We start from the raw sequence: 54,229 nt of genomic DNA, 5'->3' as shown, positions 1-54,229 counted from the left end.
CCCAGATAGGTCAGTTCCAGCGCCAGCAACGCGAACAGGGCCGAAGCCAGCGATACCAGCATATGTGTGCGCAAACCGGCGGGACGGGCGTTGACCTCGCGTTCCCATCCGATAAGGCTGCCCATCAGCGCGGCGGCGATCAGCCGCAAGATGGCGGTGGCAAAGGGCATGCTTTCGGTGCCGATGGTCAAATCATGAAGAAAGTCTGCAAAAAAGGCGTTGGGCATCGCGGGGGCCTGCATGGTTGAATCGTTGGTTGCGCTTGAGGGTAGCGAAGCCGGGCACCGTCTGGCACTGATTCTTGCGCTGTCGGCGGCGGTTCTGCACGCGCTGTTCGGGGCACTGCAAAAGGGTCGTCACGATCCCTGGCTGTCACGCGGCGCCATCGACATTGCCGCCGGGCTGATGGCCGCGCCCGTTGCGCTGTTCGTCGTGCCCTGGCCCGAGCCGCATATGTGGCCGATCTTCGCGGGCGTTTTCCTGATCCATGCCGGCTACAAGATGGCGCAGGCCGCGACCTATGCACGCGGCGCCTATACCGTGGTCTATCCGGTGGTGCGCGGCACTGCGCCGCTGGTGGTCGTCATCGCCTCGGGCCTGGTCTTTGGTGAGCGTTACAACGCCGGACAATGGCTGGGCATCGCCATCCTCGTCAGCGGTATCTTTGGGCTGGCCGCCTATAACCTGCGCCATGTCACCATCGACCGCGACCGGCTGGTGCCCGCGCTTGGCCTTGCGGTGCTGACCGGCGGGTTCGTCGCCCTTTATACCACCTATGACGCCTATGGCATCCGCGCCACCGCCAACCCCTTTACCTTCATCGCCTGGTTCTTCTTCATCGACAGCTTCTTCATGCCGCTGATCGTGGGCCGTCGCTGGACACGGCTACCGGCATCCGAACTGGTGCCGCTGATCCGGCTGGGGGTGATGGGGGCGCTTGTCGCCTTCGCCTCGTTCGGGTCGATCATGCTGGCCACGCGGCTGTCGGATGTCGGCCAAGCGGCGGTGCTGCGCGAGACCTCGGCCGTGTTTGCCGCGCTGATCGGCTGGCTGGTGCTGGGCGAAAAGGTCGGGCCGCGCCGCACGGCGCTGATGGCGATGATCGCGGGTGGCGCAATCCTGGTAGAGATCGCCCGCGCCGGGTGATAGACAGGCGCCACCACAGGACAAGGGGCAAGAATGACACCGCGACCGATCCACCCGCTGATGAAAACCGTGCTGGAGTTCGGCCCGCTGCTGGTGTTCTTCGTGCTGTTCCTGCTGTGGCGCGATACCAGTTTCACCGTGGCCGGGCGCAGCTACGGCGGCTTCATCGCCGCCACCGCCGTGTTCGTGCCGGTGCTGGCCCTGGCCACGCTGCTGCAATGGCGGATCACCGGCCATCTGTCGGCCATGCAGATCGCCACCCTGGTGCTGGTCGTGGTGTTCGGCGGCCTGTCGGTCTGGCTGAACGACCCACGCTTTTTCAAGCTGAAGCCCACGCTGATCTATCTGCTGTTCGCCGCCATCCTGGGCTTCGGCCTCATGCGCGGCAAGGCGTGGCTGGCCCTCGTCATGTCCGAGGCGCTGCCGATGCGCGAACCCGGCTGGACGATCCTGACGCGGCGGATGATCGGCCTGTTCCTGGGCCTGGCCGTCGCGAATGAGGTGATCTGGCGCAGCCAGTCCGACACCTTCTGGGTCAATTTCAAGACCTTCGGGCTGCCTGCGATCATGTTCATCTTCCTGCTGTTGCAGGCCCGCCTGTTCTCGACCTATGGCATTGAAAAGCCCAAGGAATAAATGATGTCCGATCATCACACCCGCACCCGTCTGGTGCATCACGGCATTCGTCGTAGCCAGTATGGCGAAATGGCCGAGGCGCTGTTCATGACGCAGGGCTTTGCCTATGACAGCGCCGAACAGGCCGAGGCGCGGTTCATCAAGTCCGGCGATGACGAGTTCATCTATGCCCGCTACGGCAACCCCACCTCGCGCATGTTCGAGGATCGGATCGCCGCGATCGAGGGCACCGAGGATGCCTTTGCCACCGCCAGCGGCATGGCCGCCGTCAATGGCGCGCTGACCGCGATCCTGAAGGCGGGCGATCACGTCGTCGCGGCGCGGGCCCTGTTCGGGTCGTGCCTTTATGTGCTAGAGGTTCTGGGCCGGTTCGGCGTCGATGTGACGCTGGTCGATGGCCGCGATCTGGACCAATGGCAGGCCGCCATGCGCCCCGGCCAGACCCGCGCGGTGTTCTTTGAAAGCATGTCGAACCCCACGCTTGAGGTGATCGACATCGCCGCCGTATCGCGCATCGCCCATGACGCGGGCGCCATCGTCATCGTCGACAATGTGTTCAGCACGCCGATCTTTTCGCGCGCGGTCGACCTGGGGGCCGATGTCGTCGTCTATTCCACGACCAAGCATATCGACGGCGGCGGGCGCTGTCTGGGCGGCGTCGTCTGCGGGCGGCGCGACTACATCCGTGGCCCGCTTGAGGCTTACCTCAAACATACCGGCGGCGCGATCAGCCCGTTCAATGCCTGGGTGATGCTGAACGGCATGACCACGCTGGACCTGCGGGTGCGCGCCCAGGCCGAGAACGCCAAGGCCCTGTCCGAGGCGCTGATCGGCGATGCCCGTCTGGCGCAGGTGATCTATCCCGGCCATGCCAGCCACCCCGATCACGCCCTGGCCATGGCGCAGATGGGCAGCGGCGGCACCATGTTGTCGATCGACCTGAAGGGCGGGCAAGAGGCCGCCTTCCGCTTCCTGAATGCGCTGAAGATCGTCACCATTTCGAACAATCTGGGTGATGCCAAGACCATCGCCACCCATCCGGCGACCACCACCCATCAGCGTCTGCCGTCCGAGCAAAAGGCCGAACTGGGGATCACCCCCGGTCTGGTGCGGCTGTCGGCGGGGATCGAGGATGCGCGCGATCTGATCGCCGATCTGCGCGGCGCGCTGGACGCGATCTGACGGGCGGCGCGGTCATGGCGGATGATCCTGACCGCGCCCCGATCTGCCCCAACCCGATCTGCCCCTTATGCGACCGCCCGATCCCGGCGGGTGTGCCGCAAAGCCGCCACCACCTGATCCCACGGCTGAAGGGCGGCAAGAATGGGCCCGTCGTGCTGTTGCACGCTGTCTGCCACCTGACCATCCACAAGACCCTGACCGAGGCGCAATTGGCGCGCGATTACGCCACGATGCCCGCGCTGCGCGCCCATCCCGAGATTGCCCGCTTCGTCACGTGGGTCGCGCGGCGTCCGCCCGGCTGGCGCGGCCGGGTGCGTTAGAACGGTACGTCGCCCGCCACATCCGCCGCCACCAGAAACGCCTGTTTCAAGTGCTTCGACCCGGCCTTGTCGAAATCGACCGTGGCTGTGTCGCCCTCGGCATCGGCGATGGTGCCATAGCCGAACTTCTGGTGAAACACTCGGTCGCCAGGGCTGAACAGGCGCGTGGCCTTGCCCTCCAGCGTGATCGGCTTGGCGGCCCGCGCCGCGCGATCGGCACCCCGTTCCTGCATCCGCCGCCAGCCGGGCGAGGCATAGACATCCGCCTTGGCCGCGCGGTCGTGCAGGCTGTCGGCCACGGCATTGTCCACAGCCCGCGCCATCGCCATCCCCGCCGCGCCATAGCCGCCGCCGTAAAGGCCGGGCGGGGTCAGCACCTCGACATGCGCCTCGGGCAGTTCGTCGATAAAGCGCGAGGGCAGCGCCGATTGCCATTGCCCATAAACGCGCCGGTTCCCCGCGAAGCTGATCGTCGCCAGCTTTTCAGCGCGGGTGATGCCGACATAGGCCAGCCGCCGCTCCTCCTCGAGGCCCTTTTGGCCGGTCTCATCCATCGATCTTTGACTGGGGAACAGGCCGTCCTCCCACCCCGGCAGAAAGACCACCGGAAACTCAAGCCCCTTGGCGGCGTGCAGGGTCATGATGCTGACCTTTTCGGACGCATCCTCGCTGTCATTGTCCATGATCAGCGCGATATGTTCCAGAAAGCCCTGAAGATTGGTAAAGGCCTCCAAGGCCTTGACCAGTTCCTTCAGGTTTTCCAGCCGCCCCGGCGCCTCGGGCGTCTTGTCGGCCTGCCAGAAGGCCGTATAGCCGCTTTCATCAAGGATGCGTTCGGCCAGTTCGATATGGCTTGCCCCCTCATCCAGCGTGGCGGCGTGCCAGCGGCCCAAGGCCTCGACCAGTTCGCGCAGCGCCGCCCCGCCCTTGCCGCTGATCGCGCCCTCGGCCACCGCGTCGCGCGCGGCCATCACCAGGGGGATTGCGCGGTCGCGGGCGATGCGCTGGATCGTCTGCTGTGCCTTGTCGCCCAGGCCACGTTTCGGCGTATTGACGATGCGTTCAAAGGCCAGATCATCGGCGGGGCTGACGGCCAAGCGGAAATAGGCCATGGCGTCGCGGATCTCCAGGCGTTCATAAAACCGGGGGCCGCCGATGACGCGGTAGGGCAGACCGATGGTCAGAAACCGGTCCTCGAAGGCGCGCATCTGGTGGCTGGCACGCACCAGGATGGCCTGACCGTTCAGCCCGATCCGGCCGATGGGGCGCAGACCGCTGGCGAAAGCCTCGATCTCCTCCCCGATCCAGCGGGCTTCGGTATCGCCATCCCAGTGACCGATCAGGCGAACCTTTTCGCCGCCCTTTTCCTCGGTCCACAGCGTCTTGCCCAGCCGCCCCTGATTGGCCGCGATCAGCCCCGAGGCCGCCGCCAGAATATGTTCGGTCGACCGGTAGTTCTGTTCCAGCCGGATCACCGTCGCGCCGGGAAAATCCTTTTCAAACCGCAGGATATTGCCGACCTCGGCACCGCGCCAACCATAGATCGACTGGTCGTCATCGCCCACGCAGCAAATATTGTGATGGCCCTGCGCGATCAGCCGCAGCCAAAGATACTGGGCCACGTTGGTATCCTGATACTCATCGACCAGAATGTATTTCAGCCAGGATTGATAGCGGTGCAGCACATCGGGGTGGCGCTGAAAGATCGTCACCACATGCAGCAGAAGGTCGCCAAAATCGACGGCGTTCAGCGTCAGCAGCCGGTCCTGATAGGCGGCGTAAAGCTCGGTTCCCATGTGGTTGAAGGCCGCTGCCTCGACCGAGGGCACCCGGTCCGGGGTCAGCGCGCGGTTCTTCCAGCCGTCGATCAGCCCCGCCAGCAGCCGCGCGGGCCAACGCTTTTCGTCGATATTGGCCGCCGTGATCAACTGCTTCAGCAGCCGGATCTGATCATCGGTGTCCAGAATGGTGAAGTTCGGCTTCAGCGTCACGCGGTCATTGCCGATCAGCTCGGCATGGCGGCGCAGCAGGCGGGCGCTGATCGAATGGAAGGTGCCCAGCCAGGGCATCCCCTCGACCGTGCCGCCGACCAGACGGCCGACACGATCCTTCATTTCGCGCGCGGCCTTGTTGGTAAAGGTCACCGCCAGAATCTCATTCGGGCGGGCCTTGCCCAGCGTCAAGAGATGCGCGATCCGCGTGGTCAGCGCGCGGGTCTTGCCGGTGCCCGCCCCGGCCAGCATCAGCACCGGCCCATCCAGCGTCTGCACGGCGGCGGCCTGCGCGGGGTTCAGCCCCTCCAAATAGGGGGCGGGCCGGGCGGCCATGGCCTGCTGCGACAGCGGCGCGCGGGCGGGGGGGTGATCGTCGAAACCGTTCATCCGCGCATCATAGCCGCGCAGGCACGGGCCGCCAAGTTCTGTTCCGCAATCGTTCTAACGATAAAGCGTGACGCCCGCACCCGTCCAGGTGCCATCCGTGGCGCGGCTCAGTGTGGCGATTTCGTTGTTCGCGGCGTCGTTCAACACGATCTTGTCGCCGCGCAACACCCAGCCATTCGCCCAGACCATCGGCGCGCCGAAACAGCCCGTCTGCGACAGATCGCGGCGGCCAAAGCGATCCTGCGTCGACAGATCGACGGTGCAGACGCGCCCGTCAGCCTCGCGCACGTTCCAGCGCCCGGCGGTGCCACGCAGGCTGGGCGCGGCTGGCTGCGCCAGCAGGCCCCCGATCAGCCCCGCAACCAGCGCATCGCTGCGGATGCCCCCCCCGGCCGAGGCCCCGCTGTGGCGGCTGGTCGTCACCGTGGTGGTGACATTCGGCGCGGTGGTGACGGTGGTGGTGACATTGCCATGGCTGCTTTCGACACCGGCGATCGGGGTCACGCCGCGCGGGCCAAGCTCAACCCCCGCCTGGGGGACGCAGGCGGCGATCATCGTCACGGCGGTCAGCGGCAACATAAGGCGGATCATCGGAACCTCATCAGATGGAAAGAGGCGCTTGAACACCCGCTTGCGCGCCACGGCAAGGTGGCAGGCCGTCACGCCCCATCACCTTGGCGCGATCATCCGCGATGGATCAGCGTTCCGAACAGATGCGGGTCGATACTGTCGCCCGCAAAGGTCGCGCCTTCGGTCAGCACCGACACCGCGTCATGGCTGTGCAGGCTTTCCTGATGGCTGGCCACCACGCGGAAATCGCCGATCCGGGGATCGTCGCGCAGCACCGCGCAAAATGCGCGCACCGCATCTTCGACGAAAATCGGGTTCGCGGCGTTCAGCTCGGCAAAGGCCTGTTCATCCTCGCGCTTGACCATCACCTGCGTTTCGGTCGGCACGGCGCGGCGGCACATCTCGATCAGGTCTTCAAACCACAGGATGTCGCCCTTCATCTCGACCGAGATCCGCGCCACCGACCGCTGCGAATGCGGCGTGGCCAACTGCCCGCGCGTGCGCCGCGCATGTTCCGACAGTTCCAGCGAGCACGGGCAGGTCGAGGAATAGACATAATCCAGATGCAGCAGCTTCTTGCGTTGCCCCGCGATTTCAACCAGTTCGGCGGCGATATCGTAATATTGCCATCCCGCCAGACCCGACCGCAACGAGGCGACACGCATCGGATAGGCGAAGCGCATCGACAGCCGCGCATCCAGTGCGTCCAGATGATCCTGATAATCGTCCAGCGCCTCGGACATGAACTCAAGGCTGAAATCACGCTCGGCATGGGCATAGAAGGACCGCATGATCCGCGACATGTTGATGCCCTTGTGGGCAGCCGACAGGCTGACAGTGCCGGTCACGCTGGTCTCCAGGCTGACCTCACCGCCTTCGCGGCGACGATAGCGGATCGGCAGGCGAAAGTTGGAAATGCCGACATGCTGGATGCCGGTCGCGGCGCCGACGATCAGGCTGGCGGGGCCGTTTTGCAGATCGGGCAGGCTGTCCTTATAGGCCGGGGTCACGGTGAAATCGGCCGGATAGTCGCGCGACAGGTCGGGGTAATTGCCGACCGCGCGCCCCGGCAAGAGCCGCGCCACGGCGGGGTCCAGCGCCGCGATCTCGGCCTCGGTCGCGCAGGCGGCCCAATCGCGCAGCCGGTTCAGCGCCGCGCGGGCCTGATCGAAAGTCGGTGTCTCAGCCATCGGCGCCCCCTGTTGTGGCACCTAGATGGTCAGACCCGCGGCCGGACGCAAGCCCCGGTTGGCACATGGCGACGCGCGAACGGCCGATTGCGACGGCTGAACCGTTCAGCGCCCCTGCTGCCTGCGCGCCATGAAGGCAAGCCGTTCAAAAAGCGCCACATCCTGTTCGTTCTTCAACAGCGCGCCATGCAGGCGGGGCAGCAGGCTGGAGGGATCGCGCTTCAGATCCTCGGGCGACAGATCTTCGGCCAACAGCAGCTTCAGCCAGTCCAGCATCTCGCTGGTTGACGGCTTCTTCTTCAGCCCCGGCACCTCGCGCAGTTCATAAAACGTCGCCAGTGCGGTTTCCAGCAGGCGCGGCTTGATCTCGGGGAAATGCACGTCGACGATGCGCTTCATCACCTCGTGTTCGGGGAAGCGGATGTAGTGGAAGAAACAGCGGCGCAGAAAGGCGTCGGGCAGTTCCTTTTCATTGTTGCTGGTGATGATGACCACCGGGCGATGGATGGCGCGGATGGTTTCGCCGGTCTCATAGACGTGGAACTCCATCCGGTCGAGTTCCTGCAACAGGTCGTTCGGGAACTCGATATCGGCCTTGTCGATCTCGTCGATCAGCAGGACGACCTTGGCCGGGGCTTCAAAAGCCTGCCACAGCTTGCCCTTGCGGATGTAATTGGCGACGTCATGCACCCTTTCGTCGCCCAACTGGCTGTCGCGCAGCCGCGATACGGCGTCATATTCGTAAAGCCCCTGTTGCGCGCGGGTGGTGGATTTGACGTTCCATTCCACCATCGGCAGGCTCAGGCTGGCGGCCACCTGGCGCGCCAGTTCGGTCTTGCCGGTGCCCGGCTCGCCCTTGACCAGCAGCGGGCGTTCCAGCGTGATTGCGGCATTCACCGCCACCGCCAGATCATCCGGCGCGACATAGGTTTCGGTCGATTGAAAGCGCATGTCGCCCCCCGTTGCTGCCCGCCCTGATTAGGCGGCCCCGTCCGACCATTCAACCCTTGCGCAATTCGGGCCTCAGGCAAATCGGGCCGCAGGCTAATCGGGGTGGTGACAACCCCCCTTTCATCCTTTAAGGGGACGCGCGAGGAGGCCGGATGATCGTCGTGACCCAACGTCATCCACCGGCGCGCAAAGGAGACAGGATGAAACAGCAAACGTTTCTTCCCGACGATTATCGTCCGGCCGAGGACGAACCCTTCATGAATGACCGGCAGCTGGAATATTTCCGCCGCAAGTTGCAGGCATGGAAGGCCGAGCTGCTGGAACAATCCGCCGAAACGCTGGAAGGGTTGCAGGACAGCGCCCGCAATGTCCCCGACATTGCCGACCGCGCATCCGAGGAGACCGACCGCGCGCTGGAATTGCGCACCCGCGACCGTCAGCGCAAGCTGGTCGCCAAGATCGACTCGGCGCTGCGCCGGATCGACAATGGCGAATATGGTTACTGCGAGATGACGGGCGAGCCGATCAGCCTGAAACGGCTGGACGCCCGCCCGATCGCCACCATGACGCTTGAGGCGCAAGAGCGCCACGAACGCCGCGAGCGCGTCCACCGCGACGACTGACCGAAGGTAAGCCATGCGCCCGATCCCGAACCTGCCGACCCAAGGCTGCGCCGACTGGGACCGGGGTGCCATGAAGGGGGTGCGGGCATGACCGGCGCGCTGCGGGGTCGGCCCGTCACCATCATCGGCGGCGGCATCGGCGGGCTGACGGCGGCGCGCGCACTGGCATTGCGCGGCGCCCATGTCACGCTGATCGAACAGGCCGATGCCCTGCGCGAGGTCGGCGCCGGGTTGCAACTTTCGCCCAACGGCATTCGCGTTCTGAAAGCCCTTGGCCTTGATGAGGGGCTAGCCGCGATTGCCCCGCGCAGTCAGGCGATCGAGTTGCTGAACGGCGAAACCGGCGACCGGGTGGCGCGTCTGGACCTGCTGGCACATCGCCCGGATGAGGCCTTTCGCGTCGCCTGGCGCCCGCGGCTGATCGACCTGCTGGCGCAGGGGGCGCGCGATGCCGGTGTTCAGGTGATCCTTGGGCAGCGATTGGATCACGCCGACTTCGGACCGGATGGCGTGACGCTGACCATGGCCGGCGGGGTGACGCATCACGCGCCCCTTGTGATCGGCGCGGACGGGCTGCATTCGATCCTGCGCCCGCTGGCGGCGGGCAGCCCGCAGCCGCGTCCGTTCTTTACCGGTCAGGTCGCCTGGCGTGCGGTGATCCCGGCGGCGGCCAGCGAACCTGTCGTCCCGCAGGTGTTCATGGGGCGCGGGCGGCATCTGGTCAGCTATCCGATGGGCCACGGCCTGCGCAACATCGTCGCGGTCGAGGAGCGCCGCGATTGGGTTGAGGAAAGCTGGAACCTGACCGACGACCCACTGACCCTGCGCGCCGCCTTCCGCGACTTTCGCGGCCCGGTGCCGGGATGGTTGGCGCAGGTCGACAGCTGCTATCTCTGGGGCCTGTTCCGCCACCCGGTCGCCGCCCGCTGGGGCCGGGTCGAGGGCGGCGGCGCGGTCGCGATCCTGGGCGATGCGGCCCATCCCACCCTGCCCTTTCTGGCGCAGGGCGCGGTCATGGCCATGGAAGATGCCTGGGTGCTGGCCTCGATGCTGGATCGCCATACCGACCCGGCCCAAGCGATCGAGGCCTATCAGATCGCCCGCCGCCACCGCTGCCAGGAGATCGTCGAGGCTGCCAACCGCAACGCCCGCAATTACCACCTGACCGGCCTGCCACGGCTGGCGGGCCATGCCGGGCTGCGGCTGATCTCGGCGCTTGCACCGGGCAAGCTGCTGGACCGCTTCGATTGGGTCTATGATTACGATCCGACCGCGATCTGACTGCGGGGACAGGGGGCGCTGCCCGTTCAGGCGTCCAGTTCGACCCAGACGGGAACGTGATCGCTGGGCTTGTCCTTGGCGCGGCAGTCCTTGTCGACCCCGGCCGCGCGCAGCAGATCGGCGGCCTGCGGCGTGGCCAGCAGATGATCGATGCGGATGCCATTGTTGCGCTGCCAGGCTCCGGCCTGATAATCCCAAAAGGTATAGACCCCGCCCTGAGGCTGATACAGCCGCAGCGCGTCGGTCAGCCCGAGGTTGACCATCCGGCGAAAGGCCGCGCGGGTGTCGGGCAGATAAAGGGCGTCGTCCACCCAGGCCTCGGGGCGCGCGGCATCCTCGGCCTGCGGGATGACGTTGTAATCGCCGGCAAACAGCATCGGCATTTCCTCGATCAGGGCCGCGCGCATCCGCGCCTCCAACCGCGCCATCCACTCCAGCTTGTAATCATATTTCGGCCCAGGCGCGGGGTTCCCATTGGGAAGGTAAAGCCCCGCCACCCGCACCGCGCGTGTGCCGATCACCGTGGCCTCGATATAGCGGGCCTGTTCGTCGCTGTCGTCACCGGGCAGGCCGCGCATCACATCCTCCAACGGCAGGCGCGACAGGATGGCGACACCGTTGAACCCTTTTTGCCCATGGGTTTCAACGCGGTAGCCCAGATCCTCGATCACCTCGCGCGGGAAGGCCTCATCAACCGACTTGATTTCCTGAAGCAGCGCGACATCGGGCCGGGCCTCGGCCAGCCAGTCGTTCAGCGCCTCGATCCGGGCCTTGATGCCATTGATGTTGAAGGTCGCGATTTTCATGCCGCCACCATCCGCGCCCGCCCCGCCAAGGTCAACACCCTTCCAACCGCGCGCGCTTTCCCCTACATACCGCCCAACCCCGTTTTGCCGTCAGGAGCGTTCCCATGGCCAGCTATCAGTATGTCTATCACATGGACGGCGTGTCCAAGACCTATCCCGGCGGCAAGAAGTGCTTTGAAAACATCCGCCTGAACTTCCTGCCCGGCGTCAAGATCGGCGTCGTCGGCGTCAACGGCGCAGGGAAGTCTACGCTGCTGCGCATCATGGCAGGCATCGACAAGGATTTCACCGGCGAGGCCTGGGCCGCCAAGGGCGCGACGGTCGGCTATCTGCCGCAAGAGCCGCAACTGGACAGCTCGCTGGACGTGCGCGGCAATGTCATGCTGGGCGTGGCTGCGAAAAAGGCCATCCTGGATCGCTATAACGAACTGGCGATGAACTATTCCGATGAAACGGCCGAGGAGATGGCCGCGCTTCAGGATACGATCGACGCCCAGAACCTGTGGGATCTGGATAGCCAGATCGACGTGGCGATGGAGGCCCTGCGCTGCCCGCCCGATGATGCCGATGTCGACACCCTGTCGGGCGGTGAACGCCGCCGCGTGGCCCTGTGCAAGCTGCTGCTGGAACAGCCCGACATGCTGCTTTTGGACGAGCCGACCAACCACCTGGACGCCGAAACGATTGCGTGGCTGCAAAAGCACCTGATCGAATATCCCGGCACGATCCTGTGCGTCACCCACGACCGCTATTTCCTGGATGACATCACCGGCTGGATCCTGGAACTGGATCGCGGTCGCGGCATTCCGTATGAGGGCAACTATTCCGCCTGGCTGGAACAGAAGGCCAAGCGCCTGGAGCAGGAAAGCCGCGAGGACAAGGCCAAGCAAAAGACGCTGGAGCGCGAACTGGAATGGATCCGTGCCGGGGCCAAGGCCCGCCAGGCGAAATCCAAGGCGCGTATCAACGCCTATGAGGAACTGGCCAGCCAGTCCGAGCGCGACAAGCTGACCCGCGCGCAGATCATCATCCCGAACGGCCCGCGTCTGGGCGGCAAGGTGATCGAGGTCGAGGGCCTGAAAAAGGCTATGGGCGACAAGCTGTTGATCGAGGATCTGACCTTTGCCTTGCCGCCGGGCGGCATCGTCGGCGTGATCGGCCCGAACGGCGCCGGTAAATCGACGCTGTTCAAGATGCTGACCGGGCATGAGGCCCCGGACGCCGGTTCGATCACCTATGGCGATACCGTCAAGCTGGCCTATGTCGATCAGTCGCGCGACGCACTGGATCCCAACAAGACCGTGTGGGAGGAAATCAGCGGCGGCGCCGAGCAGATCGAGCTGGGCGACGCGCAGATGAACAGCCGCGCCTATGCTTCGGCGTTCAACTTCAAGGGCGGCGACCAGCAGAAAAAGGTCGGCCAGTTGTCGGGCGGCGAACGCAACCGCGTTCACATGGCCAAGCTGCTGAAATCAGGCGGCAACGTGCTGCTGCTGGACGAACCGACCAACGATCTGGACGTCGAGACCCTGCAAGCCCTGGAAGCCGCACTGGACGATTTCGCCGGCTGCGCCGTCATCATCAGCCACGACCGCTTCTTCCTCGACCGCCTGTGCACGCATATCCTTGCGTTCGAGGGCGACGCCCATGTCGAATGGTTCGAGGGCAACTTCGAGGCCTATGAGGATGACAAGGTGCGCCGCCTTGGCCCCGACAGCATCGAGCCCAAGCGGGTGAAATACAAGAAGTTCAGCCGCTAGACCCAGCGACGCCCGGCCCCCAAAGGTCGGGCGTCAGTCTGTCTGATCCAGCGCCAATGCCCCGCGCGGCACCGCCAGATCGGCCACCGACAGATCGCCCTGCGGCCGCGCCAGCCGGTTGCGCACCACCCAATGCAGGCGCTGTTCGGCGCGGGTGATGGCGACATAGGCCAGCCGCTTCCACAGGGGCAGCCCGGCCTCGGTGCGCCCGGCGCGGGCGGCGGCGTAAAGATCGGGGGCAAAGACCTGCACATCCTCCCATTGGCTGCCCTGCGCCTTGTGGATGGTCACCGCCGCGCCATGCAGAAAGGTCGCGCCCATCGTCGCGGCATGGGGGATAAAGGGTTCTTCCTCATCCGGCATCTCGATCTTGACGATGCTGGCCGCTGACAGGCGCGGGTCTTCGGCGCCGATCACATGCAGGCGCGAAAAGCCGGGCTTGCGACCGGGGCCAAGATAGATGACCTGCGCGCCCTTGATCAGGCCGCGCGCCTCAAGGTCGATGCGTTTCTTGCGGTGTTTCAGCGGCAGCTCGATCCCGTCGCAGATCAGCGGCTCGCCGGGCAGCAACTGGTCGGCGGGCGCGCCATGGGCGGCGCGAAAGGCCTGGATCAGGCGGATGCGGGTGGCGTTGCGCCAGACCAGCACCGGGCTGCGCGCCATCAGATCGGCATTCACCCGCTCGGCCCAGATCACGCGCGGGTCGGCGGCCGCGGTGCGCTGCACCAGGGACTCGAAATCCTCAAAGCTGATGTCGGTCGACAGGGCATGGGCCAGATCCAGGATCGGGTTGTCATCGGCCTGGCGGTGAATGCGGTTCAGGATCAGCTTCTGACTGGCCGCCAGCCGGTCGAACACCATCTGCCCCGACTGTCCGACCGGCGCCAATTGCGCGGGATCGCCAAACAGGATCAGCGTCGGGAAAATCTCGCGCAGGTCATCGAACTGGCGTTCGTCCAGCATCGAGGATTCATCGACGAAACCGATGTCCAGCGGGTCATCGCGGCGTTTCCAGCCCTTGATGAAATCGGACCCGCGAAGGCCCGCAGCGGCCAAAGCGCCGGGGATGGATTTGACATTTTCGTAAAAAGCCTTGGCGCGGTCCAGGGCCTCTTCGGTCAGCCCCTCGATCGCCAGCCCCTCGATCCGGGGACGCTCGCCCTGCCCCGCCAGCCATTCCGCGATCTTTTCATATTCGGGGTCATAGACCGGCGTATAAAGGATCCGATGAATGGTCGTAGCCGCCACCCCGCGCGACCGCAGCACGCTGGCGGCCTTGTTGGTGGGCGACAGGATCGCCAGCGTTCGCCGGTCGCGCCGCCGCCGCCCCTCCCAATCGCCCGAGACGGTCTCGACCCCGGCCTCATCCAGGGCCTTGGCGAGTTGCGCCAGCAGAAGCGTCTTGCCCGACCCCGCCTTGCCAATGACCGCCAGCACCCGCCCCTTGCCCTCGGTCGCGGGCATCAGCGTCGCATCGGCCAGATCGACCCCCGCCGCGCCAAGCGCATCGGCAACGGCATCCCAGGCCTCGGCCTGATCGGGGGAAAGGGTGGGCAGGGTCATGCAGTTTGATACCGCGGCGCGGCGCGCTGTGCCATGGGAAAGGGCAGTTGCAGCCCAGCGTCACCCCAATGAAAAAAGGCGGCCCCAAGGCCGCCTTTCGCATCCGTCGCGGTCTGGCTTACGCCAGGGCGATGTTGGTCGCGGATTCGCGGCCGTCGCGGCCGGCTTCGATGTCGAAGGTCACGGCCTGGCCGTCCTTCAGGTCACGCAGACCGGCGCGCTCCAGCGCGGTGATGTGCACGAACACGTCGCGCTTGCCACCCTCGGGGGCGATGAAGCCGAAACCTTTGGTGGTGTTGAACCATTTCACGGTGCCCTTGGCCATCGTGATATCTCCTTTTTTGACGCCACCCGCAACATGCGGTGGCCCGGCGCAGTCAGGTCAAAATCGAGGGGACTGAAGCCGTTGGTCGGAGACAGGTCGTCGAAGAATCACAGTGTCGCACACGCCATATGGGGGCAGGCAGCCCATCGTGCAAGTCCCAAGCGCGCACACATGAAAAAAGGGGCCGTGTGGCCCCTTTTTGTCACGCATCAGGCAGCTTCACCGGCGCCCGGCCTCAAGCGCGTCCTCGAAGGTGCGCAGGCCGGTGGTCGGGGCCTGCACCAGCACCGCCATGTTGCCGGGCTTGTGCTGGTTCTTCAGCATCTTCATATGCGCCTGCGGGATCTCGGCCCAGGGAAACACCTCGGACATGCAGGGGTCGATGCGGCGGGCCAGCATCAGCCGGTTGGCGGCGGCGGCCTGTTTCAGATGGGCAAAGTGGCTGCCCTGCAAACGCTTCTGGTGCATCCACATGTAACGCACGTCGAAGGTGCAGTTGAACCCCGATGTGCCGGCGCAGATCACCACCATGCCGCCCTTTTTGCACACCAGCGAGGACACCGGGAAGGTCGCCTCGCCCGGATGTTCGAACACCATGTCGACATTGACGCCCTTGCCGGTGATGTCCCAGATCGCCTTGCCGAACTTGCGCGCCTCTTTCAGCCAGTCGTTGTATTCTGGGGTATTCACCTTGGGCAGTTGGCCCCAGCATTTGAAATCGTTGCGGTTGATGACGCCCTTGGCGCCCAGACCCATCACGAAATCACGCTTGGATTCGTCGCTGATGACGCCGATCGCATTGGCGCCGGCGGCGTTGATCAACTGGATGGCGAACGACCCCAGACCGCCCGAGGCGCCCCAAACCAGCACGTTCTGGCCCGGTTGCAGATCATGCGGCGCATGGCCGAACAGCATCCGATAGGCGGTGGCCAGCGTCAGGGTGTAACAGGCGCTTTCCTCCCACGTCAGATGGCGGGGGCGCGGCATCAGTTGCTGGGCCTGGACGCGGGTGAACTGGGCAAAGCTGCCGTCATGCGTCTCATATCCCCAGATCCGCTGGCTGGGGGAAAACATCGGGTCGCCGCCGTTGCATTCCTCATCGTCGCCATCGTCCTGGTTGCAGTGGATCACAACCTCGTCGCCCACTTTCCAGTTCTTCACCTTGTCGCCGACCGCCCAGATGATCCCCGAGGCATCCGAACCGGCGATGTGATAATCCTGCTTGTGGCCGTCGAACGGGCTGATCGGCACGCCAAGCCCCGCCCAGACGCCGTTGTAATTGACGCCCGCCGCCATCACCAGAACCAGCACCTCGTGGCTGTCGACCTGCCAGGTGGGCACCACCTCGACCTGGAAGCTTTTATCCGGCTCGCCGTGGCGGTCGCGCCGGATCGCCCAAGCATACATGTTCTTGGGAACATGCCCCAGGGGCGGCATCTCGCCGATTTCATACAGGTCTTTGACCGGCGCGTCATAGGGGGCGATCGCGGGGGGGGTATCAAGGGCCATCGTCATCTCCTGTCTTGCCGCGGCGCAGAATCGGGGCGGCGTTCAGGATCGAATACGCAGCAAAGCGCAACAATGCAAGGTTTGACGCTGCGTTTTTGAAACAATATGTCCGCCGCATTGCAGAGACATCGCGACGGCAACGGCAATGAAGGGGCGGATTGGCGCCCGATGCGCGGGGGCGCTGTCGGTTCGGCCAGGGGCCGGGGGAATACCCCGGCCCCTGCGCATCAGATCAGTTGTCGAAGCTGTAATCGTCGTCGTCGCACAGATTGGCGTCCTCGACCGAATCGCGGCTGCCATCGGCAAAATCGACGATCAGATCGCCTTCGCAATCCTCGGCCTCGGTCTCGATGGCCAGGGTCGTGGAATCGCCCGGATCGATTTCGGCGCCGCCCAGAAGATCCGCATATTCGGCGCCGTCCAGATCGACGACATGAACGGCCACGATCGGCTCATCGCCTTCGTTGTGGATGCCGATCTGGAAGGTTTCGGCCAGGGCAAGCGACGGCAGGGCAAGGCCCGCGATCAGGGTCAGGGTGGTCAGATGGCGCATGGATACCTCCTTCAGCGCTAAGACCCGACAAGGATGAACGGACCATGTGCAGCTATGATGGAGGTCACGCCGATGATTGGCAAAGGCGGTCAGTCGTAGGTGAATGTGCTCACCTCACAGACGTTCACCCCGGCACGTTCCAGCACCTCGCCATCCTCGAACACGGCGCGGAAATCGAACATGCAGTAGCCGCTGGCATCATCGAAATTGATGCTGACCTGCCGCCCCGAGGGCAGCACGTCATTGCCCAGGATGTCTTCCTCCCAACTGCCCGAACCGGTGTTCGATCCATAGAACTCGGTCAGGGTAAAGCCGGTGTTATTGACGATGGTGACGCGGCGATCCTCGGCGAGGGCGGCGGTGGCGGTCAGGGTCAGCACGGCGATCAACGCGGTGCGGGGCAGTGACATGGGAAACCTCGTGGACTGGAACCGGATCCAAGCCTGCCACAGACCTGCCAAAAGGCAATGACAAAGTTTCCCTTGCGTCAATTTCCCAACAGAACGCCCCGTCATGCCGCAGCGCGGCGAATTGACGAGGTATCATTCTTTCGCTATCGCTAACCCCATCGAAATATTGTTGCGAGGCTCGCGATGGTCGACAAGGACAAACCCTGGCTGTTCCGCACCTATGCGGGCCATTCGACGGCCGCCAAATCGAACGCGCTGTATCGCAGCAACCTGTCCAAGGGCCAGACCGGCCTGTCGGTGGCCTTCGACCTGCCGACCCAGACCGGCTATGACAGCGATCACGTTCTGGCCCGGGGCGAGGTCGGCAAGGTCGGCGTGCCCGTCTGCCATCTGGGCGACATGCGGGCGCTGTTCGATCAGATCCCGCTTGAGCAGATGAACACCTCGATGACAATCAACGCCACGGCGCCCTGGCTGTTGTCGCTGTATATCGCCGTGGCCGAGGAACAGGGGGCCGATGTGGCGGCGCTTCAAGGCACGGTGCAGAACGACATCATCAAGGAATATCTGTCGCGCGGCACCTATATCTGCCCGCCGAAAGCCAGCCTGCGGCTGATTACCGATGTGGCGGCCTATACCGCACAGCACCTGCCGAAATGGAACCCGATGAACGTCTGTTCCTATCACCTGCAAGAGGCCGGGGCGACGCCGCAGCAGGAACTGGCCTATGCGCTTGCCACCGGCATCGCTGTGCTGGACGACCTGCAAGGCAAGGTCGCGCCCGCCGATTTTCCGGCGATGGTCGGCCGCATCAGCTTTTTCGTGAACGCGGGGATCCGCTTTGTCACCGAGCTGTGCAAGATGCGCGCCTTTACCGAGCTGTGGGACGAAATCACCCGCGACCGCTACGGCATCACGGATGAGAAATACCGCCGCTTCCGCTACGGCGTGCAGGTGAACAGCCTGGGCCTGACGGAACAGCAGCCCGAAAACAACGTCTACCGCATCCTGATCGAGATGCTGGCCGTGACGCTGTCAAAAAATGCCCGCGCCCGCGCCGTGCAACTGCCCGCCTGGAACGAGGCGCTTGGCCTGCCGCGCCCGTGGGATCAGCAATGGTCGTTGCGAATGCAGCAGATCATGGCCTATGAAACCGACCTGCTGGAATATGGCGATCTGTTCGACGGCAACCCGGTGATCGCCGCCAAGGTCGAGGCGCTGAAAGCCGGCGCGCGCGAGGAGCTGGCGACGCTGGACGCCATGGGCGGGGCGGTCGCCGCCATCGACTATATGAAGGGTCGCCTGGTCGAATCGAATGCCGAACGGCTGAACCGGATCGAGGCGAATGAGACGATCGTGGTCGGCGTCAACCGCTGGCAACAGGGCGAGCCCTCGCCGCTGACCGCCGGTGATGGCGGCATCATGGTGGTCGATCCGGCGGTGGAACAGGATCAGATCGCCCGGCTGACCGCGTGGAAAGCCGCGCGCGACGAAGGCGCGGTGCAGCTTGCGCTTGGTGCGCTGCGCGATGCGGCCAAGGCGGGCGAGAACATCATGCCCGCCAGCATTGCCGCTGCGAAAGCCGGGGCCACGACCGGCGAATGGGCCGGGATCATGCGCAAGGTCTTTGGCGAGTATCGCGGCCCGACCGGCGTGTCGCGCAACCCCTCGAACAAGACCGAGGGGCTGGACGAGATCCGCGCCCAGGTCGATGCGGTCAGCAGCCGGTTGGGGCGGCGGCTCAAGTTTCTGGTGGGCAAGCCCGGCCTTGACGGTCATTCCAACGGCGCCGAACAGATCGCCTTCCGCGCCCGCGATTGCGGCATGGACATCACCTATGAGGGAATCCGCCTGACGCCCGAACAGATCGTCACGAAAGCTGTCGAGGATCGGGCCCATGTCGTCGGCCTGTCGATCCTGTCGGGCAGCCACCTGCCGCTGATCGCCGAGGTGATGGCGCGGATGCGTGATGCCGGGCTGGATGATGTGCCGGTCGTCGTCGGCGGCATCATCCCCGATGACGACGCCCGCACCCTGCTTGGTTACGGCGTGGCGCGGGTCTATACCCCCAAGGATTTTGAGCTGAACCGCATCATGTCCGACATCGTGGTGCTGGCCACGCCGCCCGAAAAGGCAGCGTGAACCAGACGCTCAGGCAGCCGCCGCGCGCGGCTGCCAGGGCGCCTCACGGATCGGCAGGTGGACGATGGCCGAAAACGCCCCCACGGCGACACCCACCCACCAGACAAAGGTGTAATCGCCGTAAATATCATACAGCCGCCCACCCAGCCAGACGCCCAGGAACGACCCCAACTGGTGCGAAAAGAACACCAGCCCATACAGCGTGCCCATGTAGCGCAGCCCATAGATATGCGCGACCAGACCCGAGGTCAGCGGCACCGTCGCAAGCCACAAGGCCCCCATGGCCAGTGAAAACAGGATCACGCTGGTTGGCGTGATCGGCATCAGGATGAAGGCCGCCGACACGATGGTGCGCAACGTATAGACGATGGCCAGCAAGTATTTCTTGGGAAAGCGGTTGCCCAGCCAGCCCGCGGTGATCGTGCCCGCGATATTGGCAAGACCGATCAGCGAAATCGCCGCAGCACCCAGGGCGGATGTGGTGGAAATCCCCAGGCTGGCCAGCATCCCGCCGGATTCGATGCCGGTGCACATCTCGGTCACGAAGGCGGGGAAATGCGCGGTGATGAAGGCCAGTTGATAGCCGCAGGAAAAGAAGCCCAGAAAGATCAGGATATAGGAGGGATCGCGCACCGCCCGCACCAGAACCGTGCCCATCGAGTCCTCCAGCTCGGCGCGCGTGGCGCGGGCGGGGGCGCGCAGCAGGGGCAGGATCAGCAGCGTCAGCAGGATCAGCCCCGACAGGATGATGAACACTGTCTGCCAGGGATAGACGGCCAGCAGCCCCTCGATCAGCGGCGCGCCAAAGACCTGCCCGGCGGAACCCGCGGCGGTGGCGATGCCAAGCGCCATCGACCGGTTGGCATCCGAACTGGCGCGCCCGACGATGGCCAGCACGACGCCAAAGCCGGTGCCCGCGATGCCGAAGCCCACCAGCACCTCAAGCCATTGCATCTGGCCGGGGGTGATGGCGAAGGCGGTCAGGAACAGCCCGGCGGCATACAGCGCGACCCCAAGGATGATCGCGCGCCGGTCGCCAAAGCGTTCGGCAAGCGCGCCGAAGATCGGCTGGCCGATCCCCCAGGCAAGGTTCTGGATGGCGATCGCCAGGCTGAAATCGGCGCGCGGCCAGCCCAGATCCTGCGCAATCGGGATCTGGAACACGCCGAAGCCTGCACGCACGGCAAAGGACAGCATCAGGATCAGCGAACCGCCGATCAGAACGGGGGTGAACAGCGGCGCGCGGTCGGTGCGGTCCATGGGGGCCTCGGGGCTTGACGGGCAGACCGCCACGCTAGGGCCGCCCGCAGCGTCCGGCAAGGGGGATCGCGCGCAAGATCGGGCTTGCGGATCGGGCGGCGCGGCGCTTCATTCGGGGCATGGGGATCGCCGAGGGAACAGCCATGGACGCGCGCTATACGCTGATCGGATCATCAAGAAGCCGCGCCCTGCGCGTGCTGTGGATGCTTGAGGAACTGGGCCTTCCCTATGACCATGTGCCCGCCCGGCCACGGTCGGACCAGGCGATCGCGCTGAACCCGGCGGGCAAGGTGCCGGTGCTGGTCGTGGACGGCACGCCGATCACCGACTCGACCGCGATCCTTCAGTTCCTGGCCGACCGCCATGGCGCGATGACCCATGCCCCCGGCACGCTGGACCGCGCCCGCCAGGACAGCCTGACCCACCTGCTGCTGGATGAGTTCGACGCGGTGCTGTGGACCGCCGCCCGCCACAGCTTTGTGCTGCCCGAGGATCTGCGCATCGGCGCCATCAAGAACAGCCTGAGGTGGGAGTTCGAGAAGGCCCAAAAGGGGCTGGTGCATCGGCTGGGCAGCGGCCCCTTTGTCATGGGCGATCAGATGACGGTGCCCGACATCCTGCTGACCCATTGCCTGACCTGGGCCTTGGCCGCGCGCTTTCCGGTGACGGAAGCCTGGCTGACCGACTATCTGGATCGGATGCGGGCGCGCCCTGCCCTGCAACGCGCCATGGCGCGGGATTAGCCCGCCAGTCGGCGGGCGGCGGCGCGGCCTGCGGCACGCCCGGTGGCGAAACAGCCGGTCAGCAGATAGCCGCCGGTCGGGGCCTCCCAATCCAGCATCTCGCCTGCGGCAAAGACGCCCGGCAGGGCGCGCAGCGACAGGTCGTCGTGCAGCGCGTCGCGCGTGATCCCGCCAGCAGAGGAGATGGCGCGGGACAGATCCTGCGGCCCGTCATGTCGGATCGGCAGTGCCTTCAGCCGCGCCGCCAGATCGGTAGGATCGGCAGGCAGCGCGCCACCCCATTCGCGCGCAAGCGCCGCGCGCGCCGGGTCCAGCCGCAAGCGCTTGCGCAGCCGGTTCGACAGGCTTTCGCCGGGCCGGGCGCGAGCCAGCCGGTCGGCGGCGGCCTGAACGGTCAGATCGGGCATCAGGTCAAGATGCAGCGCGGACCCGTCGCGGGCGCGGGCGGCAAGGGGATAGATGCCGCCGCCCTCGATCCCGCTGCGGGCGATGACGAACTCACCGCGGGTGGCAGTGGTGCCATCGGTGATTGCGGTGCCCTTGACGGGCTGGCCGAACAGCGGTGCCATGGCGGCCGACCAGGTGACGCGCAGGCCCATGTTGGCTGGCCGGAACGGCGCGATCTGCACGCCGCGCGCGGCCAGCCATGGCACCCAGGCCGCGTCAGAGCCAAGGCGCGGCCAGGACGCCCCGCCAAGCGCCAGCACGGTAACGCGCGGGGTCAGAACCTGCGGTCCCTCGGGCGTGGCGAAGGCGAAGCCGTCGCCCTGAAAGCCCTGCCACCGCCAGCGGGTTGCCAGCCGCACCCCCAGGCCATCGAGCCGCGCCAGCCAGGCCCGCAGCAAGGGCGCGGCCTTCATGCCGACCGGGAACACCCGCCCGGTCGAGCCGGTGAACAGCGCGATTCCCAGGCCCTGCGCCCAGGCCCTCACCTGCGCCGGGCCGAAGTCAGCGACATGGGGGGCGATCCAGTCGGGGGTGTAATGGCTGGCGAACAGATCGGGCGCCTGATCGCGGGTCAGGTTCAGCCCGGATTTGCCCGCCATCAGGAACTTGCGCGCGGGGGTCGGCAGCGCCTCGGCGATCAGCACCGGATGGCCCGCGCGCGCCAGTTCCTCGGCCGCCATCAGCCCGGCGGGACCAGCGCCGATGACCAGTGCCGGGATCATGTGGTGAGGCCGGGGGCGCCGCCCCCGGACCCCCGGCGTATTTGGGCAAGAAAGAAGGCCATGTCAGCGCCTTGGCATCATCGACAGACGGATCAGCGCGCGTTCCATCACCGCCGCCGCCGGCGCGCGCGAGGTCGAGCGCAGAGTCAGGTCGGTGTCGATCAGCGTGCGGATCGCCTCTTCCAGGCGGAAGGTCGACCAGTCGCGCGCCTGGCGTTCCATGCGGTCGCGGCGCGGGCCAAAGACCGGCGGGCGCAGCCGCGACAGGCCCGCGCCGGGGCCTTGCGGGTCGCTGGCGGCGGCGTGCAGCGCGCGGAAATGGCGCAGGGTGCTGATCGACAGGGTGACAGGGTTGGTGCCCTGCCCCGCCAGCCGCCCCATCAGCGCGCCCATCGTCTGCGTGCGGCCTTCGGCGACGGCATGGATCAGGTCGTCGACCTCGGCCTCGATCGTGGCGGGGGCAAGGGCTGCGACCTCGGCCGGGGTCAGCGGCGTCGCATCGCCCCATTTGTAAAGGCCGATGCGGTCGCAGGTCTGGCGGAAATCGCCGGGGTCCAGCGCGCGGGCCAGTTGCGTCAGATCGGCCAGGGCCTCGGGGGTGATGTCCGTCAGCCCGGCGGTGCGCAGGATCTGGGCGATCTCCTCGCGCCCCGGCGGATCGTCATAGATGCCGATGGCGACGGTGCGGGGGTCGCCCTCGAACCCCTTGCGCAGCGCCGATTTGGCGGGCAGCGCACCGGCGGTGACGACGATCATCGCATCGCCCGGCTGCCAGGCCGACAGCGCGGCCAGGATCGGCTCGGCCACGGTATCGGTCGCATCCTCGGCAAAGGCCACGCGCGGGCCGGGGAAGAAGCCGGTCGCCTTGATTGCATCGGTCAGCCGGGCCGGATCGCGGCGCAATTCGGCGGCGGGGATGCGGGTCAGGCGCATCTCGGCCTCGCCCTCAGGGCCGATCAGGGCGGCAATGGCGTCCTGTCGTTTCAGCGCCACCCGCATCGCATCGGCACCGAAGATCAGCAGCCCCGCGCGGCCCGGATCGGGGGCCGCGAGGTAGCGCGCGGCCTCGGCCCCGGTCAGCTTCATGGCGCGGGGGCGACGGCGATCAGCCGCGTCACCACCTGATCGGCCAGCATCACCATCAGCCGGTCGCGGGCATCGCGTTCGGCGGCCAGCGTGGCAATCGTGGTGCCCGTCGCGGAATGCGAGCTGAACGAGGCCACATTCCCCCGCGCCAGCACCGCGCCGCTGGCGGCATCTGTCAGCGTGTAATCGGCGCTGCCGTTCAGCGCATAGCGGGTGATCGCCTGGGTCGAGGTGATGCCCTGCGCCGCCGTCTTGACGCTGATCGCCGTCGCCAGCCGGAACCGCGCGCCGTCCGCCGCCGGACCAAGCCGTTCGCCGATGCGGCGGTTGAAGGCGAAGCCATCGGCATCGACGGGGTCATCGGGGCGGACCTGGTTCAACAGGCCCGCCGCGCCGCCGCCCGGCGCAAAGGCGGGGGTGAAGCCGCAGCCAGCAAGCGCCAGCAGGGCGGCCAGGACCAGGCGGCGATCAGGCGACCACATTGACGATCCGCCCCGGCACCACGATCACCTTTTTCGCCGGTCCGCCCATGAACTTGACCACCTCGGGGTCGGCCAGGGCAATCGCCTGCACCTGATCGGCGGGCATGTCGCGCGGCACGGTGATTTCAGCGCGGCGCTTGCCATTGACCTGCACGGCAAGGGTCACGCTGTCATCGACCAGCAACGCCGGGTCGGCCTTGGGCCAGGGGGCCTGCACTACCAGCCCCTGCCCGCCCAGCATCGACCAGATTTCTTCGGCCAGATGTGGCACCATCGGTGCCATAAGTTGCGCCATGATCCGCAGCGCGGCGGCCCGCGCCCCGGCGCGGGCGTCGGATTTGGCGATGGTATTGGTCAGCCCATAGATCACCGCGATCGCCTTGTTGAAGGCAAAGCCGTCGATGGCGCGCGTCACCTCATCAATCGCTTTATGGGCGGCGCGCAGCAGGGCCGGGTCTTCGGCATCGGCGGCGTCACGCGCCTCATCGGCCAGGCGCCAGACGCGGGCCAGGAACTTGTGCGTGGCATCCGCGCCCGCCGCCGTCCATTCGACATCGCGTTCGGGCGGGCTGTCGGACATCACGAAGAACCGCGCGGTATCGGCACCCAGGCGCTGCACGATGTCGACCGGATCGACCACGTTCTTTTTCGATTTCGACATCTTGGCCGAGGGGATGACCTCGACCGCCTCACCGGTGGCGATGACTTTGCCATCCGCCACGTCCTCGGGCAGGTGATAGACCGGACGGCCCTGCGCGTCGCGGGTCTGATAGATCGCGTGGGTCACCATGCCCTGCGTGAACAGCGCGTTGAAGGGTTCCTTCGCGGCCTCGGGCAGGTGGCCGGTCTTGACCATGGCGCGGGCGAAGAAGCGGGAATAGAGCAGGTGCAGGATCGCGTGTTCGATGCCGCCGATATATTGATCGACATTCATCCAATACTCCGCCGCCGCCAGATCCGTGGGCGTCGTGGCGCGCGGCGCGGTGAAGCGGGCGTAATACCACGAGCTGTCAACGAATGTATCCATCGTGTCGGTTTCGCGTTTCGCCGCGCCGCCGCATTTCGGGCAGGCGCAATCACGCCACGTCGGGTGGCGATCCAGCGGGTTGCCGGGCACGTCGAAGGTGACGTCATCGGGCAGGCGGACGGGCAGGTTTTCCTTGGCCTCAGCCACCACGCCGCAGGTCGGGCAATGCACGACCGGGATCGGGCAGCCCCAGTAACGCTGCCGGGAAATGCCCCAGTCGCGCAGGCGATATTTTGTCACCCCAGTGCCATAACCTTCGGCCTCGGCATGGGCGATGGCGGCGGCGACGGCATCCTCGCCGGTTTGCAGGCGCTCACCGGCAAAGCCGCGAACGTATTCGACGCGCTCGGATTTCAGCGGCACATAGGGGGCCGCCGCGACAAAGGCATCGGCATCCGACGTGCCTTCGAGGGCAAAAGTGGCGCGGATCGGCAGGCCGTATTTCGTCGCGAACTCATGGTCGCGTTCGTCATGGGCCGGGCTGCCGAAGATCGCGCCGGTGCCGTAATCCATCAGGATGAAGTTGGCGATCCAGACCGGCAGTTCCCAGGCGGGGTCCAGCGGATGACGCACCCGGATACCGGTATCCATGCCCTTCTTTTCGTCGGTGGCCAGCGCCTCCTCGGTGGTGCCGCCCTTGCGGGCCTCTGCGCAGAAGGAGGCGACGCGCGGGTCGTCCGCTTCCAGTGCCTTGGCCAGCGGGTGATCGGGGCTGATCGCGGCGAAGCTGGCGCCCAGCAGCGTGTCGGGGCGGGTGGTATAGACCTCGATCTTGTCGAAACCGGCGGGGGCGTTCACCGTGTCAAAAGCGAATTGCAGACCGCGCGACTGCCCGATCCAGTTGGCCTGCATCAGGCGCACCTTTTCGGGCCAGTCCTTCAGCCCGTCAAGGGCCGACAGGAGTTCATCGGAATAATCGCTGATGCGGAAGAACCACTGGGTCAGCTCGCGCCGTTCGACATCGGCACCCGACCGCCAGCCCTTGCCGTCGATCACCTGCTCATTGGCCAGCACGGTCATGTCGACCGGATCCCAGTTCACCACCGCGTTCTTGCGATAGATCAGGCCGGCATCCAGCATGTCGATGAACATCGCCTGCTGCTGGGCGTAATATTCGGGGTCGCAGGTGGCAAATTCGCGCGTCCAGTCCAGCGACCAGCCCATCGGCTTCATCTGGCCCTTCATCACCGCGATGTTGTCATAGGTCCAGTCCTTCGGATGCCCGCCCGAGGCCATCGCGGCGTTTTCCGCCGGCATCCCGAAAGCGTCCCAGCCCATCGGATGCAGCACGCTGAAGCCCTGCGCCATCTTGTGACGGGCCACCACGTCGCCCATCGTATAGTTGCGCACATGGCCGATGTGGATGCGCCCCGAAGGATAGGGGAACATCTCGAGCACATAATATTTCGGGCGCGACGGGTCGGCCTTGGCGGCAAAGACCCCGGCCTTGTCCCAGGCTGCCTGCCATTTCGGTTCGATGACCGAAGGATCGTAACGCGACATGATCTTTCCCCGTCAGAATTGCCCGCATGGTTTACACGGCGGCGGGCGGCGGGGGCAAGGGTCGGGTCTTACAGGTTGCGATCCTGGATACGCAGCTGGCGGGCGCGGGTCAGGATCGCATCCTCGACGGCGCGCACGGTCTCGGCGGGGACGGCACCGCCACCTGCATATTGCATCGACAGTTTCAGCGACCGCGCATCCAGCGCCGGGTCGTTTACCACGACCGAGGCGCGATAGGACCGGCCACCGCCGGGCGGCGTGCCATAACCGGTGATGATGACGCCGGTGAACGGGTCGACCGACTGCACCGGCAGGAAGTTCAGCACCTCAAGGCTGGCGCGCCAGATATATTTGTTGACCGAGACGTTGACGTTCGGATCGGACTTGTTGCTGAACAGATCCCAGATCGTCGAGCCGGTCTCGCGCTCGGTCAGCACGCCCTGGGTCTCGGCCTTCTTGGCGGCCGCCTGGTTATAGCTGAACATGTTGCCCATGCTGCCGCATCCCGCCAGCAGGCCGACCACGGCCAGGGCCGCCACGGGCGCTGCGGGGATGCGCGGGAAACGCGAATGGGTCATGGCCTGGCTCCGGTCAGTGGGGCGCGCCGCGCGCGCTGCCCCCGTATCTAGCCGATGCGCGCGCCGGGCGACAAGGACTTTGCGCTAGCCGCCGCCCCGTGGCCCGCTTGCCGCGACGGCAGCGTGTCCAACCGGGCGGCGCGGCATCCCTGTGGCAAGACTGCACCACGCCCGCCGCTGTTTCGCAACGCCCCATCTGATTCCGTTGCAATGAACCCTCCTTGGCGATCAAGTGACGCCATACCCACACCGGCCCGCCGGGGTGGGGGTTCAGGACACAATGAGGGAAAAACCATGAAAAAGGTTCTTTTTGCCACCACCGCGCTGATCCTGTCGGCGGGCTTCGCCCAAGCTGAAGTCGCTGTCAGCGGCGACGGCCGCATGGGTCTCGTCTACAACGGCGACGACATGAACTTCTCGTCGCGCGTTCGCGTCAAGTTCACGCTGACCGGCGAATCGGACTCGGGCCTGTCGTTCGGCGGTAACATCCGCGCCGACAACGCCGCCGCTGGCGCCAAGGGCTATGCGGGCGACATCTGGGTTTCGGGCGCGTTCGGCAAGATCGCCATGGGCGACGTGGTCGGCGCTGCCGAAGAAATCCACGGCGACCTGCCGGAAATCGGCTTCACCGACATCGCGGCGAACGACATCGGCTTCATCACCGGTGACGGCGCCCGCACCAGCGAAAACAACCCGGTTCTGCTGTACACCTACAGCATGGGCGACATGGACTTCGCCGCCTCGCTGAACGACGGCGTGACCTACACCGCCGCCGGCGCCAAGGTGAAGAACCAGGAATACGCTCTGGGCTTCGGCTACAAGTTCGGCACCACCCGTCTGGGTCTGGCCTACGAAGCCGCGAAGAACTGGGAAGGCGGCAACGAAACCGCGAAACTGCTGTCGGTCTCGGCCGCTGGTGAGTTCTCGAACGTCAAGGGCGGCATCTACTACGCCAAAGGTTCGGGCGCCATCGACGGCGTCAAGGAATACGGCATCGGTGCGGCTTCGACCTTCGGCGCCACCACCGTCAAGGGCATGATCCGCGTCGTCGACGCCACCACCAAGACCACCTACTGGGGTCTGGGCGCTGAATACGATCTGGGCGGCGGCGCCTCGATCGTCGGCGGTATCGCTGACAACGACATGGAAACCAACGGCGTGAAAACCAAAGCGGTTGCCGACCTGGGCCTGAAGTTCAAGTTCTGATCCTGTCAGAACCGGACTACGGAAAGAGCGGGCTTTGCCCGCTCTTTCTGCTTTCTGCGACCACATTCGGGGGATGCCATGACCATCGACACCATCCGCGCCGCCATTGACGAAGCCGCCCGCGCAGCCGGGCGCGATCCGGGCGATGTCACGCTGATCGCCGTGTCCAAGCTGCAACCGGCGCCGCGCGTGCTGTCGGTGCTGGAGGCCGGCCACCGCGTCTTTGGCGAAAACTATGTGCAAGAGGCGGCGGCGAAATGGCCCGCGTGGAAGGCCGCGCATCCGGGTGTCGCGCTGCATATGATCGGGCCGTTGCAGACGAACAAGGCCAAGGTGGCCGTCGATCTGTTCGACGCGATCCATTCGGTTGATCGCCCGTCGCTGGCCGAAAAGCTGGCGCGGCTGGCGCAGTCGCGCGGGGCCTCGCCCGCCATCTTCATTCAGGTCAACACCGGGGCCGAGCCGCAAAAGGCCGGGATCCTGCCCGAGCAAGCCGATGATTTCATCGCCGCCTGCAAGATGATGGACCTGCCGGTGCAAGGGCTGATGTGCATCCCGCCCGACGATCAGGATGCGGTGCCGCATTTCACGCTGCTGCGCGAGATGGCGGCGCGCAACGGCCTGCGCGGCCTGTCGATGGGGATGAGCGCGGATTTCCCCGCCGCCATCGCGCAGGGAGCCACCCATGTGCGGGTCGGCAGCGCGATCTTTGGCGACCGCCCGCTGCGCGGCTGACACAGCAAAAGGCCGCCCCTGCGGGCGGCCTTTTGGATCATTCGGCGGGCTTAGCCCTTGGCCTTGGCGATTTCGGCGTCCAGAATCGCCTTGAACTCATCCCAGGGCATGTTCGATTTCTTTTCGCCATTGATGATAAAGGTCGGCGTCGCGTTGATCTCGTCCTTGCCAGCCGTAGCCTGGAAGGTGGCGACCATTTTTTCGGCCATGGCCTGATCGTCCAGGCAGGCATCGACCTGTTCATTGGTCAGCCCGGCCTTGACGCCCAGCTTGCGCAGGCCGTCCGCGATCGTGGTGGGCTGGCCGTCGCCGATCCATTTCGCCTGTTCGTCATAGATCATCTGGCTGATCGGGAAATACTTCTGATCCCCGCCGCAGCGCGCGACCATCCCGGCCCACAGGCCCACCTTGTCGAAATAGACCTCGCGGTGGGTGAACTTGACCTTGCCGGTGTCGATATATTCCATCTTCAGGCGCGGGAAGATGTCCTTTTCCCAGGCAGCGCAGTGGCTGCAGGTGAAGCTGGCGTACTGGATCACCTCGACCGGGGCGTCGGTGGCGCCCATCGTCATGTCGGGCAGGATGCCCTCGGCGGGCGCGGTCGCGGCGGGGGTTGCGGGTGCGGTGGTCTGTTGGGCCAAAGCGGGCATGGCCGTCAGGCCAAGGGCCGCGATCAGCGTCAGGGGCAGCAGTTTCATCATGTCAGCCTTTCATCGGGTGATGGGATGTCAGAACAAGCTGCGCCAGCCCCGCCAGGGCCGCGCGCAGCGTGGGATCGGTGATGCCTTCGGTCAGCCCGGCGGCTTGTTCGGCCAGCCGCGGATCGGGGGCGGCAGGGGGGGGCGCATAGGCGGCCTGCGCCTCGGCCAGGCCGGGCGCTGCCATGGCTGCGGCCGTCTGGGTCACGCTGATCCGGGCGATGGCATTATAGCCATAGCAGGCATTCACCCGGTCGCGGATCTGCGGCAGGCGCATCTGCACCACGGGCGCGGCGGCACCGCTGGTCAGCAAGGTCAGCGTGGCGCCAAGCGCGGCCTCGGCCCCCTTGGTGCGGGCGTAGCCCACCTTGACCGGGCGGCAGATCGCGGCCAGATCGGGGCCGACCACGGCCTCCCATTCGGTCAGCAGGCGGGCAACGGCAAAGCCCCGCGCCTCGCCCGCCGCACGGATGCGGGCGCGCAGCAGACCGGCGGCGGGCTCGAACCCGCGCATCCGGCGCTTTGGGCGATCACTGTGGTTCGGGGCCATTGGTCCTGTCCTTGTCAGCGCCTATCTTAGACATCCCGGCGCCGCGCGCCAGCACCCCGCGCATTGCGCGCCATCACCGAGGGCTAAAGATTGCGTGACAGGATCGTTCCCGCTCTGCTGGACTGGTATGACGCCCATGCCCGCGACTTGCCCTGGCGTATTCGCCCGGCGGCGCGCGCGGCGGGGGCGCGGCCCGACCCCTATCGCATCTGGCTGTCCGAGGTGATGCTGCAACAGACCACCGTCGCCGCCGTGCGCGACTATTTCCACCGTTTCACCGCTCTGTGGCCCGATGTCGCGTCGTTGGCCGCCGCGCCCGATGCACAGGTGATGGCCGAATGGGCGGGGCTTGGCTATTACGCCCGCGCCCGCAACCTGATCGCCTGCGCCCGCGCCGTGGCAGCGGCGGGCGGCCAGTTCCCGACCACGCGCGACGGGCTGCTGGCGCTGCCCGGCATCGGCCCCTATACCGCCGCCGCCATCGCCGCCATTGCCTATGACGCGCCCGAAACCGTGGTCGATGGCAACGTCGAACGGGTGGTGGCGCGGCTGTTCGCCGTGACCCAGCCGATGCCTGCCGCCAAGCCCCGCCTGCGTGATCTGGCGGCCACGCTAACCCCCGACACAAGGCCCGGCGACTTTGCACAAGCGATGATGGATCTGGGCGCGACGATCTGCACACCGCGCCGCCCGGCCTGCGCCATCTGCCCCCTGCGCGGCGATTGCGCGGCCCAGGCGAAGGGCCTGGCCGAGGCGCTGCCTGCCCGCAGCCCCAAGCCCCCAAAGCCGCAGCGCCAAGGCCGGGTCTGGTTGGCGCGGGACGCGGAGGGTAGCCTGCTGATGCAGCGCCGCCCGGCCAAGGGCCTGCTGGGTGGCACGCTGGGCTTTCCCACGGGGGGCTGGGATGGCACGCCGGACGCCCCGCCCCTGCAAGCCGACTGGCGCGCGCTGCCCTCGGTCCGGCATGTCTTCACCCATTTCGAGCTGACGCTGACACCGATGCTGGCCGATCTGCCCGGATCGCACCCGCCCCTGTCAGGCGCCTTCGTGCCGATCCCCCAGATCGACCCGCGCGCCCTGCCCGGCCTGATGCGCAAGGTCTGGGCCGCCGCACAGCCGCATCTGTGAGCCGGCCCATTCGCCGCATTGGCAGGCGCGGCCCGCGCCGGTATAAGCCGCGACATGTCGCATGTGATTGCCCCCCGGTTCCGTTCCGCCTTGCCCTTCTGGCTGTCGCTGGCCCTGGTGCCGCTGGCGGTGATCGGCGCGCGGGTCGGCGGCTGGACGGTGTTCCTGATGCCGCTTTACGCCTGGGCGCTGATGACGGTGATGGACAGCCTGCTGGGCCTGAACCAGACGAACCCCGACACCGACACCCCCGAATCCGACCTGTTCTGGCACCGCGCGATCACGATCATCTGGTTCCCGATCCAGGCGGCCACGATCTATAGCATGATCTGGTGGGTCACCCGCACCGACCACCTGGCCATGTGGGAGGTGCTGTGCCTGTTCTTCGGCATCGGCGTCATCTCGGGCACGATCGGCATCGTCTACAGCCACGAACTGCTGCATCAAAAGAACCGGCTGGAACGCTGGCTGGGCGACCTGCTGCTGGCGAGCGTCCTTTACAGCCATTTCCGCAGCGAGCATCTGCTGGTGCATCACCGCCATGTCGGCACCCCCCGCGACGCCGTGACCGCCCGCTATAACGAGGGCTTCCATCGCTTCTTCCTGCGCGTGCTGCGCGACTGCCCCGGCAGCGCATGGGCGGCCGAGGTGCAGAAGCTGGCGCGGGCCGGGCGCGGGCCTTTCCATCCCACGAACCCGTTCTGGCGCTACGCCGCCTTGCAAGCCGCCGCCCTGGCCCTTGCCGGGCTGATCGGCGGTTGGGTCGGGGTCGGGCTGTTCCTGCTTCAGGCGCTGTCCGCCATCTGGCAGCTTGAGCTGACGAATTACGTCGAACACTACGGTCTGACCCGCCGCCACCTGGGCGAGGGGCGCTATGAACATGTGCAGCCGCATCATAGCTGGAACGCCGCGCAAACCGCCTCGAACTGGTTGCTGATCAACCTGCAACGCCATTCGGATCACCATTACAAACCCGACCGGCGGTTCCCGCTGCTTCAGACCTACAGCACCGATGACGCGCCGCAGCTACCGCTGGGCTATCCGGCGATGACGGCCATGGCGATGATCCCGCCCCTGTGGCGGCGGCGGATGAACCCGCGCGTGCGCGCCTGGCGGCGGCAGTTCTATCCCGACATCAGCGACTGGCAAGCCTATAACAAGGCGCTAAATCCCCTGCCGCGCGGCAGTTGATCCATGGCGTAAGTATTTATGAACAGAAGAAACTGGCTTCTTCTGTTCATAAGTACTCACCTTAATCCGTCCTCATCCAGCAGCGTGCGGCCATTCTTGGATTCGATCTCGATCAGCCACAGGTCGGGGTCGGCTGCGGCCTCGCGCGCCAGCACGGCATCGACCTGGGCCTCGGGGCCGTCGGTCAGCACCTCCCACTGGCGGCTGTCGGTGGCGAAGTCATAGCGGCGGACATGGGCCGTGGCCGTGCCGTCCAGATGCGCGACCTTGACGACGACCGCGCCCGATGTGCCATCGCCCCGGCGGGTGACATAGGCCGGGATCAGCGCGGCTTGCATCCGCGCCAGATAGGCCGCGACCCACAGGTTCGCGGCCAGACGCGCCTCAGTCGCCATCGCGGAAATCAAGACCCATTTCGCCGTAACGCTCGGATTCCTCAAGCCAGTTCGGGCGCACCTTGACCTGAAGGAACAGATGCACCGGGCGGCCAAGAAACTCGGCGATGTCGGCGCGGGCGGCCTGGCTGACGGCCTTGATCGTTTCACCGCCATGGCCCAGCACGATGCCCTTGTGGCCGTCGCGCGCGACATAGATCAGCTGGTCGATCCGGGTTGAGCCGTCGCGGCGGTCCTCCCATTTCTCGGTCTCGACGGTGAGCTGATAGGGCAGTTCCTCATGCAGGCGCAGGGTCAGCTTTTCGCGGGTCATCTCGGCGGCGATCTGGCGCAGCGGCAGGTCGGCGATCTGATCCTCGGGGTAGAGCCAGGGGCCTTCGGGCAGCCGATCCGCGATCCATGCGCGCAGGTCATCGACGCCATAGCCGCGTTCGGCGGAAATCATGAAGGTCCGCTCAAACCCAAAAGCCTTGTTCGCTTCCTCCGCCAGGGCCAGCAGCTTTTCGGCGGGCACCCGGTCGATCTTGTTGATCGCCAGCGCGACCGGCTGGCCGCTGGCCTTGTCGGCCAACGCCTCGATGATGGCGCGGGCGCCGTCGGTCAGGCCGCGATGCGCCTCGATCAGCAGCACGACCAGATCGGCATCAGCGGCCCCGCCCCAGGCGGCGGCGACCATGGCGCGGTCCAGGCGGCGGCGCGGGCGGAACAGGCCGGGCGTGTCGACGAACACGATCTGCGCCTGCCCTTCCATGGCGATACCGCGGATGCGGGCGCGGGTGGTCTGGACCTTGTGGGTCACGATGCTGACCTTGGCGCCGACCATGCGGTTCAAAAGCGTCGATTTGCCGGCATTGGGTTCACCGATCAGGGCGACGAAGCCGGCGCGGGTTGGGGCGGTGTCAGACATGGTTGGTCTCCACTTGGGCCAGAAGGGCGGCGGCGGCAATCTGTTCGGCCTGGCGCTTGGATCCGGCGGCGCCCTCGGCCCGGCGGCCATCGGCCAGTTCGGCGGCCACCGCGAATTGCGGGGCGTGGTCGGGACCGCTGCGGCCGGTCACCGCGTAAAGCGGCGGCGGCAGGCCGCGCGACTGCGCCCATTCCTGAAGCGCGGTCTTGGCGTCGCGGGCATCCACCGCGACGCGCGTCACCCGGTCGCCCCACAGCCGCAGCACCAGATCGCGGGCGGCATCGAAACCGGCATCCAGATAGACGGCGGCGATCACCGCCTCCATCGCATCGGCCAGCAGCGCCTCTTTCCGGCGCCCGCCCGACAGCATTTCCGACCGCCCCAGCTTCAGCGCCGCGCCCAGATCCAGGCTGCGCGCCACCTCGGCGCAGGTTTCGCGGCGCACGAGGGCGTTGAAGCGGGGGGCAAGCTGGCCCTCGGTCGCATTGCCATCGGCGCGGGTCAGCGCCTCGGCGATGATCAGGCCCAGCACCCGGTCGCCCAGAAACTCAAGCCGTTCGTTGTCGCGCCGGGCCGGTGTCGACAGCGAGGAATGCGTCAACGCCCGCACCAGCAATTCGGGGCGGTCGAAGGCGTGACCCAGACGGGCGGCAAAGGCCGTGGCCTCGGCCCCCGGCTTCATTCGATCGCCTTGAAGAACCGGTCGGATCGCCAGGTCCAGAAGAACAGCAGCGATTTACCGGCGGACGAGAAGATCACCCGGTCGGCGCGGCCGATCAGATATTCGTCCGAGACCATACCCAGGCCGCCGACCTGCGCGGGAAAGCGCGAATCCTCGGAATTGTCGCGGTTGTCGCCCATGAAGAAGTAATGCCCCGGCGGCACGGTATAAAGCGGCGTGTTGTCGGCCACCCAATTGGTCGTGATCGACAGGACCGAGTGGTTGGTGACGCTGCCATCGCTGCGCGGCAGGGCCTCGACGAACTTGTTCTTTTCGCAGACCGCGCCTTCGCCCACCGGATCATTGGCGCAGCGCGGCATGGTGGCCTGCGGGCCTTGCGGGGCCTTGGTTTCGGCAAACACACCGTCGGGCGTCTGCGGCACGGCCTGACCGTTCAGATGCAGGATGCCGTCCTTCATCTGCACGGTATCGCCCGGCAAGCCGATGACGCGCTTGATGAAATCGACGCCGCGCGTGGGATGACGGAACACCGCGACATCGCCCCGCTCGGGCGCCGAGGCAAGGATCCGCCCGGAAATCGGGCAGGCCGAGAACGGGCAGGAATGCGCGGAATAGCCGTAAGCCATCTTGTTGACGAACAGGAAATCGCCGATCAGCAGCGTGTCCTTCATGCTGCCCGAGGGGATCCAGAACGGCTGGAAGAACAGCGTGCGGAAGATGCCGGCGATGATCAGCGCCCAGACCACCGTCTTGACGGTCTCGATCACGCCGCCCTTGGCGCCGCCCTGCGAATTGGAAGCCATGGTGCCCCTCTGCCCTGTTTGGGTTTGCGGGATACATGCGGCGCGGGCGGGCCGGAGTCAACCCACAGGCATGGCCGCCAGGGGCCGCGCCTCGATCACCACAAAGGCCTGCGCCCAGGGATGATCATCGGTCAGGCTGACATGCACGACCGCCGCGTAACCATTTGGCGTCATGGCCGAAAGCCGATCTGCTGCCCAGCCTGTCAGGGTCATGACCGGCTGGCCGGTGGGCAGGTTCGTCACCGCCATGTCGCGCCAGGCGATACCCATGGCAAGGCCGGTGCCAAGCGCCTTGGAGCAGGCCTCTTTCGCGGCCCAGCGTTTCGCCAGGGTCGCGGCCTCATGCGGGCGGCGGGCGGCGCGGGCCAGTTCGGTGGGGGTAAAGACGCGGTTGCGAAAGCGGTCGCCGTGGCGATCCAGCACGGCCGCGATGCGGTCGATATTGGCCAGATCGCTGCCAATCCCCAGGATCATCGCCACCCCCATTCCGGCACATTGCCCGCGCAGTTTCCGCGTATCCTCTGCGTATCTTCTGCGTATCTTTTGCGTATCACGCCAGCCGCACGCCGCAAGGCTGCGACGCGCAACGGCCGGGGCGCGCCCGACGCTAGCCGCGCGCGGCGCCCATCAGCCGCTTCATCTCACGGATGGCGGGTTCGAGGCCGATGAAGATCGATTCCGCGATCAGGAAGTGGCCGATGTTCAATTCGCGCAACTCGCGGATCGCGGCGATCGGGCCGACGGTGTCAAAGGTCAGGCCGTGGCCCGCGTGAACCTCCAGCCCCAGTTCGGCGGCATAGCCCGCGGCCTCGGTCAGCGCGGCAAGCTCGATGTCGCGGTCGTCCAGCCGACCCTCGTGATGCAGGTCGCAGTACTGGCCGGTATGCAGTTCGACCACGGCGGCGCCGATGCGGGCGGCAGCCTCGATCTGGCGGGCCTCATGGCCGATGAACAGCGACACGCGGCAGCCCGCCTCGCGCAGGGGGGCGATGAAGTCGTGGATGCGGCCCTCATCCCCGGCAACGTCAAGGCCGCCCTCGGTCGTGCGCTCTTCGCGCTTTTCGGGGACGATGCAGACGGCGTGCGGGCGGTGGCGTAGCGCGATGGCCTGCATCTCGGCGGTCGCGGCCATTTCCAGGTTCAACGGCAGGCGAAGCTGTTCCATCAGCGCGGCAATGTCGGCATCGCGGATGTGGCGGCGATCCTCGCGCAGGTGCGCGGTGATGCCATGCGCACCCGCCGCTTCGGCCAGCAGCGCGGCGCGCAGCGGGTCGGGATATGCCGAGCCGCGCGCGTTGCGCACCGTGGCCACATGGTCGATGTTCACCCCAAGGCGCAGACGTTTCGGCATGGTCGGATCAGCCCTTTTCTGATTGCGCGCCAGATTAGCGATCTTCGCGCCGCGGCTCAACCGACGGTGCGTCGGCTGACCCCGCATCGTCAAGCCCCGTGGTCGCGGCGATCAACGCATCGGGGGCGGCTGTTTGCAGGGCGCGGGCCTTGGCCGCGCGGGCGGCGGCCAGCCGCAGGCGTCGGTTCTGATAGGCGTTGAACAGGGGCAGCGTCAGGTAATGCGCGATCACCGCCGCGATCAGCCCCAGAATGACCCCGCCCAACAGGAACGGCACGAACAGGTCGCTGAAGAACAACGCCAGCCCATCCCAACGCGCTTCGGCGGCGGTAAAGGCGGATCGGAGGTTGGCCCACAGATTGTCCATCGCCGCGGCAAAGTCATTGACGATGCGCCGCGGACTAAGGGCGCCGGGCTTGCCCAGCAGCCAGCGACCCAGTTGCGTCGAGGACCAGGCGATCAGCGGGAAGGTGATCGGATTGCCGACAAAGGTGGCCAGCAGCGCGGCGATGATGTTGCCGCCCAGCAGCCAGGCCAAGAGCGCCGCCCCCAGAAAGTGAAAGCCGAACAGCGGGGTAAAGCTGATGAACACCCCCGCCGCCACGCCACGCGCGATCCGGTGCGGCTGGTCGGGCAGGCGGCGGACGCGGTGCAGCACATAGCTGCCCGCGCGCCACCATCCGCCGCGCGGATACAAAAGCTCAGCCGCCTTGCGCCGCCAACTGAGGGGGGTCCGACGTTTGAAAACCACGCGGGCGCCCTTTCATCATGCTTCGTTCAGGGCTTGCGCGCAGGATCACGCAAGCGTTCGACCATGGCCACATCGGATTCCGCGTCCAGCGCGGTCAACACGGCGTGCAGATGTTCATTGTCGCGCAATTGCACGTCAAGGGCCAGCCGATAGAAGTCGGGCTTGCGGTCGACAAAGGTCAAATCCGCGATATTGGCGCCCTGCTGGCCGATGGCCGAACAGACATGGCCCAACACCCCCGCACCATTGGCGATGGTCAGGCCCAGCGACACGTCGAACACCGGCGCATGGCGGCCCGCGTGCCAATGCAGATCGACCCAGCGGGCGGGCTGTTCCTCATATTCGGCCAGCACCGGGCAGTCGATGGCGTGGATGACCACGCCCTTGCCGCGATAGGTGATGCCGACGATGCGCTCGCCCGGCAGCGGCTGGCAACAGGGCGCGCGGCGGAAATCCTGATCGGCGGCAAGGCCGACCACCGCGCGGTCGGGCTGCACCTGATCCAGCACCACCGAGGCGGCGAGTTCGGGGTAAAGCGCCTCGATCACCTCGCGCGAGGTGATTTCGGCGCTGCCCAGCCGGGCCAGCAATTCGGTCGCGTCCGGCAGCGCCAGTGTGCGCGCGGCGGTGCGCAGCGCCTTTTCGCTGACCTTGCGGCCGACATGTTCAAACGCCACCCGCGCCAGTTCGCCGCCCAGCTTGACGAACCGGTCGCGGTCTTCCTCGCGCAGGGATTTGCGGATCGCGGCCTTGGCGCGGCCGGTCGCGACGATGTCCAGCCAGGTGACCTGCGGCCGCTGCCCCGAGGCGATGATGATTTCGACTGACTGGCCGTTCTTCAGCCGCGTCCACAATGGCACGCGGATGCCGTCGACCTTGGCGCCGACACAGGAATTGCCGATCCGGGTGTGGATCGCATAGGCAAAGTCGATCGGCGTCGCCCCCTTGGGCAGGCTGAACACGTCGCCCTTGGGGGTGAAGCAGAACACCTTGTCGGAATACATTTCCAGTTTGACGTTTTCCAGAAACTCATCGTGATCGGCCTCGGTTTCGGAAAAGCGTTCGGTCAGGCTGGCGATCCATTTCGCGGGGTCGACGGCAAAGGGGTTCTGCGCCCGCACCCCCTCACGATAGGACCAATGCGCGGCAACCCCGGCCTCGGCCACCTCGTGCATCTGGCGGGTGCGGATCTGCACCTCGACCCGCTTGCCGTCGCGGCCTGAAACGGTCGTATGAATCGAGCGGTAGCCGTTCGATTTCGGCTGGCTGATGTAATCCTTGAACCGCCCCGGCACCGCGCGCCAGCGTTGGTGGATGACACCCAGGATGCGGTAGCAATCGGCCTCGGTCCGGCAGATGATGCGAAAGCCGTAGATGTCGGACAGGCGCGAGAAGGAAAGCTGCTTTTCCTCCATCTTGCGCCAGATCGAATAGGGGCGCTTGGCGCGGCCAAAGACGTCGGCCTCGATCCCCTCGCGGTCGAGTTCAAGGCGGATGTCGGCGGTGATCTTGGGGATCACATCGCCGCTTTCCTTTTGCAGCGTCAGAAAGCGGCGGATGATCGAGGCGCGGGCTTCGGGGTTCAGCACCTTGAAGGCTAGGTCTTCCAGTTCCTCGCGCATCCACTGCATCCCCATGCGCCCGGCGAGGGGGGCATAGATGTCCATGGTTTCGCGCGATTTCTGCGCCTGCTTTTCGGGGCGCATGGCACGGATGGTGCGCATGTTGTGCAGCCGGTCGGCCAGCTTGACCAGGATGACGCGCAGATCCTTGGCCATGGCCATGAACAGCTTGCGGAAGTTCTCGGCCTGTTTGGACTGGTTCGAGGTCAGTTCCAGATTGGTCAGCTTGGTCACGCCATCGACCAGCTCCGCGATCTCGGTGCCGAACTGCGCCTCGACCTCGGAAAAGGTCGAGCGGGTGTCCTCGATCGTGTCATGCAGCAGCGCGGTGACCAGCGTGCTGTCATCCAGCCGCATCTCGGTCAGGATGGCGGCGACGGCGATCGGATGGCTGAAATAGGCTTCGCCCGAATGGCGGGTCTGGCCTTCATGGGCGGCCAGGCCGTAGGCATAGGCGCGGCGGATCAGATCTTCGTTGCTGCGGGGGTTGTAGTTGCGGACAAGCGACAGAAGGTCTTCGACATCCATCATGATCTGGCGAAGACCCCCCGTTCAATCCTGTTCGTCAGCCGCGCCCCTGCGCATCCATCAGCGCGCGCAGCATCTTTTCCTCGTCCATGTCGTCGCTGGCCGGGCGGTCGACCTCGGCCCCGATCAGCAGGGCCATGTTGTCGTCTTCCGGCTCGTCGACCTCGATCTGGGTCTGGTGCGATTCGATCAGCCGCTCGCGCAGGGCCTCGGCGGGCTGGGTTTCCTCGGCGATCTCGCGCAGGGCGACGACAGGGTTCTTGTCGTTGTCACGATCCACGGTCAGGGCCGAACCCGCCGCAACCTCACGCGCCCGGTGGGCGGCCAGCAGCACCAGTTCAAACCGGTTGGGAACCTTGTCAACGCAATCTTCGACCGTCACGCGGGCCATGGAAACCTCTATCCGTCAGAAGAACGAAAGCACCCCTTAGCGGGTCAGGCCGGGCTTGACAAGGCCTGTTCGGGCCACAGCGGCGCGATTGCCGCGACCTCATCGACGGGCAGCGCGGCCAGCATCGCCGCCACGGTCAGTCCGGTGGCGGGATGGGTCCAGCGGGGTGCGATGTCGGCCAAGGGCACCAGCACAAAGCCGCGTTCGGACAGGCGCGGATGCGGCAGGATCAGGACGGGCGGGGCGATCTGCCCGCGCGCGGCAACCGGCAGGCCGCGCCAATGCGCCTCGGTCGCGGGGTCGGGACGGATCAACCCGCCCAGTGCCAGCAGATCCAGATCGACGACGCGCGATTGCCAGCGGGCGGCGCCGCTACGGTCGCGGCCCAGTTCGGCCTCGATCCGGTGCAGCGCGGCCAGCAGATCATCACCCGTGCCCGGCCAATCCAGCGCAGCGCAGGCATTCACATAATCCGGCCCCGATCCTGCCGGAAAGGCGGGCGTGCGATAGAACCGCGACACCGCCCGCAGCCGACCGCCCGCCAGGTTCGACAGCGCCGCCACGGCCCGGCACAGCATGACGGCGGGCGGGCTGCCGTCGGCCCCGTCAAGATTGCCGCCAAGCGCCACCAATGCGCGGCTTTTCGCGCCATCTGCACGGCTTTGAACCATCCCGTCTGCCAATTTCGCCAACTCGAATATGTTCCCATGAAAGTATATGGACAAGTTCAGTGTAATTTGATGGCTTGCCATGGCATCGCCGACCACCTCGGCGATGCAGAGCCGGTCACACCACCACCACTCGGATCGGCTCCGACCCAAAAGGAAGAGATGATGTTTTACAAGGACGATCGACTGGCGTTGTTCATCGACGGGTCGAATCTCTATGCGGCGGCGCGGGCCTTGGGGTTCGACATCGACTACAAGCTGCTGCGACAAGAGTTTGAAAGGCGCGGCAAACTGGTGCGTGCCTTCTACTATACCGCCCTGCTGGAAACCGAGGAATACAGCCCCATTCGCCCGCTGGTCGACTGGCTGAATTACAACGGCTTCACCATGGTGACCAAGCCCGCGAAAGAGTTCACCGATTCGATGGGCCGTCGCAAGGTCAAGGGCAATATGGCCCACATTTCCCAAGTAAGGCGCTGATTTCGCTGTCCTGACCATTATATTTCCTATATAAAACATGGTGTTGAAGGCTGCGAGGGGCGCGTTTTATGGATCACCCAGAGGGTGCGGGCTTGCAACGGGCAGATCGGGTGGATTTCGACCCTCGCGTGCGGCTGGAATTTCGCGGCACGCAGCTCAGTTCCGACGGCGGCCTTCTGGTGATGCGCGAGCTTGATGACGCGCTCGGGTTGTCCGATTTGGCGTCAGCGGCGCTGCGCGATACTCGCTCTGGCAAGAACACGGTCCATCGGCTCGACGGCCTGTTCCGGCAATCAGTCTTTGGGCGGCTGGCCGGATACGAGGATGTCAACGACGCCAACCGTCTCGCCTGCGATCCGGTCATGCGCCAAGTTGTCGGCGGCAGAGCGGTCGATGCACAAGCGGCCTCGGCATCGCAGATGGGACGGTTCGAGACCGAGACGCTGGCTCTGGCCGGGAACCGTGCCGCGCTGGCCGACCTGAACGGGCAATGGATCGACCGGTTCCATGACCGTAACGGGCTGAAGTACATCGTTCTGGACATGGACAGCTCGGTCAGCCCGACCCATGGCGACCAGGAAGGGTCCGCCTGGAATGGCCATTTCGACTGTAGCTGCTATCACCCCAACTTTCTGTTCAACCAGTTCGGGATGCTGGAACGCTGCGCCCTGCGCCATGGCAACGTCCACAGCGCCGATGGCTGGCGTGATGTTCTCGACCCCGTCATTGCGCGCTACGCGGAGCGCGACCTTGGTGGCAGGTTCTTCCGGGCCGATGCTGCCTACGCGATCCCGGCGATCTATGAGCGATTGGAAGAAGCGCGGTTCTTCTACGCCATCCGGCTGCCCGCAAACGCGGTCCTCAAGGACAAGATCGCGCATCGGCTAACGCGCCCTGTCGGGCGGCCGTCACTGACCAAGGTCAAGCGGTTCTTCGAGGAATTCGAGTATCAGGCGGCGTCCTGGGACAAGGAACGCCGGGTGATCGCCAAGATCGAATGGCATCCGGGCGAACTGTTCCCGCGTTTCGGCTTCATCGTCACCAACCTGCCGATGGAGCCGGACTGGGTGGTGCGGTTCTACAACCAGCGCGGCACCGCCGAGCAGCACATCAAAGAGGGCAAATACGCCTTTCGCTGGACGCGGCTGTCGTGCCGGAAGTTCCGCGACAATGAGGTGCGGCTGCAACTGCACGCCCTGGCGTACAACCTGGCCACCTTCTTGCGCTGCATCGAGCTGCCCGAGGCCATGGCCGACTGGTCGTTGACCAGCCTGCAACTGAAGCTGATCAAGATCGGGGCACGTGTGGTCCGTCACGCCCGCACCATCACCTTCCAGCTGGCCGAGGTCGCTGTCACCGGCACGATGGTACGCGCCATCCTCGCCGCTATCCGCCGATTGCGAGCGCCACCGCTATGCGCATGATCGCGATCCACGCTCAAACTGAACGAAAGCGGCTGGACAGATCTGTCCGCTGCGCTGAAAAACGCCGCCCCTGGGCAAGGAAACAGCGGCTTCGCGGTCTGATCCGTCCAGATCCAGCAGTCTGCGCGACCGCAGGTGCCGCTTGCGGCAGAAAATCCTTGTCTAGCGCTCGGATACAGGCGATCTTCACCTCAAACGACACGCCACTTGGGGAATGCAGGAGTAATGTGGGTGTCGTGTTGTAGCTCGTCAAGAGGTAGATGTGAAATAAATATGGCACTGTGTCTATTTTGTAGGATACGTTCTATTTAAGCCCTCAGAGGCTAGGCGGTTTACGGGCATGTAAGTGTGACACCTTAGACTCGGAGTCGGGACTGTGAGGGGCCTTAGAGAGCTTCTAGATGCCATTTCAGGGGTCTCCTAGATCGACAACATGCTCTCCTCTCACTTTGTAGCTTCATAACTGTGGGTGTCAGTTAGCAACAGTGCTCGAGTCCAGGATTTGCGTTCATTCTGTGAAGGCCGGTTGATAGGCGTTCCAACGGATTCGGCTTTGGCGGTGTTAATGCAAGTGTCGCTTTCCGGCGATGGCAGTAACAGTCCCGGACTGTGCTTCCGCAAACACTTCGGTTCGCTACGCAACGATGGTCAGATAACGCTTTTGAGAGGAAGGTCGAATAGAGCATTGATCCTATAGCGCCGGTCCTATCTGCCCGCGCAGACCTCGCTGCTGAGCTGGCGGTTGATGACCGGCCGCCACGGGACAAGGGTGCATTTATGGCTCTTTTCAACCACAGCGAACTGGCTGCTGGATAATTGTACGGTGCCGGTGGACTTGTCGCTCACGCCTTCGCTATCCGTGGTAGTATCGAACGGTAGTCCGTGCAGACCTTCCGGCCCATGTCGTTGGCGAGGCTGAGCAGGTTGCGAAGCGCCGCGCTGCGATTGGACGGCGACCAGACAGCCGAGAAGGCGACCGGCTCCGGCTCGTCGGTGAAGGGCAAAAAGACAATGCCGTTTGTCGGCAACAGCGCCGTGGCCGCGCCGACGATGGTGATGCCAAAGCCCTGTCCGACCAAAGACAAAAGGGTGCCACGCCCCACGTCGAAGCGCAGGATCGACGGCGCAGGCCAGCGCTCGGCATGGCGTAGCACGATATGGCTATGAACCTGCGGTCCAGTGCCGCCATGCCGGACAAGGAACGTCTCGCCTGCCAAATCGGGCCATGTGACGGCTGACCGCTTGGCGAGCGGATGCCGTTCCGGTAGCACCGCCAAGAGCGGTTCGGTCCATGTGCGACGGGAATGGCAGTCGGGTGGTTGGGGCGTGCCCGCGACGAACGCCACGTCCAACCTACCGGCGCGAAGCTGCACCACCGCTTCACGGGCCGGGCCTTCGGCGATCTCGACTTCAACATCGGGGTAATCCTTGTATGGATATCGAACTGGCGGTGAATGCGATGGAACTGGCCCCGCGGCTGGATCACATCGTGCTGTTTTCGGGCGACGGCGATTTCCGCCCGCTCGTCGAAAGCCTGCAACGCCAAGGGGTTCGCGTGTCGGTGGTGTCCACCATCCGCACCCAGCCGCCGATGATCGCGGACGAATTGCGCCGCCAGGCCGATAATTTCATCGAACTGGACGCGCTGCGCGACATCATCGGCCGCCCCCCGCGCGACCTGCCGCGCGAGCCGCGCGACGCCAACCCCGAGGGCAGCCCGGTCGAGACCTGAGAAATGACTGCGCGCAGCCCGTGATCGCGGGCCGACAGGATTGGTCGTCGGCAGGTCACGGGCGCGCGCGGCGCCCCCATCCGGGCGCGGCACGTCTGGACGCCGCGCCGCGCCCCGGCTAGGTCAGGGGCATGGAACCGAAATCGCCCCTGACCCTGTATCTGGCCGCGCCGCGCGGGTTCTGCGCGGGCGTGGACCGCGCGATCAAGATCGTGGAGCTTGCCCTGCAAAAGTGGGGCGCGCCGGTCTTTGTCCGCCATGAGATCGTGCATAACAAGTTCGTCGTCGACAGCCTGCGTGACAAGGGCGCGGTCTTTGTCGAGGAACTGGACGAGGTGCCGGGCGACCGTCCGGTGATCTTTTCCGCCCATGGCGTGCCGAAATCGGTGCCCGCCGAGGCCGCGCGGCGCGAGATGATCTATGTCGACGCCACCTGCCCGCTGGTCAGCAAGGTCCATATCGAGGCCGAGCGCCACCATGCCGAGGGCCTTCAGATGGTGATGATCGGCCATGCCGGCCACCCCGAGGTGCTGGGCACCATGGGCCAGTTGCCCGAAGGCGAGGTGCTGCTGGTCGAAACCGTCGAGGATGTGGCCCGCGTCAGCCCGCGCGATCCGGCCCGGCTGGCCTTCATCACCCAGACCACGCTGTCGGTCGACGACACGGCGGCAATCGTCGCTGCGCTTCAGGCGCGGTTTCCGGGGATCGTCGGGCCGGCCAAGGAAGACATCTGCTATGCCACCACGAACCGCCAGGCCGCCGTCAAGGCTGTCGCGCCGCGCATCGACGCGCTGCTGGTGATCGGGGCGCCCAACAGCTCGAACTCGCGCCGCCTGGTTGAGGTCGGCCGCGCCGCGGGCTGCGGCTATGCGCAACTGGTGGGCCGTGCCGATGAAATCGACTGGCGCGCGCTGACGGGCGTGCGCGCGGTCGGCGTGACCGCCGGGGCAAGTGCGCCCGAAGTGCTGGTGAATGAGGTGATCGACGCCTTCCGCGCCCGCTTTGACGTCACCGTCGAGATGGTCGAGACCGCGCGCGAGGATATCGAGTTCAAGGTGCCTCGGGTGTTGCGGTAGGGACCGGGGCGCCGCCCCGGACCCCGGAGTATTTTTCACAGGAGAAGCCATGAAGCTGTTTTCCATGCCGTCATCGGGCAATTCGTACAAGGTGCGGTTGCTGTTGGCACTACTGGGGCGGCGGGTCGAGGTAGTGGATTGCGAAAACGGCTCCGACGCCACCCGCGCCGCCAAGGAGGCGGGCGCGCTGCCCTTTGGCAAGCTGCCCTGCCTGCATGTCGAGGACGGGCGGCAGATCGCGGAATCGAATGCGATCCTGTGCTATCTGGGCGAGGGGACGGCGTTCTGGCCCACCGATCCGGTCACCCGTGCGCAGATGCTGGGCTGGCTGTTCTGGGAACAGTATAACCATGAGCCGGTGATCGCCGTGCGTGGCGCGCTGCGCTGCTATCCCGAGCGCGCCCATCTGGCCACGCCCGAGCGGATGGCCGAGTTGCTGGACCGGGGTCACGCCGTCTTGCAAGTGATGGAGGATCGGCTGGCGACCCATGACTGGCTGGCGGGCGATGCCGCGTCCTTGGCGGACATCTGTCTTTATGGCTACACCCATTCGGCGGGCGACAAGGGTGGTTTCGACATGACCCGTTTCCCCGCGATCAACCGCTGGCTGGCGCGCGTGGCGGCGCTGCCGGGATATGTGGGGCTGCATGGCTGAGATCCTGGCTTGGACCGATGGCGCCTGCAGCGGCAATCCCGGCCCCGGCGGTTGGGGCGTGTTGATGCGCGCCGTCGATGGCGGCGTGGTGGTGAAGGAACGCGAGTTGCAGGGCGGCGAGGCCGACACAACCAACAACCGGATGGAACTTATGGCGGCGATTTCCGCGCTTGAGACCCTGACCCGCGCCAGCGACATCACCATCACCACCGACAGCGCCTATGTGAAGAACGGCATCACCGGCTGGATGCACGGCTGGAAGCGGAACGGTTGGAAAACCGCCGACCGCAAGCCGGTGAAGAATGTCGATCTGTGGCAGCGGCTGGACGCGGCGCAGGCGCGGCATCGGGTGGTCTGGAAATGGATCAAGGGCCACGCCGGACACGCCGAGAACGAACGCGCCGATGAACTGGCCCGCGCCGGGATGGCGCCGTTCAAATGACGCTGGTGCTGGCCCTCGATTTCGCCTCGGTGCTGGTCTTTGCGCTGACCGGGGCCTTGGTCGCCAGCCGGGCGCAGTTGGACCCGGTAGGCTTCATCTTCTTCGCAGCGCTGACCGCGCTTGGCGGCGGCACGCTGCGCGACCTGCTGCTGGGCCGCGACCCGATCTGGCTGGGCCGGCCCGAGCTGATCGCGGTGGCCGTGGGCGCCGCGATCCTGGTGTTCTTTACCGCGCATCTGCTGGAAAGCCGCTATCGCGCGCTTTTGTGGCTGGATGCGGGGGCCTTGGCCATCGCCGTGCCCGCCGGGGTCGGCGTGGCCATGCAGATGGGCCACGGCGCGATCATCGTGACGCTGATGGGGGTGATCACCGGCACCTTCGGCGGGCTGATGCGCGATGTCGTCGGCAATGAGGTGCCGCTGGTCCTGAAACAGGGTGAGCTTTACCTGAGCGCGGCCTTTGGCGGCGCGGTCGCGGCACTGGTCGCCGTGGCCTTCGGCCTGCCGTCCGGCCTGGCTTTGGTTGCCTGCGGCATTTGCACTTTTCTGCTGCGAGCGGGGTCCATGGCCTTTGGCTGGCGGCTTCCGGTTTACAAAAGCCGACCTCCGCGCCGATAATCACAGCGCAATCACGGGGCCGGAAAATGCCGCGCCAGATGCGCGTCGAAGCGGGCGAAATCATCAGCGATGACCGGGTTGCGCAGCACGTCATGCGCGGCAAAGGTCGGGATCACACCGTAGCCCATATAACGAAAGTTCAGATGCTGTGGCAGGAACATGTCGTCCACTCCCCGCCCCTGCATCAGATATTCGTCCGGCGCGTCAAAGGCCCCGCGCGGCGCGTTATAGGTCAGCGACAGCATGTAGCGCCGCCCCTGCATCAGCCCGCCGGTGCCATAGCCCGTTTCGGGATTGGCGCGGTGCCGGCCGTCGCTGCGGTGCAACTGCTTCCAGCCGGCGTTATACACCTGATCGACATATTGCTTGGCCCGCCATGGCAAGCCCATCCAATGCACCGGGGTTTGCAGGATCACCGCGTCGGCGGCCAGATGCTTGGCGACCTCCTCTGCATCGTCCCAATCCTGCGCCACTGAACTGCGCAAAACCGTATAGCCCGCTGCCGTCAGATGATCCGCCGCCCTGTCGCAAAAAGCCCGGTTCAACGCCCCGGCATCGGGCGTTTCGGGATGGGCGTTCAGGATCAGAACGGTGTTCATCGTGGGAACCATACTTTCATCGCCAGCAGGATCAGCACCACCGCCACCGCCCAGCCGCCGGGGCGGGTGAACAGGAACAGCAGCCCCATCAGGGCCAGGTTCATCACCATGCGCGGCAGCGCCAGAAGGGGCGTCAGAAAGAACATCGCAGAACTATGCGGCGGGTAGGCGCATTTGCAAAGGCAGCTTCTTCTGTTCCCAAATACTCAAGCGACCTTGCCACCCGGACCTTAGGTGAAATCGGGGGGCGACCAGCCGCGCAGCAGATCATCGGCCGCCATCGGGCGCTTGCCCTCGCGCTGCGCCTCGATGATCTGCACGGCGCCCTCGCCACAGGCGATCACCAGCCCGCCAAGATGCGCCCCGGCAGCGCCCTGCCCCGGCACGGCACGGGCGCGCAGGAACTTGATCCGCTCAAGGCCCGCCAGCCCCCAGGCGCCGGGAAAGGGCGACAGCGCGTTGATCTGGCGCGCGACCGCCGTCGCGGGCTGGGTCCAGTCGATCCGCGCCTCGGCCTTGTCGATCTTGGCAGCATAGGTCACGCCACCGTCAGGCTGCGGCGTGGCGGGCAGCGGCAGGCCATCCACCGCCTGAACGATCAGATCGGCGCCCATGGCGGCCAGCCGCTCGTGCAGATCGGCGGTCGTGTCGGTCGGCCCGATCGGGGTGCGCGCCTCCAGCAGCACCGGGCCTGTGTCCAGCCCCGCCTCCATCTGCATGATCGCCACGCCGGTTTCCGCATCACCCGCCAGCACCGCGCGATGGATCGGCGCGGCACCGCGCCAGCGGGGCAACAGGCTGGCATGGATGTTCAGGCAGCCGAAACGCGGCGCATCCAGCACCGGCTGCGGCAGGATCAGACCGTAAGCCACCACCACCGCGACATCGGCCCCGAGCGCGGCGAAATCGGCTTGCACCTGCACGTCACGCAGGCTGCGCGGATGGCGAACCTCGATCCCCAGGGCCGCGGCCGTCGCATGAACCGGCGTCGGGCGATCCTTTTGCCCCCGGCCCGCCGGGCGCGGCGGCTGGGTATAAACGCAAACCACATCATGCCGCGCAGCCAATGCCCGCAGCGCCGGAACCGAGAAATCCGGCGTTCCCATGAACACGATCTTCACAGCCGCCGCTCCATCTTGGCCGATTTCGCCACCAGCATCTTGCGCCGCGTGGGCGACAGGTGATCGACGAACACCCGCCCGTTCAGATGGTCGATCTGATGCTGCACCGAGGTCGCCCACAGGCCGACGAAATCCCGATCCTCCCATTCGCCCTGATCATTCAGGAACCGCACCGTCACCGCGCGCGGGCGGTTGATCAGCGCAGAGACGCCGGGCAGGTTCGGGCTGGCTTCCTCATGGCTGCGGAACTGCACCGAGGCATGCAGGACCGAGGGGTTCGCCATCCGCACCGCCTGCCCCCGCTTGTCGGACGCATCCACCACCGCCAGCCGCAGCATGATCCCGATCTGCGGCGCGGCAAGGCCGACGCCGGGCATCGCCTCCATCGTGTCGATCATGTCATCCCAGATCATCCGAACGGTCTCGGTGATCTCGGGCACCTCGGCGGCGGGCTGATGCAGGCGGCGGTCGGCATAGGGCAGGAAGCGGCGAACGGTCATGCGGGGCTTTCGTGATCCAGGATCAGCACGCCGTTCAGATGGTCGAACTCATGCTGGGCGCAGGTGGCGGCGATGCCGGTCAGGCGGCGGGTCAGGCGCTGCCCGGTCACGTCGGTATAGGTCAGGCTCACCGCGTCGGGGCGAGTGACGATCACGGGGTGATCGGGGATCGACAGGCAGCCCTCCTCACGCGCGACCATGACGTCGGATGGGTCGGACAGTTCGGGGTCGATGCAGATCATCGGATCGGGCGCGCCGTCGCGCCAGGTCACGTCGATGACAAACAAGCGTTTGAGAACGCCGACCTGCGGCGCGGCCAGGCCACGGCCCGGCGCGGCATACATGGTGGCCAGCATGTCGATCACCAGTTGCCGGATCTCAGCATCGACCACCCCCACCGGCGCGCAGACCGCCCGCAGCCGGTCATCGGGATAAGTGACGATGGCGCGCGTCACCGCGCCAGGGACGGTCGGCACGTTCATCCCCGCGCCAACTCGCGCTTCAGCTTTTCCATCTTGCGGGTGATCATCTGCCGCTTCAGCGGACCCAGATAGTCGATGAACAGCTTGCCGTTCAGATGGTCGATCTCATGTTGCACGCAGGTCGCCCATAGGCCGTCAAAGGTCGCCTCCTCGGCCTGCCCGCCCAGCCCGGTCCAGCGAACGGTGACGGCGGCGGGGCGCGTCACCTCGGCGAACTGATCGGGGATCGACAGGCAACCTTCCTCATAGACCGAGGTCTCATCCGAGGCCCAGGTCAGTTCCGGGTTCAGCATGGCGATCGGATTTCGCGGCGCCTGCGGGTCTTTCTCGCAATCCAGCACGATCAGCCGCGACAGCACACCGACCTGCGGCGCGGCCAGACCGATGCCCGGCGCGTCATACATGGTGGCGATCATGTCATCGGCCAGCCGCTTCAGATCGTCGTCAATACCCACCACCGGCGCGCAGATCTTTTTCAGCCGCGGGTCGGGATGGATCAGAATGGGGCGAAGGTTGGGTGCGCGCATCATGGCCCCGATTTAGGGCGAGACGCGCGCCCGCGCAATCCATCGCAGACGGCCCACCGGCCCGCCCTTCCTCGCAAAACGCGCTTCTTCTGTTCATAAATACTCAGCGACGCGGCGGCGGGTCACGGCGGCTTGAGTATTCGGAAACAGAGGAAGCCCGCCGTGCAGGGGCGCGATCAGCCCGACTTTTGCAGCGTGGCGATCAGCCCGCGCATGTCTCCGCGATTGGCATCCAGCATCGCGCCGACCTCGGACCGTTCGGCGGCCAGCATATTCACGCCCTCGATGATGATGTTGAAGAACAGGTTCTTGCCCGACCGGTCCGACACATGCCACAGGGCTTCAAACGGCGCGCGGCCTTTCAGGCGGGCCATCGACTTGACCTCCCAGAAGGTTTTTACCGGGCGGGCGCTGACAACCTCGATCTTCGAGCCGATGAAATCGCGGAAGCGGCGGCCATATTTGCGCCCGATGTAGCCGCGAAAGGCCAGCGTGTAATCGGCCAGATCCTGCGGGCTGGCCGCCCGCGCCGCCGGACCAAGCGCCGACCGGGCGATGGTGTTCACATCGGCGTATTTGGTGAAGATCGCCTCGAAATCCTTGAACATCTGCGCCTCGGGCTTGCCCGAGTTGATGACGCGGTAGACCTCGCCCAGGGCGGTGTCGATAAGCGATTTCGCCTCGGCATCGGTCAGCGCAAGCGCCGGGCGCGGCAGCAGCGCGACGGCGGCACCTGCGGCGGCCAGGGCGAGCAGGCCGCGGCGGGTGGGGTTAGTTGTCGTCATAAGGGTCATAGGCGTCATCCTGATTCGTCTGGCCCAGTTCATGACGGCGTTTCTGAAGATAGATCAGCCGCAATTGCGCGTAACTATCGGCAGATTGGTGCAGGATGCTATTCACAGTCCCGCCAAACTGGCCCCGTTCACCGACTTTTGCGATGACCTTAAGGGCGCGCAGGGCGTTCTTGTCGCGCGGCTCCTGTATCCAGTTGCCCACCGGGTCGATGGCAAAATCGACGACGCGGCCGACCAGATCGCGCTCAGTCGTCGGACCCAGCACCGGCAGCATCAGAAAAGCCCCCTCGCCCACGCCCCAGACATGCAGGGTCTCGCCGAAATCGGTATCGGTTTCGGGCAGCGCGAAACTTTGGGCGGCCGGGTCGAACAGACCGCCGACGCCCAGCGTGCTGTTGATCAGGAAGCGGAAGGTGTTCTTGACGGCGGGTTCGGGGCGGCCTTGCAGCAGGTGGTTCACGACCTTGCCCGGCAGCGACAGGTTCGATGTGACATTGCCCGCGGTGATGAACAGCTCATCCTTGACCGTGACCTTGCCCGAGGGCGCGGCATCGCTGCCGCCGGTCAGACCCGAGACCTGCCGGTCGATGGCCAGGTTCAACGCATGGACGCGGCGGTTCAGCCCCTCATGCGGGTCGGTGATGCCGGTCGCGGGGGGCGCAGCGCAGGCGGCCAGCAGCGGCAGCAGGGCAAGCGGCAGGATGCGGGTCATGGCGGGTCGTCCTATTGCAGATCGGAAAAGGCGTCGCGCAGGCGCGCGGCGGCCTCGGCCACGCGGGCGCGCGGCGTGGCCAGGTTGAAGCGCAGCCAGTTTTCGCCACCGGCGCCAAAGGTCGCGCCATGATTGGCCGCGATCCGCGCCCCCGATTGCACCCGCGCCTGCGCCTCGGCCGGGGTCAGGCCGCAGCCCTCGAACCCCACCCAGGACAGATAGGTCGCCTCAAGCGGCATCGAGGTCAGGCCGGGGATCGCCGCGATCGCATCGTCAAAGAGCCGCCGGTTGCCATCCAGATAGACCATCAGCGCGTCCACCCAGGCCGCGCCCTCGGGCGAATAGGCGGCGCGCACCATTTCGACCCCGAATGAGTTGGGCGAGATCCCTAGCCCCATCATCACCGCCGCGAACCGCGCCCGCAGCGTGGGATCGGCGATGATGACATTGCCGACATGCGCGCCCGCGATGTTGAAGGTCTTGGTCGCCGCCGTCATCATCACCAGCCGGTCGGCGATCTGCGGGGCCGCCACCGCCATCGGGACATGGCGCGCGCCGTCAAACACCAGGTCCGCATGGATTTCATCGCTGACCAGGATCAGGTCGTGGCGGGCGCAGAAATCGGCCAGATCGGCCAGCTCCTGCGCCGTCCAGACGCGCCCGCCGGGGTTATGCGGGCTGCACAGCATGACCAGCCGCGCACCCTCGACCATGCCATCCCAGCGGTCGAAATCCATCCGGTAACGGCCATCCTCCAGCGTCAGCGGGCATTCGATCACGCGCCGACCGGCGGCGCGGATGGTGCGGGCGAAGGCGTGATAGACCGGGGTCATCAGCACAACCCCGTCGCCCGGCTCGGTAAAGGCCTGCACAACCAGACCGGTGCCGTTGACCAGCCCATGTGTGGTGAAGATCGTCGCGGGGTCGACCGTCCAGCCGTGGCGATTGGCCATCCACCAGCAGATTGCGGCGCGGTAGTCGGCATCATCGCCGTAATAGCCATAGACACCATGCGCGGCCATCTTCTCGACCGCTTGCTGCACGCAGGCGGGGGGGCGGAAGTCCATGTCGGCCACCCACATCGGCAGGCCGCCCTGCGCCGGATCGACGCCGTAAGCCGCCTTCATCTGGTCCCATTTGGAACAGTGGGTGCCGATGCGGTCGATGATCTCGTCAAAGTCGGGGGTGATTGGTGCGTGCGTCATGGGGCCTCCCTGCCGGGCCGGTATAGACCGCCACCGGGCGCGCGCCAATCCCGGTCAGGAAAACGCCCGCAACACCGCAAAGATCGCCGCCGACAGCAACGCCGAGGCCGGCACCGTCACCACCCACGCCGCCGCGATGCCGACGAAATGGCTGCGCCGGACAAGCTTGCGCCGGGCGCGATCCTCGGGCGGGATGGGCTTGCCCTTGACGACGCCGCTGGCCCGCGCGCGCCGATCGGCGTGCCATTCGCGGAAAAACCCCACGCCGAAAACCGCGCCGACCGCGATATGGGTGGAACTGACCGGCAGCCCCAGCCAGCTTGCCACGATCACCGTGATTGCCGCCGACAGCGCCACGCAATAGGCGCGCACCGGGTTCAGCTTGGTGATCTCTTGCCCGACCATGCTGATCAGCTTTGGCCCGAACAGCACCAGCCCGAACGAGATCCCGGCCGCGCCGATCACCATGACCCACAGCGGAATCCCGACCGCCGCATCAATCGACCCGGCCCGCGCCACATGCACGATGGCCGCCAGCGGACCCACGGCATTGGCCACGTCATTGGCCCCATGCGCGAATGACAGCAGCGCCGCCGAGGCCACAAGCGGCATCCCAAACAGCTTTTTCAGCGATTTCTTGCGGTTCTCCAGCCCCTGCGACTGGCGCCGCACCACGGGGATCATCAGCGCCCAGGTCAGCAAGCCCACCGCGAGGCCCGTCAGCACCGCCTGCGCCAGCGACAGGTCGATCAGCCGTTTCAACCCCTTCAGCGCAAGATAGGCCGAAAACGCCCCCGCCATGATGCCGATCAGCACCGGCACCCAGACCCGCGCCGCGGCGATCTTGTCCTCGCGGTAAACGATGCGCGCCTTGATGAAGGCCAGGAACGCCGCAGCGATCAGCCCGCCCAGGATCGGCGAGATCACCCAGCTTGCGGCAATCGTGCCGATCGCGCCCCAATTGACCGCACCAAACCCCGCCGCGACCACGCCCGCGCCGACAACGCCGCCGACAATCGAATGCGTGGTCGACACCGGCGCCCCCAGCCAGGTCGCCAGGT

Annotated in this window: 58 protein-coding genes and 3 pseudogenes (2 of these 61 only partly in view); 20 read left to right on the top strand and 41 right to left on the bottom strand. The window is 66.0% G+C overall.

Annotated elements, in window-relative coordinates; translation table 11 throughout:
- Positions 1-227 carry the 5' end (the start) of an MgtC/SapB family protein gene (locus tag ACEYYA_RS01470; protein WP_374796834.1) on the bottom strand. 286 nt of this gene lie to the left of the window's left edge, so 227 of the gene's 513 nt are visible here — the first part of the coding sequence; its start codon is at positions 225-227; its stop codon lies beyond the left edge, outside the window.
- Positions 228-240: 13 nt separating this feature from the next.
- Between ACEYYA_RS01470 and ACEYYA_RS01465 the strand changes: the two genes are divergently transcribed.
- The 4 genes from ACEYYA_RS01465 to ACEYYA_RS01450 are packed head-to-tail and all read left to right on the top strand — an operon-like array spanning position 241 to position 3,284.
- Positions 241-1,146: an EamA family transporter gene (locus ACEYYA_RS01465; RefSeq protein ID WP_374796832.1), complete on the top strand. Its 906-nt coding sequence runs from the start codon at positions 241-243 to the stop codon at positions 1,144-1,146.
- A 33-nt stretch (positions 1,147-1,179) separates the two neighbouring features.
- The gene (locus ACEYYA_RS01460) at positions 1,180-1,782 is read left to right on the top strand and encodes an inner membrane-spanning protein YciB (protein ID WP_374796830.1); all 603 of its coding nucleotides are present in this window, start codon (positions 1,180-1,182) and stop codon (positions 1,780-1,782) included.
- A complete protein-coding gene (locus ACEYYA_RS01455) occupies positions 1,783-2,964 on the top strand; it encodes an aminotransferase class I/II-fold pyridoxal phosphate-dependent enzyme (RefSeq protein ID WP_374796828.1) in 1,182 nt (393 codons plus the stop codon).
- Between the two features lie 14 nt (positions 2,965-2,978).
- On the top strand, positions 2,979-3,284 hold the full coding sequence (locus ACEYYA_RS01450; RefSeq protein WP_374796826.1) for an HNH endonuclease family protein: 306 nt from the start codon (positions 2,979-2,981) through the stop codon (positions 3,282-3,284).
- Here ACEYYA_RS01450 and ACEYYA_RS01445 read toward each other — a convergent pair.
- The 4 genes from ACEYYA_RS01445 to ACEYYA_RS01430 form a co-directional block, all read right to left on the bottom strand.
- Complete coding sequence (locus ACEYYA_RS01445; RefSeq protein WP_374796824.1) at positions 3,281-5,665, bottom strand: ATP-dependent helicase; 2,385 nt, start codon at positions 5,663-5,665, stop codon at positions 3,281-3,283. The genes ACEYYA_RS01450 and ACEYYA_RS01445 overlap by 4 nt on opposite strands.
- 54 nt (positions 5,666-5,719) lie before the next feature.
- On the bottom strand, positions 5,720-6,256 hold the full coding sequence (locus ACEYYA_RS01440) for an AprI/Inh family metalloprotease inhibitor (RefSeq protein ID WP_374796822.1): 537 nt from the start codon (positions 6,254-6,256) through the stop codon (positions 5,720-5,722).
- A gap of 92 nt (positions 6,257-6,348) precedes the next feature.
- Positions 6,349-7,425 carry a GTP cyclohydrolase FolE2 gene (folE2, locus tag ACEYYA_RS01435; RefSeq protein WP_374796820.1) on the bottom strand — a complete coding sequence of 359 codons (1,077 nt, stop codon included), beginning with the start codon at positions 7,423-7,425 and terminating at the stop codon, positions 6,349-6,351.
- A 105-nt stretch (positions 7,426-7,530) separates the two neighbouring features.
- A complete protein-coding gene (locus ACEYYA_RS01430; RefSeq protein WP_374796818.1) occupies positions 7,531-8,376 on the bottom strand; it encodes an AAA family ATPase in 846 nt (281 codons plus the stop codon).
- Between the two features lie 200 nt (positions 8,377-8,576).
- On the opposite strand from ACEYYA_RS01430, the gene dksA reads away from it, so the two are divergent.
- Together dksA and ACEYYA_RS01420 are read left to right on the top strand one after the other, a co-directional pair.
- Positions 8,577-8,999 carry an RNA polymerase-binding protein DksA gene (gene dksA, locus ACEYYA_RS01425; protein ID WP_374796816.1) on the top strand — a complete coding sequence of 141 codons (423 nt, stop codon included), beginning with the start codon at positions 8,577-8,579 and terminating at the stop codon, positions 8,997-8,999.
- A gap of 87 nt (positions 9,000-9,086) precedes the next feature.
- Complete coding sequence (locus ACEYYA_RS01420) at positions 9,087-10,280, top strand: FAD-dependent oxidoreductase (protein ID WP_374796814.1); 1,194 nt, start codon at positions 9,087-9,089, stop codon at positions 10,278-10,280.
- Positions 10,281-10,306: 26 nt separating this feature from the next.
- Here the strand turns inward: ACEYYA_RS01420 and xth are convergent, their stop codons facing one another.
- A complete protein-coding gene (xth, locus tag ACEYYA_RS01415; protein WP_374796812.1) occupies positions 10,307-11,086 on the bottom strand; it encodes an exodeoxyribonuclease III in 780 nt (259 codons plus the stop codon).
- A gap of 104 nt (positions 11,087-11,190) precedes the next feature.
- Between xth and ettA the strand changes: the two genes are divergently transcribed.
- Positions 11,191-12,846 (top strand): energy-dependent translational throttle protein EttA, encoded by a 1,656-nt coding sequence (gene ettA, locus ACEYYA_RS01410; protein ID WP_374796810.1) that lies wholly within the window; start codon positions 11,191-11,193, stop codon positions 12,844-12,846.
- A 33-nt stretch (positions 12,847-12,879) separates the two neighbouring features.
- On the opposite strand, the gene ACEYYA_RS01405 is transcribed toward ettA, so the two are convergent.
- From ACEYYA_RS01405 to ACEYYA_RS01385, 5 genes are all read right to left on the bottom strand, one after another.
- Positions 12,880-14,409, bottom strand: a complete 1,530-nt coding sequence (locus ACEYYA_RS01405; protein WP_374796808.1) for an AAA family ATPase — start codon at positions 14,407-14,409, stop codon at positions 12,880-12,882.
- 118 nt (positions 14,410-14,527) lie between these two features.
- Positions 14,528-14,734 carry a cold-shock protein gene (locus tag ACEYYA_RS01400; protein ID WP_374796806.1) on the bottom strand — a complete coding sequence of 69 codons (207 nt, stop codon included), beginning with the start codon at positions 14,732-14,734 and terminating at the stop codon, positions 14,528-14,530.
- A gap of 219 nt (positions 14,735-14,953) precedes the next feature.
- On the bottom strand, positions 14,954-16,243 hold the full coding sequence (gene ccrA / locus ACEYYA_RS01395; protein WP_374796804.1) for a crotonyl-CoA carboxylase/reductase: 1,290 nt from the start codon (positions 16,241-16,243) through the stop codon (positions 14,954-14,956).
- A 232-nt stretch (positions 16,244-16,475) separates the two neighbouring features.
- Positions 16,476-16,796: a hypothetical protein gene (locus ACEYYA_RS01390; RefSeq protein WP_374796802.1), complete on the bottom strand. Its 321-nt coding sequence runs from the start codon at positions 16,794-16,796 to the stop codon at positions 16,476-16,478.
- Positions 16,797-16,885: 89 nt separating this feature from the next.
- Positions 16,886-17,206 carry a hypothetical protein gene (locus ACEYYA_RS01385; protein WP_374796800.1) on the bottom strand — a complete coding sequence of 107 codons (321 nt, stop codon included), beginning with the start codon at positions 17,204-17,206 and terminating at the stop codon, positions 16,886-16,888.
- Between the two features lie 183 nt (positions 17,207-17,389).
- On the opposite strand from ACEYYA_RS01385, the gene ACEYYA_RS01380 reads away from it, so the two are divergent.
- A complete protein-coding gene (locus tag ACEYYA_RS01380; protein WP_374796798.1) occupies positions 17,390-19,348 on the top strand; it encodes a methylmalonyl-CoA mutase family protein in 1,959 nt (652 codons plus the stop codon).
- Positions 19,349-19,357: 9 nt separating this feature from the next.
- Here ACEYYA_RS01380 and ACEYYA_RS01375 read toward each other — a convergent pair whose 3' ends face one another.
- Positions 19,358-20,608 (bottom strand): MFS transporter, encoded by a 1,251-nt coding sequence (locus ACEYYA_RS01375; protein WP_374796796.1) that lies wholly within the window; start codon positions 20,606-20,608, stop codon positions 19,358-19,360.
- 143 nt (positions 20,609-20,751) lie between these two features.
- Here ACEYYA_RS01375 and ACEYYA_RS01370 point away from each other — a divergent pair, with 143 nt between their 5' ends.
- The gene (locus ACEYYA_RS01370; protein ID WP_374796794.1) at positions 20,752-21,351 is read left to right on the top strand and encodes a glutathione S-transferase family protein; all 600 of its coding nucleotides are present in this window, start codon (positions 20,752-20,754) and stop codon (positions 21,349-21,351) included.
- Here ACEYYA_RS01370 and ACEYYA_RS01365 read toward each other — a convergent pair.
- From ACEYYA_RS01365 to ACEYYA_RS01345, 5 genes are all read right to left on the bottom strand, one after another.
- Entirely contained in the window at positions 21,348-22,517 is a 1,170-nt protein-coding gene (locus ACEYYA_RS01365) for a TIGR03862 family flavoprotein (protein ID WP_374797394.1), read from the bottom strand. The genes ACEYYA_RS01370 and ACEYYA_RS01365 overlap by 4 nt on opposite strands.
- Positions 22,518-22,583: 66 nt before the next feature.
- Complete coding sequence (gene holA, locus ACEYYA_RS01360; protein WP_374796792.1) at positions 22,584-23,606, bottom strand: DNA polymerase III subunit delta; 1,023 nt, start codon at positions 23,604-23,606, stop codon at positions 22,584-22,586.
- Positions 23,603-24,088, bottom strand: coding sequence for an LPS assembly lipoprotein LptE (lptE, locus tag ACEYYA_RS01355; protein ID WP_374796790.1), 486 nt, complete (start codon positions 24,086-24,088; stop codon positions 23,603-23,605). Before lptE ends, holA begins: the two co-directional genes overlap by 4 nt.
- Positions 24,075-26,618, bottom strand: a complete 2,544-nt coding sequence (leuS, locus tag ACEYYA_RS01350) for a leucine--tRNA ligase (protein ID WP_374796788.1) — start codon at positions 26,616-26,618, stop codon at positions 24,075-24,077. Before leuS ends, lptE begins: the two co-directional genes overlap by 14 nt.
- Before the next feature lie 68 nt (positions 26,619-26,686).
- Complete coding sequence (locus ACEYYA_RS01345; protein ID WP_374796786.1) at positions 26,687-27,196, bottom strand: DUF3576 domain-containing protein; 510 nt, start codon at positions 27,194-27,196, stop codon at positions 26,687-26,689.
- Between the two features lie 294 nt (positions 27,197-27,490).
- Here ACEYYA_RS01345 and ACEYYA_RS01340 point away from each other — a divergent pair, with 294 nt between their 5' ends.
- Entirely contained in the window at positions 27,491-28,402 is a 912-nt protein-coding gene (locus ACEYYA_RS01340) for a porin (protein WP_374796784.1), read from the top strand.
- Between the two features lie 78 nt (positions 28,403-28,480).
- Positions 28,481-29,137: a YggS family pyridoxal phosphate-dependent enzyme gene (locus tag ACEYYA_RS01335; RefSeq protein ID WP_374796782.1), complete on the top strand. Its 657-nt coding sequence runs from the start codon at positions 28,481-28,483 to the stop codon at positions 29,135-29,137.
- Positions 29,138-29,187: 50 nt separating this feature from the next.
- Here the strand turns inward: ACEYYA_RS01335 and ACEYYA_RS01330 are convergent, their stop codons facing one another.
- Together ACEYYA_RS01330 and ACEYYA_RS01325 are read right to left on the bottom strand one after the other, a co-directional pair.
- Entirely contained in the window at positions 29,188-29,835 is a 648-nt protein-coding gene (locus ACEYYA_RS01330; RefSeq protein ID WP_374796780.1) for a DsbA family protein, read from the bottom strand.
- A gap of 4 nt (positions 29,836-29,839) precedes the next feature.
- Positions 29,840-30,385, bottom strand: a complete 546-nt coding sequence (locus ACEYYA_RS01325) for a DUF721 domain-containing protein (protein ID WP_374796778.1) — start codon at positions 30,383-30,385, stop codon at positions 29,840-29,842.
- Positions 30,386-30,475: 90 nt separating this feature from the next.
- Between ACEYYA_RS01325 and ACEYYA_RS01320 the strand changes: the two genes are divergently transcribed.
- Together ACEYYA_RS01320 and ACEYYA_RS01315 are read left to right on the top strand one after the other, a co-directional pair.
- Positions 30,476-31,513 (top strand): A/G-specific adenine glycosylase, encoded by a 1,038-nt coding sequence (locus ACEYYA_RS01320; RefSeq protein ID WP_374796776.1) that lies wholly within the window; start codon positions 30,476-30,478, stop codon positions 31,511-31,513.
- 54 nt (positions 31,514-31,567) lie between these two features.
- Positions 31,568-32,704: an alkane 1-monooxygenase gene (locus ACEYYA_RS01315; RefSeq protein WP_374796774.1), complete on the top strand. Its 1,137-nt coding sequence runs from the start codon at positions 31,568-31,570 to the stop codon at positions 32,702-32,704.
- 56 nt (positions 32,705-32,760) lie between these two features.
- Here the strand turns inward: ACEYYA_RS01315 and ACEYYA_RS01310 are convergent, their stop codons facing one another.
- The 10 genes from ACEYYA_RS01310 to folK form a co-directional block, all read right to left on the bottom strand.
- The gene (locus ACEYYA_RS01310; RefSeq protein ID WP_374796772.1) at positions 32,761-33,099 is read right to left on the bottom strand and encodes a DUF1491 family protein; all 339 of its coding nucleotides are present in this window, start codon (positions 33,097-33,099) and stop codon (positions 32,761-32,763) included.
- Positions 33,089-34,006 (bottom strand): GTPase Era, encoded by a 918-nt coding sequence (era, locus tag ACEYYA_RS01305; RefSeq protein WP_374796770.1) that lies wholly within the window; start codon positions 34,004-34,006, stop codon positions 33,089-33,091. The genes ACEYYA_RS01310 and era overlap by 11 nt, the downstream gene beginning before the upstream one ends.
- Positions 33,999-34,688, bottom strand: a complete 690-nt coding sequence (rnc, locus tag ACEYYA_RS01300) for a ribonuclease III (RefSeq protein WP_374796768.1) — start codon at positions 34,686-34,688, stop codon at positions 33,999-34,001. Before rnc ends, era begins: the two co-directional genes overlap by 8 nt.
- Positions 34,685-35,491: a signal peptidase I gene (gene lepB / locus ACEYYA_RS01295; RefSeq protein ID WP_374796766.1), complete on the bottom strand. Its 807-nt coding sequence runs from the start codon at positions 35,489-35,491 to the stop codon at positions 34,685-34,687. Before lepB ends, rnc begins: the two co-directional genes overlap by 4 nt.
- Before the next feature lie 57 nt (positions 35,492-35,548).
- Positions 35,549-35,965, bottom strand: coding sequence for a holo-ACP synthase (gene acpS / locus ACEYYA_RS01290; RefSeq protein WP_374796764.1), 417 nt, complete (start codon positions 35,963-35,965; stop codon positions 35,549-35,551).
- Between the two features lie 133 nt (positions 35,966-36,098).
- The gene (locus tag ACEYYA_RS01285) at positions 36,099-36,842 is read right to left on the bottom strand and encodes a pyridoxine 5'-phosphate synthase (RefSeq protein ID WP_374796762.1); all 744 of its coding nucleotides are present in this window, start codon (positions 36,840-36,842) and stop codon (positions 36,099-36,101) included.
- Between the two features lie 34 nt (positions 36,843-36,876).
- Positions 36,877-37,593, bottom strand: a complete 717-nt coding sequence (locus ACEYYA_RS01280; RefSeq protein WP_374796760.1) for a DUF2062 domain-containing protein — start codon at positions 37,591-37,593, stop codon at positions 36,877-36,879.
- Between the two features lie 26 nt (positions 37,594-37,619).
- Complete coding sequence (locus ACEYYA_RS01275) at positions 37,620-39,746, bottom strand: RelA/SpoT family protein (protein ID WP_374796758.1); 2,127 nt, start codon at positions 39,744-39,746, stop codon at positions 37,620-37,622.
- A gap of 34 nt (positions 39,747-39,780) precedes the next feature.
- Positions 39,781-40,134, bottom strand: a complete 354-nt coding sequence (rpoZ, locus tag ACEYYA_RS01270) for a DNA-directed RNA polymerase subunit omega (RefSeq protein ID WP_374796756.1) — start codon at positions 40,132-40,134, stop codon at positions 39,781-39,783.
- 44 nt (positions 40,135-40,178) lie between these two features.
- Complete coding sequence (gene folK, locus ACEYYA_RS01265) at positions 40,179-40,805, bottom strand: 2-amino-4-hydroxy-6-hydroxymethyldihydropteridine diphosphokinase (protein ID WP_374796754.1); 627 nt, start codon at positions 40,803-40,805, stop codon at positions 40,179-40,181.
- A gap of 162 nt (positions 40,806-40,967) precedes the next feature.
- Between folK and ACEYYA_RS01260 the strand changes: the two are divergent.
- Positions 40,968-41,255, top strand: a pseudogene (locus ACEYYA_RS01260) (NYN domain-containing protein); the annotation flags it as partial.
- Between the two features lie 95 nt (positions 41,256-41,350).
- Entirely contained in the window at positions 41,351-42,706 is a 1,356-nt protein-coding gene (locus ACEYYA_RS01255; RefSeq protein WP_083392702.1) for an IS1380-like element IS1247 family transposase, read from the top strand.
- A 720-nt stretch (positions 42,707-43,426) separates the two neighbouring features.
- Here ACEYYA_RS01255 and ACEYYA_RS01250 read toward each other — a convergent pair.
- Positions 43,427-43,612 (bottom strand): annotated as a pseudogene (locus ACEYYA_RS01250) (DUF3363 domain-containing protein); the annotation flags it as partial.
- Entirely contained in the window at positions 43,549-44,079 is a 531-nt protein-coding gene (locus tag ACEYYA_RS01245) for a LysR family substrate-binding domain-containing protein (RefSeq protein ID WP_374796752.1), read from the bottom strand. The pseudogene ACEYYA_RS01250 and the gene ACEYYA_RS01245, both read right to left, overlap by 64 nt.
- Before the next feature lie 59 nt (positions 44,080-44,138).
- Here ACEYYA_RS01245 and ACEYYA_RS01240 point away from each other — a divergent pair.
- From ACEYYA_RS01240 to ACEYYA_RS01220, 5 genes and pseudogenes are all read left to right on the top strand, one after another.
- Positions 44,139-44,438 (top strand): annotated as a pseudogene (locus tag ACEYYA_RS01240) (NYN domain-containing protein); the annotation flags it as partial.
- Positions 44,439-44,569: 131 nt separating this feature from the next.
- On the top strand, positions 44,570-45,514 hold the full coding sequence (ispH, locus tag ACEYYA_RS01235; RefSeq protein ID WP_374796750.1) for a 4-hydroxy-3-methylbut-2-enyl diphosphate reductase: 945 nt from the start codon (positions 44,570-44,572) through the stop codon (positions 45,512-45,514).
- Positions 45,515-45,563: 49 nt separating this feature from the next.
- A complete protein-coding gene (locus tag ACEYYA_RS01230) occupies positions 45,564-46,169 on the top strand; it encodes a glutathione S-transferase family protein (protein ID WP_374796748.1) in 606 nt (201 codons plus the stop codon).
- Entirely contained in the window at positions 46,162-46,611 is a 450-nt protein-coding gene (gene rnhA / locus ACEYYA_RS01225; RefSeq protein ID WP_374796746.1) for a ribonuclease HI, read from the top strand. The genes ACEYYA_RS01230 and rnhA overlap by 8 nt, the downstream gene beginning before the upstream one ends.
- Complete coding sequence (locus ACEYYA_RS01220; protein ID WP_374796744.1) at positions 46,608-47,228, top strand: trimeric intracellular cation channel family protein; 621 nt, start codon at positions 46,608-46,610, stop codon at positions 47,226-47,228. Before rnhA ends, ACEYYA_RS01220 begins: the two co-directional genes overlap by 4 nt.
- Positions 47,229-47,239: 11 nt before the next feature.
- Here the strand turns inward: ACEYYA_RS01220 and ACEYYA_RS01215 are convergent, their stop codons facing one another.
- The 10 genes from ACEYYA_RS01215 to ACEYYA_RS01170 form a co-directional block, all read right to left on the bottom strand.
- Positions 47,240-47,827, bottom strand: a complete 588-nt coding sequence (locus ACEYYA_RS01215; RefSeq protein WP_374796742.1) for an NAD(P)H-dependent oxidoreductase — start codon at positions 47,825-47,827, stop codon at positions 47,240-47,242.
- Positions 47,824-47,973 carry a hypothetical protein gene (locus ACEYYA_RS01210; RefSeq protein ID WP_374796740.1) on the bottom strand — a complete coding sequence of 50 codons (150 nt, stop codon included), beginning with the start codon at positions 47,971-47,973 and terminating at the stop codon, positions 47,824-47,826. The genes ACEYYA_RS01215 and ACEYYA_RS01210 overlap by 4 nt, the downstream gene beginning before the upstream one ends.
- 84 nt (positions 47,974-48,057) lie before the next feature.
- Positions 48,058-48,948, bottom strand: a complete 891-nt coding sequence (fmt, locus tag ACEYYA_RS01205; RefSeq protein ID WP_374796738.1) for a methionyl-tRNA formyltransferase — start codon at positions 48,946-48,948, stop codon at positions 48,058-48,060.
- The gene (gene def / locus ACEYYA_RS01200) at positions 48,945-49,448 is read right to left on the bottom strand and encodes a peptide deformylase (protein WP_374796736.1); all 504 of its coding nucleotides are present in this window, start codon (positions 49,446-49,448) and stop codon (positions 48,945-48,947) included. The genes fmt and def (ACEYYA_RS01200) overlap by 4 nt, the downstream gene beginning before the upstream one ends.
- The gene (gene def / locus ACEYYA_RS01195; protein WP_374796734.1) at positions 49,445-49,930 is read right to left on the bottom strand and encodes a peptide deformylase; all 486 of its coding nucleotides are present in this window, start codon (positions 49,928-49,930) and stop codon (positions 49,445-49,447) included. The genes def (ACEYYA_RS01200) and def (ACEYYA_RS01195) overlap by 4 nt, the downstream gene beginning before the upstream one ends.
- On the bottom strand, positions 49,927-50,460 hold the full coding sequence (def, locus tag ACEYYA_RS01190; protein WP_374796732.1) for a peptide deformylase: 534 nt from the start codon (positions 50,458-50,460) through the stop codon (positions 49,927-49,929). The genes def (ACEYYA_RS01195) and def (ACEYYA_RS01190) overlap by 4 nt, the downstream gene beginning before the upstream one ends.
- A gap of 173 nt (positions 50,461-50,633) precedes the next feature.
- Positions 50,634-51,251 (bottom strand): MlaC/ttg2D family ABC transporter substrate-binding protein, encoded by a 618-nt coding sequence (locus tag ACEYYA_RS01185; protein ID WP_374796730.1) that lies wholly within the window; start codon positions 51,249-51,251, stop codon positions 50,634-50,636.
- Positions 51,229-51,963: an MlaA family lipoprotein gene (locus tag ACEYYA_RS01180; RefSeq protein WP_374796728.1), complete on the bottom strand. Its 735-nt coding sequence runs from the start codon at positions 51,961-51,963 to the stop codon at positions 51,229-51,231. The genes ACEYYA_RS01185 and ACEYYA_RS01180 overlap by 23 nt, the downstream gene beginning before the upstream one ends.
- Positions 51,964-51,974: 11 nt before the next feature.
- The gene (locus tag ACEYYA_RS01175) at positions 51,975-53,168 is read right to left on the bottom strand and encodes a MalY/PatB family protein (RefSeq protein WP_374796726.1); all 1,194 of its coding nucleotides are present in this window, start codon (positions 53,166-53,168) and stop codon (positions 51,975-51,977) included.
- A gap of 54 nt (positions 53,169-53,222) precedes the next feature.
- A protein-coding gene (locus tag ACEYYA_RS01170; protein WP_374796725.1) for an inorganic phosphate transporter crosses the window boundary here: on the bottom strand, positions 53,223-54,229 show its 3' portion. 502 nt of this gene lie beyond the right edge of the window; only the last 1,007 of its 1,509 coding nucleotides appear in the window; the start codon falls outside the window, past its right edge; it ends in the stop codon at positions 53,223-53,225.

This window comes from Paracoccus zhouxuedongae (assembly GCF_041927815.1).
GTDB lineage: Bacteria > Pseudomonadota > Alphaproteobacteria > Rhodobacterales > Rhodobacteraceae > Paracoccus.
This window is presented reverse-complemented; position numbering and strand designations above follow the sequence as displayed.

Coding starts and splice junctions, on each gene's coding strand:
- ACEYYA_RS01465 (WP_374796832.1), top strand. CDS start 241: ATGGTTGAATCGTTGGTTGCGCTTGAGGGTAGCGAAGCCGGGCACCGT.
- ACEYYA_RS01460 (WP_374796830.1), top strand. CDS start 1,180: ATGACACCGCGACCGATCCACCCGCTGATGAAAACCGTGCTGGAGTTC.
- ACEYYA_RS01455 (WP_374796828.1), top strand. CDS start 1,783: ATGATGTCCGATCATCACACCCGCACCCGTCTGGTGCATCACGGCATT.
- ACEYYA_RS01450 (WP_374796826.1), top strand. CDS start 2,979: ATGGCGGATGATCCTGACCGCGCCCCGATCTGCCCCAACCCGATCTGC.
- ACEYYA_RS01445 (WP_374796824.1), bottom strand. CDS start 5,665: ATGAACGGTTTCGACGATCACCCCCCCGCCCGCGCGCCGCTGTCGCAG.
- ACEYYA_RS01440 (WP_374796822.1), bottom strand. CDS start 6,256: ATGATCCGCCTTATGTTGCCGCTGACCGCCGTGACGATGATCGCCGCC.
- folE2 (WP_374796820.1), bottom strand. CDS start 7,425: ATGGCTGAGACACCGACTTTCGATCAGGCCCGCGCGGCGCTGAACCGG.
- ACEYYA_RS01430 (WP_374796818.1), bottom strand. CDS start 8,376: ATGCGCTTTCAATCGACCGAAACCTATGTCGCGCCGGATGATCTGGCG.
- dksA (WP_374796816.1), top strand. CDS start 8,577: ATGAAACAGCAAACGTTTCTTCCCGACGATTATCGTCCGGCCGAGGAC.
- ACEYYA_RS01420 (WP_374796814.1), top strand. CDS start 9,087: ATGACCGGCGCGCTGCGGGGTCGGCCCGTCACCATCATCGGCGGCGGC.
- xth (WP_374796812.1), bottom strand. CDS start 11,086: ATGAAAATCGCGACCTTCAACATCAATGGCATCAAGGCCCGGATCGAG.
- ettA (WP_374796810.1), top strand. CDS start 11,191: ATGGCCAGCTATCAGTATGTCTATCACATGGACGGCGTGTCCAAGACC.
- ACEYYA_RS01405 (WP_374796808.1), bottom strand. CDS start 14,409: ATGACCCTGCCCACCCTTTCCCCCGATCAGGCCGAGGCCTGGGATGCC.
- ACEYYA_RS01400 (WP_374796806.1), bottom strand. CDS start 14,734: ATGGCCAAGGGCACCGTGAAATGGTTCAACACCACCAAAGGTTTCGGC.
- ccrA (WP_374796804.1), bottom strand. CDS start 16,243: ATGGCCCTTGATACCCCCCCCGCGATCGCCCCCTATGACGCGCCGGTC.
- ACEYYA_RS01390 (WP_374796802.1), bottom strand. CDS start 16,796: ATGCGCCATCTGACCACCCTGACCCTGATCGCGGGCCTTGCCCTGCCG.
- ACEYYA_RS01385 (WP_374796800.1), bottom strand. CDS start 17,206: ATGTCACTGCCCCGCACCGCGTTGATCGCCGTGCTGACCCTGACCGCC.
- ACEYYA_RS01380 (WP_374796798.1), top strand. CDS start 17,390: ATGGTCGACAAGGACAAACCCTGGCTGTTCCGCACCTATGCGGGCCAT.
- ACEYYA_RS01375 (WP_374796796.1), bottom strand. CDS start 20,608: ATGGACCGCACCGACCGCGCGCCGCTGTTCACCCCCGTTCTGATCGGC.
- ACEYYA_RS01370 (WP_374796794.1), top strand. CDS start 20,752: ATGGACGCGCGCTATACGCTGATCGGATCATCAAGAAGCCGCGCCCTG.
- holA (WP_374796792.1), bottom strand. CDS start 23,606: ATGAAGCTGACCGGGGCCGAGGCCGCGCGCTACCTCGCGGCCCCCGAT.
- lptE (WP_374796790.1), bottom strand. CDS start 24,088: ATGTGGTCGCCTGATCGCCGCCTGGTCCTGGCCGCCCTGCTGGCGCTT.
- leuS (WP_374796788.1), bottom strand. CDS start 26,618: ATGTCGCGTTACGATCCTTCGGTCATCGAACCGAAATGGCAGGCAGCC.
- ACEYYA_RS01345 (WP_374796786.1), bottom strand. CDS start 27,196: ATGACCCATTCGCGTTTCCCGCGCATCCCCGCAGCGCCCGTGGCGGCC.
- ACEYYA_RS01340 (WP_374796784.1), top strand. CDS start 27,491: ATGAAAAAGGTTCTTTTTGCCACCACCGCGCTGATCCTGTCGGCGGGC.
- ACEYYA_RS01335 (WP_374796782.1), top strand. CDS start 28,481: ATGACCATCGACACCATCCGCGCCGCCATTGACGAAGCCGCCCGCGCA.
- ACEYYA_RS01330 (WP_374796780.1), bottom strand. CDS start 29,835: ATGAAACTGCTGCCCCTGACGCTGATCGCGGCCCTTGGCCTGACGGCC.
- ACEYYA_RS01325 (WP_374796778.1), bottom strand. CDS start 30,385: ATGGCCCCGAACCACAGTGATCGCCCAAAGCGCCGGATGCGCGGGTTC.
- ACEYYA_RS01315 (WP_374796774.1), top strand. CDS start 31,568: ATGTCGCATGTGATTGCCCCCCGGTTCCGTTCCGCCTTGCCCTTCTGG.
- ACEYYA_RS01310 (WP_374796772.1), bottom strand. CDS start 33,099: ATGGCGACTGAGGCGCGTCTGGCCGCGAACCTGTGGGTCGCGGCCTAT.
- era (WP_374796770.1), bottom strand. CDS start 34,006: ATGTCTGACACCGCCCCAACCCGCGCCGGCTTCGTCGCCCTGATCGGT.
- rnc (WP_374796768.1), bottom strand. CDS start 34,688: ATGAAGCCGGGGGCCGAGGCCACGGCCTTTGCCGCCCGTCTGGGTCAC.
- lepB (WP_374796766.1), bottom strand. CDS start 35,491: ATGGCTTCCAATTCGCAGGGCGGCGCCAAGGGCGGCGTGATCGAGACC.
- acpS (WP_374796764.1), bottom strand. CDS start 35,965: ATGATCCTGGGGATTGGCAGCGATCTGGCCAATATCGACCGCATCGCG.
- ACEYYA_RS01285 (WP_374796762.1), bottom strand. CDS start 36,842: ATGCCGAAACGTCTGCGCCTTGGGGTGAACATCGACCATGTGGCCACG.
- ACEYYA_RS01275 (WP_374796758.1), bottom strand. CDS start 39,746: ATGATGGATGTCGAAGACCTTCTGTCGCTTGTCCGCAACTACAACCCC.
- rpoZ (WP_374796756.1), bottom strand. CDS start 40,134: ATGGCCCGCGTGACGGTCGAAGATTGCGTTGACAAGGTTCCCAACCGG.
- folK (WP_374796754.1), bottom strand. CDS start 40,805: ATGGTTCAAAGCCGTGCAGATGGCGCGAAAAGCCGCGCATTGGTGGCG.
- ACEYYA_RS01255 (WP_083392702.1), top strand. CDS start 41,351: ATGGATCACCCAGAGGGTGCGGGCTTGCAACGGGCAGATCGGGTGGAT.
- ispH (WP_374796750.1), top strand. CDS start 44,570: ATGGAACCGAAATCGCCCCTGACCCTGTATCTGGCCGCGCCGCGCGGG.
- ACEYYA_RS01230 (WP_374796748.1), top strand. CDS start 45,564: ATGAAGCTGTTTTCCATGCCGTCATCGGGCAATTCGTACAAGGTGCGG.
- rnhA (WP_374796746.1), top strand. CDS start 46,162: ATGGCTGAGATCCTGGCTTGGACCGATGGCGCCTGCAGCGGCAATCCC.
- ACEYYA_RS01220 (WP_374796744.1), top strand. CDS start 46,608: ATGACGCTGGTGCTGGCCCTCGATTTCGCCTCGGTGCTGGTCTTTGCG.
- ACEYYA_RS01215 (WP_374796742.1), bottom strand. CDS start 47,827: ATGAACACCGTTCTGATCCTGAACGCCCATCCCGAAACGCCCGATGCC.
- ACEYYA_RS01210 (WP_374796740.1), bottom strand. CDS start 47,973: ATGTTCTTTCTGACGCCCCTTCTGGCGCTGCCGCGCATGGTGATGAAC.
- def (WP_374796736.1), bottom strand. CDS start 49,448: ATGACCGTTCGCCGCTTCCTGCCCTATGCCGACCGCCGCCTGCATCAG.
- def (WP_374796734.1), bottom strand. CDS start 49,930: ATGAACGTGCCGACCGTCCCTGGCGCGGTGACGCGCGCCATCGTCACT.
- def (WP_374796732.1), bottom strand. CDS start 50,460: ATGATGCGCGCACCCAACCTTCGCCCCATTCTGATCCATCCCGACCCG.
- ACEYYA_RS01185 (WP_374796730.1), bottom strand. CDS start 51,251: ATGACCCTTATGACGACAACTAACCCCACCCGCCGCGGCCTGCTCGCC.
- ACEYYA_RS01180 (WP_374796728.1), bottom strand. CDS start 51,963: ATGACCCGCATCCTGCCGCTTGCCCTGCTGCCGCTGCTGGCCGCCTGC.
- ACEYYA_RS01175 (WP_374796726.1), bottom strand. CDS start 53,168: ATGACGCACGCACCAATCACCCCCGACTTTGACGAGATCATCGACCGC.